This is a genomic window from Nonomuraea typhae, assembly GCF_009760925.1.
GTDB classification, from domain to species: domain Bacteria; phylum Actinomycetota; class Actinomycetes; order Streptosporangiales; family Streptosporangiaceae; genus Nonomuraea; species Nonomuraea typhae.
On the sequence record NZ_VRLV01000012.1, the window covers coordinates 230,687 to 288,357 of the forward strand.

Here is a 57,671-nt window from a genome sequence, read left to right on the forward strand (position 1 = left end):
GGCTCACGTGGTGCATCGAGAACGCCTGGGTGGAGAAGAGCGCACGCCACCGCGGCCTGTTCGACGCCACGTTCGTGCCGCACATCAGCCGCATCCTCGACATCCCGGTCCGGGATCTCGAACGCCTGCGAGCGGCCAGCTCCGTCCCCGACCGGCTGGAGCGCCTGATCGCCTCCGGCGCCCGGTCCGCGGAATTCCACGCGACCCGGGAGGCGTACGTCGTCTCCCTCCTCCTGCGGGGCCGCTACCACGACAGCGTCGCGCGGGACTCGGGCTGGCAGATCGTCCACCATCCGGTACGGCATGCCGTACTCCCGGCGATGCGCGCACCGGCGGGGCAGTCCTTCGCGCTGTCGATGCCGGAGACGTTCCTCGCCAACATCATCCTCGCGTCCGCGTTCTCGCAGCGCCGGTCCGTCCGGCTGGGCAGCTGGGCCGAGAACGTCCTGGCCGCCAGGCGCGCCTACCGGACGGGCGCACTGGACGCGCCCCTGGCCCGCCACCCCCGGGATCCCGTCGCCTCGGCCGTGCACGCGGCGCGGACCCTGCACATCCGCTGCCACCGCGAGACGTTCGACCGCACGTTGGACGTGGCGGCTTCCGTGGGGTTCGGGTACCTGTCGTCGGTGCTGCTCGAAGGCTGGGAATCCGTGGCCGCCTCGGCGCTCACCGCGTCGCTGGCGGCGTTCGTCCTGCGCCGGCGGGAGCCCAGCAAGGCCGTGATCTCCCAGCTGAGCAAGCGGCCCGGGAGGCTACGCCAGCTGGCACTGGCCGGGCCCGGGCGGGTGCATCGGAGCTGGCGTTCGCTGTGACCGGCCCGAGGCACCGCGCGGGCCTCCGGCCAGGTTTCAGCGGTCCAGGACGGGGAGGGCCGGGGGCGGGGTGGTCAGGAGGCGGGGGCCGGAGGGGGTGCAGAGCGTGACGTCGGCGAGGCGGGCGCCGAACAGGTCGGGGAGGTACACCGCCGGTTCGAGGCACAGGGCCATACCGGGGGCCAGTTCGGTGGGGTCGGACGTGGACAGGACGGGCGGTTCGTCGGCGGCCAGGCCCAGGCCGCGGCCGCAGTGGGCGGCGGCGAAGCGGCCGTAGCCGGAGTTCTCGATGACCGTCTGGGCGGCCGCGGCCACGGAGGCGGCCGGGTGCGCCTGCCGTACCGCGCCGAGGGCCGCGCGCTGGGCGGCGAGGATCACCGTGTACAGGGCCTCGAAGTCGTCCGGGGGCTCGGCGACGGCCAGCGTGCGGGCGACCTCCGCGCAGTAGCCGTTCCAACGGCCGCGCACCGACACCTGGAGCGCGTCGCCCGGGTTGATCACACGGTCGGTGGGACGGTGCGCGGGCAGCGCGGTGTGCTCACCGGCCGAGACCCGTACGTCCAGGACCTCCTCACAACCGCTCTCCAGCAACAGCACATGCATCCGCCTCGCCATCGCGCGCTCGGTGGCCCCGAACCAGCGCAGCTCCCTGGCACCGGCCAGCGCCCCGTCCGCGGCCCTCGCGGCCAGGGCGATGGCATCGAGCTCCTCGGGCTCCTTCCGCAGGCGAAGCGGTGCCAGCACCGCCCCCGCCGGGACCAGCTCGGCATCCACGGCCAGCGCGAACAGCTCCCGCACCCGCATCTCCGGATCCACCCCCACCCGCCGCGCCGACACCGGCACCAGCGGCCCCGGGTCCCCGGTCTCGGCGAAGGCATCGCGGGTGACCACCAGAAACCCGTCACCCCGCCCGCCCAGGAACCGGAAGTCGGGCGACGGCCTCAACACGAGGGCGTCCACCTCGACCTCCGCCATCGCCCGCCGCACCGCCGCCAGGCGGCCCTCCCCCGATCCGCTCACCGCGCCCCGCTCCGGTCCGTCGTCCCGGGGCTGATCGGCCCGAGGGCCGCCGGACCGGCGGTGGTCGTCTCGGGGCCGGTCAGTCCCGGACCGGTGTATGTCGTCCCCGTCCGGCCCGGGGTCGGCGGGGGTGTCACGCGGGCTCGTGGAGCCAACAGGCGACCGGGCCGAAGTCGGGCTCCTTGTCGCGGCAGATGTCCATGACCTGCGGGCAGCGCGGGTTGAAGCGGCATCCGCCGGGTGGGTCGGCCGGGTCGGGGACGTCGCCGGGCAGTTCGGCGGGGAGGGTGCCGGCGCCGTCCGGCTGGGGAATGGCGCGCAGAAGCGCCTGGGTGTACGGGTGGCGGGGGTTGTCCCAGACCGAGGCCGTCTCGCCCACCTCGACGATCTTGCCGAGGTACATCACCGCGATCCGGTCGGCGATCAGCCGCACCACGGAGAGGTCGTGGCTGATGAACAGCAGCCCGGCGCCGGACTCCACCGCCAGGTCGCGCATCAGGCGGGCCACCTGCGCCTGGGCCGAGGCGTCCAGGGCGGAGATGGGCTCGTCGCCGATCAGCAGGCGGGGCTCGGCGGCCAGGGCGCGGGCGATGGCGATGCGCTGGCGCTGGCCGCCCGAGAACTCGTGCGGGTGCCGGTCGGCGAACTCGCGGGGCAGGCCCACGCGTTCCAGCATGTCGGCGGGGGTGGCGGTGGCGCCGCGGGTCACCCGCAGGCCGTCGGCGATCTGGTCGCCGACCCGGCGGCGCGGGTTCAGCGACGCGTAGGGATCCTGGAAGACCATCTGGATCCCGGTCAGCGTCCGGCGGCGGAGGCCGAGCGGGGTGACCGGCCGGCCTTCGAAGCGGATGGAGCCGTGCGTGACGGGGTTGAGGCCGCACACGGCGCGGGCGAGCGTGGACTTGCCGCAGCCCGACTCGCCGACGAGGCCGACGACCTCCCCGGCGCGCACGGCCAGGCTGGCTCCGGCGACGGCACGGACGACCGGGCGGCCGGGGGAGCGGTGCTCGACGACGAGGTCGTCGATGGTGAGCAGGCTCATGGCAGCGCCTCCAGCAGCGATCGCGTGTAGGGGTGGTCGGGCGTGCGCAGGACGTGGGCGCGCGGGCCGCTTTCGACGATCAGGCCGTCCTTCATCACGCTGACCTCGTCGGCGACCGCGGACATGACGCCGAGGTCGTGGGTGACGAGGAGTACGGCGAGGCCGAGTTCGTCACACAGGCTCCGGAGGAGGCGCAGGATGCCCGCCTGGACGGTGACGTCCAGGGCGGTCGTCGGCTCGTCGGCGATGAGGACCTGCGGGGAGCAGGCCAGCGCGATGGCGATGGCGATGCGCTGGCGCATGCCGCCGGAGAACTGGTGAGGGTAGCGGCCGAACGCCTCCGCGGCGCCGGGGATGCGGACCTTGCCGAGCAGTTCCTCGGCACGGGACCTGGCTTCGGCCTTGCCGATGCCGAGGTGGTGGCGCATGTGCTCGGTGATCTGGCGGCCTACGGTGAGCATGGGGTGCAGGCTGGTCGCGGGGTCCTGGAAGACCATCGCGACCTCGCCGCCGCGGACCTTGTTGAGTTCCTTGGCGGGCAGGCCGAGGAGGTCGCGGCCGTTGTGCTCGATGGAGCCGGAGGCGGTGGCGCCGTGGGGGAGCAGGCCGAGCGCGGCCAGGCCGGTCATGGTCTTGCCGGAGCCGGACTCCCCGGCCAGGCCGTGGACGCGGCCCTCGGCCAGTTCGACCGAGACGCCCTTGAGGATCCGCCGGCCGCGGATGTCCACTTCGAGATCGGTGATCTTCACAGTGCGCGCTCCTTGATGGCGCGAGCCGTCCGCGGGTCGAGGGCGTCGCGCAGGGTGTCGCCGAGGAAGTTGAAGGCGAGCACGACGGTGAGGATGGCCAGGCCGGGGAAGGTCGCGACCCACCAGGAGTCGAAGACCTCGACCCCGGAGGCGACCATGGCCCCCCACTCGGGCGAGGGCGGCTTGGCGCCGAGGCCGAGGAAGCTGAGGCCGGACAGCAGCAGGAGCGCGGTGCCGATGTCGAGCGTGGCCAGCACCAGGATGGGGCCGGTCACGTTGGGCAGCACGTCCACGCGCAGCGAACGCCAGGCTGTGAAGCCGAGCAACCGGCCGCTGAGCACGAACTCGCGTTCACGCACGCCGAGCACGAGGCCGCGGGTGACGCGGGCGTAGGCGGGCCAGGCGACCACGAGGACGGCCAGGACGGCGTTGGCCAGGCTGGGGCCGAGCGCGGCGGCCACGACCATGGCGAGGATGACCGTGGGGAAGGCGAAGACGAGGTCGGCGATGCGCATGATGGTCTCGCCCACCCATCTGCCGAAATATCCGGCGGCGGCCCCCAGCAGGCCCCCCACCAGCACGCTCAGCACCACCAGCAGCAGGGTCAGCGGCAACGAGACCCGCGCGCCGTACATGACCCGGCTGAGGATGTCCCGGCCGAGCTGGTCGGTGCCGAACCAGTGCCCGGGCCCCGGCTCGGCCAGGCGCGGCAGGTCCTGGGCCAGCGGGTCGTGCGGCGCCAGCAGCGGCGCGGCCAGCGCGATGACCACCCAGGCCAGCGCGATGACGGCCCCGGCGACGGCCAGCGGCTGCCGCCACGCCTCGGGCAGCCGCCTGCGCGGCTGAAGCGGGTCACGCCGCCGCAGCAGCGCGAGCCCGCGCCGCGGCGCCGCCGTACCAGCCGCCGTTCCAGGGGAACCGGTCGCGGCCGGGTCCTGCGACGAGAGGGGATCGCGGCTCATTGCAGCCTCACTCGCGGGTCGATGATCCCGTACAGCACGTCCACCACCAGGTTGATCACCAGATACACCACGCCCACCACGAGCCCGACGCCCATGACGGCGGGCAGGTCGAGGGAGGTGGCGCTCTTGTAGGCGTACTGCCCGATCCCCGGCCAGGCGAAGATCGCCTCGACCAGCACGGTCCCGGACAGCAGGGAGCCGAACGCCAGTCCGGCCACGGTGATGATCGGCACGAGGGCCGAGCGCAGTACGTACCGGAAGAGCACGGTCCGCCCGGGCAGGCCCTTCGCGCGGGCGGCCCGCACGTAGTCCTGGCCGAGCACTTCGAGTACGGCGCTGCGGGTGAACCGGGTCAGCAGCCCGATCGTGTACAGCGCCAGCACGAGCGCCGGGGTGATCAGGTGCCCGACGGCGCTGGCGAAGACGTCCCATTGCCCGGTCAGCGCCGCGTCCAGCGTGTGCAGGCCGGTGATGGGGCCCGGGGCGGTCATGCCGGGGTCGATGCGGCCACTGCCCGGGGTGAGCTGCAGCCGGTAGAAGAAGACGTAGAACGCGACCAGCGCCAGCCAGAAGGTGGGCACGGAGATGCCGATGAGGCTGAGCACCCGCAGCAGGTGGTCGGAGAGCCGGTCGCGGCGCAGGGCGGCGATGACGCCGAAGGCCACGCCGAGCACCAGGGAGATGAGGATGGCGGCCCCGGCCAGTTCGAGCGTCGCCGGGACGAACTCGGCGAGGTCCTCGCTGACCGGCCGATGGCTCTGCTGGCTGGTGCCGAGGTCTCCCCGGATCAGGCCCTGCAGGTGGATGAGGTACTGCTCGGGCAGCGGCTTGTCCAGCCCGTGCTCGGCCTTCCACTGGGCGACGATGGCCGGGTCGCCGAGCGCCCGCTGGCCGAGGTTGGCGGCCACCGGGTCGCCCGGCACCAGGTTCGTCAGCAGGAAGGTGATGAGGGTGATGCCCCAGGCCAGGAGGATCGCGACGAGGATCCGGCGGATCAGGAACCTGGCCAGGGGGTGCCGGCCGGTACGGCGCGGGCGCGCCGTACCGGGTGAGGGGGTTTTCACTTGACGCCGAGGTCGGCCACGTCGACGGTCCAGACCGGGTGGTACTCCAGGCCGGTGACCGAGGCGGCGGTGACGATGTTCTGGCTCGGCTGGATCAGCGGGACGAACGGGCCACCGGCGTTGAGCTTGTTCTGGACGTCGTGGTAGACGGTCTTGCGGGCCTCGTCGCCGATCGTGGAGGCGGCCTTCTCGCCGGCGGCCTCGATGTCCTTGGCGGTGCCGGCCTTCCATCCGGCGCGCAGGCCGACGGTCTTGCCGGGCAGGAAGGCCAGGTAGTCGCTGGGGTCGGGGTAGTCCGGGCCCCAGTACCACAGGCCCATCTCCTCCTTGCCCTTGCGGTAGTTGTCCAGGGCGGTGGTGACCGGCGCGGGCGCCAGCTCGACCGTGATGCCGACCTCCTTGAGGTTGGCCTGGATGCGCTCGGCCAGCGGCTGGAAGGACAGGCCGTTGACGGTGAGCTCGCTCGGGTACTCGAGCTTGACGCTCGGGTTGCTCAGCCCGCTGGCGGCCAGCGCGGCCTTGGCGCCCTCGACGTCGCGCTTGGTGGCGGCCTCCGGCGGGAGCGCCCCGAGCAACTGGGACGGGATGACGCCCGGAGCCTGCGCCGAGCCTTCGCCGGCCAGCTCCAGAAGGCCCGCGTAGTCCACGCCCTTGCGCACGGCCTCGACGAACTTGGCGTTCGTCGTGGTCTTGCTGACGGCGCTGTCCTGGTTGGCCAGCAGGAAGATGACGTTGGCCGAGGCGGTCTTCTTGACCTGGAGGGTGCCGGGCATGCCGGTGACCTGGTCGCCGGAGAGGTTGAGCGCGATCTGGCTGTCGCCGCGCTGGACGTTCAGCTTCTGGGTGGCGGCCTCGACGTTGCGGATGACGACCTTGTCGTAGGCTGGTTTGGTCCCGTAGTACTTCGGGTTGGCCTTGAGCACGACCTGGCTGCTGACGTTGAACGACTCGATCATGTACGGCCCGGAGCCGAGCGAGGCCGAGTTGAGGTACTGCTCGGCCTTGTCCTGCGCGTCGGTGGTGGCGCCGTGCTCCTTGGCGGCCTTGCTGTTGATGATCCCGAGCGCGGGGTTCGGCAGGATGTACGGCAGCGCCGGGTTGGCCGTCTTCGACGTCAGCTTGATCGTCGAGTCGCCGTCCTTGGCCACGTCCACGCCGTCGAGGAGGAAGGACGGCGTGCCCTTCATGTCGCGCACGCGGGTCAGCGAGAAGACCACGTCGTCGGCGGTGATCGGGGAGCCGTCGGCGAAGACCGCGCCCTGCTTGAGCTTGAGGGTCAGCGTCTTGCCGTCCTCGGCGAGCTCGTACGACTCGGCGAGCGCCGGGACGGGCTTGGTCACGTCGGCGCCGTCGAAGGTGAGCAGCGTCTCGTAGGCGGCCTTGCCGATGATCAGGCCGGTGGGCTCGTAGGTGCGGCCGGGGTCGCCGGTCTTGAGGTCGAAGGAGGTGTCGATGACGAGGGTCTTGCCGCCCGTGGCGGCGCCGCCGGAGGCCGAGGGCTTGGAGCCGCCGCTTCCGCAGGCGGCCAGGGCGAGTGCACCGGCGAGCAGCACAGCCGCCGTCTGCGAGCGGGTCGCCATGAGGTCCTCCAGAGATGTTCTGAGAAAGTTGTGGTGGATTGTCGGGCAAAATGTCCAGCTCGTGTCAATGCAGTGAGACGGTTGGGCCGAGGAGAGTGCGGACCATGAGGGAAATGTCCAGAGAAGGTGGAGAGAGCGGACCGAGGTCTGGACGGATCGGCATCGGGCTCGAGCTGGACGCCGTCCATTTCAAGATCCTCGACGTCCTGCGGGAGAACGGCCGGATTTCCGTCGCGGCCCTGGCCGAACGGGTGGGCATCTCGCGGGCCAACGCCTACACGCGCTTCGAGGCGTTGCGCGCCGACGGGACCATCAAGCGCTTCACCGCGGAGATCGACCACGTGCGCGCCGGGCTCGGCATCACCGCGCTCATCTTCGTGACCGTGCGTCAGCAGATGTGGCGCCAGTTCCGCGCGGAGCTGGCCAGGATGCCGGAGGTGGAGTACTGCGCCATCACCACCGGCCAGCACGACGCCATGATCCAGATCCGGGTGTCGGACGTGGCCGAGGTCCACGCCATGGTCACCGAACGGCTGGCCGGAATTCCCGCGGTCAAGGCCACCGAGACCGTCTTCATCCTCGACGAGGTGCTCAAACGGCCCTACGTGCTGCCCAGCGACCATCCGCGCCAGCAGCGCCGCCCGGCCCCCGACCCGAGCCCGGCCGACGTGCCGCTGGGCAAGATGCGCTTCGTCGGCGCCGCCGAGGGGCGGGCCGCGCTGCGCAAGGAGTGATCAGGCCAGGTGCGCCTCGATGCGGCGGACGGCCGTGGTGACGCCGTCCTCGGCGGCGAGGCCGGCGGCCACGGCGGCAGCCGTATCGGACAGGCCCAGCGCGCTCTCGAGGGCGGCCGCGACGGACGCCCCCGTCTGGTGGCCGCGCAGCGGGGGCGCGGCGACGCCGAGGCGGTGCAGGCGCTCGGCCCAGAAGGGCTGGTCGCCCAGGAACGGGCGGATCACCTGAGGGACGCCGGCCCGCAGGGCCGCCGCGACCGTGCCGACGCCGCCGTGGTGCAGCGCGACCGCCACGCGCGGCAGCAGCCAGTCGTGCGGCGCCTCCCTGACGACGAGCACGTCACCCCCGGAAGCCACGGAAGGTCCGGAAGTCCCGGAAGCCCCGGAAACCATGGAAGGCCCGGAAGGCCCGGCGTCCAGGCCGCCCCAGCCGGTCGCCATGATCACCCGGCGCCCGGCGTGGCGCGCTCCCTCGACGATGGCCGCGGCCAGCCCCTGCGGGTCGCGCCCGACCATGCTCCCGAACCCGGCGTACACCGGCGGCTCCCCGGCCTCCAGGAACGCCGCCAGCGCGGGATCGGGCCGCCACCCGGTGGCGGCGGGCAGGGTCCAGAATCCGACCGGCGCCGCCCAGGCGGGCCAGTCGGGGGGCGCGGGCAGGAGGTGAGGGCTCCAGGCGTGGAGCACCGGGCCTGCGGCGATGAGCTCGGCGGCGGGACGGAACCCCTCGCCCAGGCCCAGCGCCTCGGTCCGCCAGGTCCGCACCACCGACCGGTAGGGCGCCTCGATGGCCGCCGCGACCTTCCACGTCGCCCGGTTGACGGCGGGCGGCAGCCGTACCGGCAGGATGGGGGAGGGAAAGGCGGCGGTCGGCAGGTACAACGGCAGCAGCAGCCCGGCCAGCGACGGCACCCCGGCCTTCTCCGCCAGGTACGGCCCGCCGAGCGCCTTGGGGTGGTAGACGATCACGTCGGGGGACAGGTCCAGGAGGCCCGTCTCCTCGTCCAGCACGTGGCGCACCATCGGCTTGACCGAGCGGGCCGCGGTGATGGCCGCGCCCGCCCCCTTGCCCTTGATCTGGTCCTGGAGATCGAGCATCTCGTCGGCCAGCGGCACGAACGGGATCTCGTACGGCGCGGCCAGCTCGGCGAAGCGGCGCGGGCCCGCGACGACGGGCGCGTGACCGGCCGACAGCAGGCCACGGGCGAGCGCGACGAACGGTTGCACGTCCCCCCGGCTGCCCATCGAGAGCAGGAGCACCTTCACGATTTCCCACTACCCCGGCGTGTCCCACCCGAAGCCGGGCACCGGGTGCGGTCACAGTGAGTCATGGCCGCACGATCGCTGACGCCGCTCCGGCACCTGGCCGTCATGACCGGACTCGTGGGACTTTACTATGTCGTTCCCCTGGGCGACGGGTCGAGCCTGACGCGGTTGTGGGGGGCGACGGCGTTGTTCCTGGCCGGGGTGCTGGTGCTGGTGTGGGCGTTCGGCCGGCACACGATCGCGATCGCGCACCGGGACCACCAGGCCAGGCTGCGCACGCTCCTGCTGCTGATGTACGTGGTGACGACGTTCTTCGCCCTCGGCTACCTGATGGTGGAGACGATCGACCCCGGCCAGTTCGAGGGGCTGGCCACCAAGACGGACGCCCTCTACTTCACCGTCGCCACGATCGCCACCGTGGGCTTCGGGGACGTGCACGCCACCGGGCAGGTGGCCCGGGCGCTCGTCACCGTCCAGATGGCCTTCGACCTGGTCATCCTGGCCGGTCTGATCGGCGCCTACCGGGGCGCGATCGCGGCCGCGCGCGGCTAGGCCCACTCCCAGCGGATGCCGTGCACGCCGGGGCGCAGCTCGGTGTCGGCGATGTGGGCGGCGTCCCAGCTCAACCGTAACTCGGCCACGTCGGCCGGCGGGGTGGCGGTGGTCGGCTGCAGCGTGCGGAAGCAGCGCACCGGGGTGATGCCCGGGGCGAACTGCACGGTCAGCAGGTAGGCGTGCGCGGGGAATCGGAACCAGCGGTTGTAGAACGTGCTCTCCGGGCCACGCCCGCGATAGCGGAACTCGTACTCCACGACGTACGTCTCACCGGTCCGTAACGGCCGGTCGAACAGCAGCTCCAGCGCGGTCAGCCCGGCCGCCTCGTCCTTCTTGACGCGCCCCGGCCGGCAGAAGCCCGTGGACTGCTCCTCGGGCAGCCGCGAGCGCTCGTTGTAGTGGATGGCGACGTGCCGGTCCACGCCGTCGACCCTGGCCTGGAAGACGGCGCGGGTGCGGACCGCGCGCTCGTCCCGCTCGGCCCCGATGGTGAAGTGGTCGTGGTAGCTGAGCACCGAGAGCTGGCCGTCCGTGGCGTTCTTGATCTCGGCCAGCAGCCGCTGCAGGCTGCCCGCCTCGGGACACAGATCGCGGTACGGCACCGCCCCCGGAACGTGGCTCACCCAGCGTCCTCTCGGCCGCGGCGGTCCCAGGCTGGCGATGAGCGTGTCGCCGGGCAGCGACAGGATCTCCTCCAGCGCGTGAAGCGCCCGGAGCGACTGTGATCGCTCCGGGCGGCATTTTCCGCGCTGCCAGTTGCTGAGGCTGGCCAGGCTGACCTTGATGCCGCGCTGGGATAAGCGGGCGTGCAGGCGTTCCAGGCTGAGTCCGCGGGCGGTGATGGCGTCGCGGAGGAGGCGGTCGAAGGGTTGTTCCATCGGGAAACCTCTCCTGTTTCAGGAGTGATCAGCCCGAATTTACAGCGCATGTGTCAGAAAGTCAGGCTCCATGCGTCGATATAGCCGGAGTGATTGGTGTCCACGTCCCTTACGCGCAGGCGCCAGGTGCCGTTCGCGGGGGAGGCGGAGGCGTTGACGGTGTAGGTCTCGTGGATGATCGTCCCGTCGTCGGAGGGGGCCGGGTCGCGCAGCCGGTACACCGTGCCCGTGGGCCCGACCAGGTCGAGCTGCAGGTCGCCGCGCCAGCCGTGGTGCACGTCGGCGTAGACGCCGAGGTTCGCGGGCGCGTTGCCGGGCACGCCGCCGACCGTGATCGAGGACTCGGCCTGGCCGAGGTCGGCGACGTCGTGGTTGTCGGTGTTCTCGAACGTGCGGCCGCCGGTCTCGGGGCCGTAGTTCTGGATCCAGTCGCCGACGTAGCGGGTGGTGCCGCCCCGGCGGGCGCCGCCGCCGTACGCGCTGGAGCCCTCGAAGTAGGTCCAGCCGCCGATGGTCTTGTCCGCCAGCGGCACCCAGGAGGAGCCGCTCTTGAGCGCGAAGTGCACGTGGTTGCTGCCCGCCGAGCCGCCGCACGGGATGCGGGTGCTGGTCAGCCCGAGGTAGTCGCCCATCCGGACGGGGGTTCCGTTGGGGCGGATCTCGTTGAGCAGGTGGTAGTACTCGGTCGTCCATCCGTTGTCGTGAATGATGCGGATGTGGCCGCCGTTGGAGCAGACCCAGTAGGCGCGGCCCGACTGGGCGGCCAGCACGCTGCGATCGGCGGCGCGGCTGTCGAGGTCGATCGAGCTCCACGGCCGCGGCTGGCCGGACCAGCCGTGCGGGCCGCCGATGATCTTCCACTGGTTGCCGACCGGGTAGGGCAGGGACAGGCCGGTGGGTGCGGCCTGAGCGGCGGCCGTGCGGGCGGCGGCCGCCTTGGCGTTGGCGGCGAAGGTCTGCTTCTCGCCGGTGCCGAGGACGGCGGCGGGTGCGCGGGCGGCCAGCTCGGCGAACTCCGGCGTGCCGTCGAGCGCGGCCGTCCATCCGGTCGCGGTGCGCTGGGCGAGGAACAGCCAGCCCTCGGGGTAGGCGCCCTCGACATTGGGCGCCTTGATGACCGACGAGCCGAAGGCCCAGTCGCCGCGCGGGCTGCTGCGCTGCACGTTGACCTCGGTACCGGCGCCGGCGGCGGCCAGCTTGGAGCCGTCGGCCTGGCTGCGTGCGGTCATGAGCTGGACGACGGCCTGGTCGAGGCCGGGCGCGGCGGTGGCGGGCGCCGCGCCCAGCGAGGCGGCGGCCAGGACGATGACTCCGAGGACGGTGGATAAGCGGTGCCTCATGGAGGGTTCTCCTTGGTGCGGCTGGGGGGTGGTTCGCCGTGTACCGTCCACCCGCCGCGGTCCTGACAACAACGCCCTCACCCGGCGCATCAGCCAATTCCCTGATAAATACGGCTTGAAAGTTAAAGGTGGTGGTATGTCGGCGCAGGTCACCGGGGTGTGGCCACACCGGCTGATTAAACATTCAGCGTTACCGCATTTCCCCATATCGCCCTCGCGGCGGCGATGCCTGCCGTACCTTCCTAGTCACGATATGCAGGCATCCGGGCACGGAAGGTGAGAACGCGATGCGCCGGTCGATACGGGGGAACCGGATCCTCGCCAAGCCCTACCGCGACCTCGTCACGCTCGGTTACCTGGCGCTGCCCGCCACGAACGGCGAGGACCGGCGGCTGGCCCGCGCTCACCGGCTGGCCGCCGCCGTCGTCTCCCGCCACGGCAGGCAGGACGAGCGCCGCCTGCGCCAGATCTTCCTGCGCCGCGTGCTGCGCGGGCGCGCGCTCCCGTGGCCGCGGGGACCCCTGGAGGCCGTTCCCGCCGCCGTCAGCCCGTCCGACCTCGGCCTGCTGCGCGCCCTCAACTCCCTCACCGCGGCCGGCCGGGCCGCCTACTGCCTGCTCGCCGTCGAGGGGCGCCCGCCGGAGGAGGTCACCGGCATCCTGGCCGGCGCCCGCGTACCCGATCCGGCGGGCGCGCTGGCCGAGGCCGAGACCCTGCCGCGCGACGTCACCCTGAGCCTCGACCCCACCGTGGCCCGCCTGTACGCCCGGCCGGTGCGCCGCCTGCGGCTGGCCCTCACCCTCGTGCTCGCGGCCTGCGCGGCGGCCGCCGCCTGGCCCCGCCCCGACCTCGCGCGCCCGGCCGGCGCCGCGCCGCACGAGCTTCGCGAGCCGGAGGTCACGCGGGCCGCCCCGGACGCCTGGCGCACGGGCGCCGGCCCGACGCTCGCCTCCTGGCCGCCGCGCGGCTCGCGCACGGACGACACCCAGCTGGTACGGCGGGCCGCTGCGGCCTGGGGCGGCGGCCGGGTCCAGCTGATCTTCGCCGGACGGGTCGACGACGCCGTGATCGTCATCCTGCGCCGCCACGACCAGGTGGCCCGCTTCACCGTGGCCGGCGGCCGGGAGGAGCTGCGGGTGACGCCTGCCCCGGGCGCCGGAGCCGGTCCACTCAAACTCACCGGCACCCGCTACCTGGCGCCGCCGTGGACACGCGAGATGTGGGCCGCCCCCCTGTCCGGGCGCGCGCCGCGCTGGCGGGCGCTCCGGCTGACCGGCGGCGTGACCGAGCCGGTCGCCGCCGCCACCCGCGGCACGTGCCGCCGGGGACCGCTGCTACGCCTGCGGGCGGCGGAGGACAGGGGACGCGGCCTGCCGCCGGCGGAGATCCGGCGCGCCCTGCCGTACACGCTGCTGGACGTCGGCGGCGTGTCCCCGGCCGACGTCTCCGGGGACACGTTCCCCGCGTGGAAGGCGCTCGGCTGCGCGCCGGGGCGCCCCCACGCGGCCGTCAGCGAGCGAGGACGTCCACCGACTCGGTGAAGCCCGCCCACGCCGTCCGCACGTCGGCGCTGTCCTCATGCGGCGCCCGGAAGTCCTGGACGTAGATGGAAAGGTCGTCCAGCAGCCACCGCCGATGGAAGAACTGCATGGCGTTTTCCGACACATCGTGACCGGTCGCCGCCGTGTAGGCCGCCCACGCCGTACGGCTGTCGCCCAGCGCCAGCCAGAGGTCGCGCTCCGGCGGCGCCAGCGCCACGGTGTCCCAGTCGACCAGCAGCCGCCGGTCACCCGAGCGCAGCACGTTGCCCGGGTGCGGCTCGCCGTGGGTGAGCACGGTGCCGGTGCCGTACTCGGCCGCGTCGGCGTCGAAGCGGGCCAGCACCTCCTTCAGCGCCTGGCTACCGTGGCGGGCCAGGTGCAGGCGGGCCGGCTCCGCGTACGGGCCGCCGCTCCAGGGGCGGCCGAGGTCGTCCAGGGCCGCCTCCAGCTCGGCCCGCCCGCTCAGCGCGGGGTCGAAGACCGGCGCGCCGGGGCCGGGCGCGCTGCCGTGGAGACCGGCCAGCAGGGCGGCCATCGCCTTCCGGTCGGACTCGGCCGTCTCCTGGCCGAAATGGCCCGCCGTACCCTCGACCAGCGGAAAGATCGACAGCGCGTAGTGCGGGCCGAAGGGGACCAGCGGTGTGCCCGCGCGGGAGGGGATCGGGCGGACCACGAAGTCGTGCTCCAGCCCGGCCGCGGTCTCCAGCGCGGCGCGCAGCGCGTCGAAGGAGCGGGCGGGGCGGGCGGCGGTGACGAACCAGCGGCCGCCGGCCGTCCAGTGATGGTCGCCGAAGCCGAGCGGGGCGTGCGTCAGCTCCCGGATCGGCAGGTCCCAGTGGGTGCGCAGGGCGGTGATGAGGTCGTCGAGGCGGATGTCGGTGGGCGGGTCCTGCAAGGTCATGTCCTCGTTTCGTCCAGCAGCCGCTTCACGAGCCGCCGGTAGTCGTCCTTCATGGGCAGGTCGCGCTCGACGCGCACGCGGCGGCGCCGGGCGACGACGTCGACGCCGCGGATCGGGTCGTGGCCGGGGTGCTCGTGGTTCTCCCACCACAGGCCGACGCCCCGGCGCTGCCAGGCGGGCAGCTCGTTGAAGTTCACGCCGTGGCGGTACAGCAACTCGTTCTTGCCGGCCACGCCGGTGCGGTCGAGCGCCCGGCCGGCTTCGCGCTGGGTGCTGCCGTTGCCGCGCAGCGTCCAGTAACACCAGCCGTTGAGCGCGCAGCGCGCCGCGTCGGCCTGGCGCCAGGACAGGTAGTCGACCACGTCCTCGACGCCCGCGCCGAGCCAGACCCGGCTGTCGAACTGCACCGGCTCGCCCGCCGCGTGGGTGAACGTCGAGGAGGCGACGGCCGCCGAGATCGACACCAGCTTCTCCAGCTCCCGGCCGAACATCGCGAACGACGGCGCCAGCACCACCGAGACCTCGTCGCTCTCGGTGTAGGCGTAGCGTCCGCCGAGTTCCTCCAGCAGGGCCCGGGCGGTGCCGGTCATCAGCGCCGAGAACCGCTCGTCGAACGGCTTGCCGTAGCGCTGCTCGGTGTAGCGGGAGAAGCCGCGGCCGTCGACGCGCACGATTGCCCAGGCGCCGGGGAGCAGCCGAAGATCGTGAAAGAACTCTCCGGCCCGCATGCGGGCCTCCAGCTCGTTGCTGTTCACACCCCTCCCGCCCTCTCTCGTTCGAGCCTGGCACAGAATGCGGCGCGGTTGCACCCGCTTTTGGCCCTGACCGAAAGGTCGGTGATGTCGGGATTGTGATGTGGCCGGGTCCGGCCAGTCCGCGAGATCGTCGGACGCCTCGCAGCGCTCTGTGATAGCTACGTGACGCATAGTAATCAACCCAGTAATCACGATCTTTGGAGTTCTGGATGGTGGCTTACGTGTTCGCGGTGGCGGCGGCGATCGGCGTGGTGGCGCTCGCGGCCCTCGCGTTCAGGAAGATCGGCAAGGGGAGCGAGGACACCGACCCCGGCGGGCCCTCGGTGGCGCACGCCGGCGCCATGCTCTCGGCCCTGTTCCTGCTGGCCTTCGCGATCGCGATCATCGTCCCCTGGACCATGGCCGACTCCGCCCGCCAGAACACCCAGGACGAGAGCCAGGCGGCCGTCGAGGCGTACTGGGCGGCCGGCGACCTGCCCGCCGACAGCCGCGACGCCGTCCGCACCGGGCTGCGCGACTACCTCACCTTCGTCGTCGACACCGAGTGGCCGCTCATGGCCCAGGGCCGCCTCGACCCGGTCGGCTCCGAGCGCGTCGACGCGCTGCGCACCCAGGTCGCGACCATCGACACCGGCGACGACGAGGACGCCGCCGACACGCAGAACGAGGTGCTCGGCCACATCAGCGACGTCTCCGCCGCGCGCGCCCAGCGCGGCGTGGACGCCGGCAGCACGCCGCCACCCGGCCTGCTCGTGCTCACCGCGCTGAGCGGCGTCATCGTGGTGCTCCTCCCGATGCTGGCAGGGGCCAGGCCGCGCGGGTGGTCGCTGGTGCCGCTGCTGGCCATGGCCGGGATGCTCGGCTTCGGCGTCTACCTGTGCTGGGACATCATGCGCGTCTTCGACGGCCCGCTGGCCGTCCAGCCCGACGCGTTCCGGGTGGCCCTGCAGGAGTTCGCCCGCATATCCGGGGGCGTGTGACCGTGCGCGTGCCCCGCAGGCCGCTGCTCGGGGTGGCCCTGTTGCTCGCGCTGGGCCTCGCCGCGCCCGGCGTGGCCGCCCTCGACCTCGATCTCGGTACGGCGCAGCCGGTCTCGCTGGCCGCCGGGGACGAGCCCGATCGCGGCGATCCCGCGTCCTCCCCGGACGACGCCGCCGCCGCCGATGACGACGGCGTGAAAGAAGCCGCCCCCGATGACGGCCGCGCGAAGGAGGCCGCCCGTGGCGGTGACGGCCAGGACGGCTTCGACGGCGACGGCCGGAACGACACGGCGCTCCACGGCGCAGGCGATCAGCCCCGCGACGAGAAGGATCACGGCGACGGGAGCGGCGAAGACGGCCACGGCGGGCTGAGCGTGGGCCCGGTGGGCATTTCGGTCTGCCTGGACGTGGGGCCGCTGAGCATACGGCTGGGCTGTGCGCCGGCGTGCCCGGAGAAGCCGGGCACGTGCGCTCCGGAACCGCCGCCGTCCCCGGAACCTCCGCCTCCACCGGAACCGGCGCCTTCGCCGGAACCCACACCGACGCCGGAACCCACCCCGGAACCCACGCCGACCCCGGCGCCCACGCCGCCGCCCACCCCTGAGCCGACGCCGCCCCCCGTACGGCCCACGCCGACCCGGGAGCCGGTGCGGGTGGCGCAGCCGCAGCCGGTCGAGGTGGAGACCAAGCCGACGCCGAAACCCACCCCGAAGCCGACGCCCAGCACCCGGCGCGGCTACGTGCGGGCGGAGAAGCCGCCGCCGCCCCGCAAGAACCCGCTGGCCACGGTGCTGATCCTGGTGGTGCTGACGAGCGTGATCGCCTCGACCACCGCGGTCGCCTTCGGCGCCTTCCGCTGACGGTGAACCGCCTCCGGGCCCGGCCCGGAGGCGGTCACGGCCTAGGTCGTCCGGCGCAGTTGCTCGTTCATGATGAGGAAGGCGCCGAGGCCGTGGAAGTCGTTGACCGGCCGGGCCCGGTTGAAGTAGTAGCTGAAGACGTCGTCGACGTTGGTGCCCTCGCTGATGTCGACGATGTCGGTGCGGCCGTCGGAGCCGGTGGAGACCTTGGCGAGCACGCCCTGGTAGCCGCGGTCGGCGTACACCTTGTAGGAGGGGTCCACGTAGCCGCGTTCGACGGAGCGGGAGATCGTGTAGGTGTACATGGCCGAGCAGGACGTCTCGGTCCAGTTGCCGGCGTTGCCCCGTTCGGTGACGACCTGGAACCATCGGCCGGTCGCCGGATCCTGCCAGGTGGCGTAGGCGGGCACGAGGTTGCGCAGCATGGCGATCAGGGCGGCGCGGCGCGGGTGGTCGGCCGGGATGATCTCCAGGATCTCGATGGCGGCCATGCCGAACCAGCCGATGGCCCGGCACCAGGAGATGCCGTTGGTGTTGCCTAGCGACGGCTTGACCCAGGAGGCGGTGAGCCCGCCGGGCTGGTCGTAGGCGTGGTAGAGCAGCCCGGCGGCGGGGCCGGAGGTCCGGTTGAGGTGGCTGTAGTAGATCTCCAGCTGCTTGGCCGGTTCGGTGCGGGTGAAGGCGTCGGCGGCGACCCACGCGCCGTAGCGGGCCACGAAGGGGTCGACCATGAAGACGCCGTCGGCCCAGAGCTGGCCCTGGCGGGAGTCGGAGGTGGAGTGCCACCAGCCGCCGTCGGAGGTGCGCGGGTAGGTGTTGAGCCGGTTGCGGATCTTGGCGGCGGCGGTGCGGTAGCGGCTCTGGCCGGTCTCCTTGTAGAGGGCGAGCAGGATGTTGCCCGACTGCATGCTGTCGAGGTTGCTGAAGTTGCTGGAGATGTCGCCGGAGGAGTCGACGAAGCGGTCGGCCCAGTCCTTGATGTACTGCAGGTGCCGCGGGTCGCCGGTGCGCTGCCAGACGAGGTACTGGCCCCACAGGTACAGGCCGCGGGTGTAACCCCAGCCGCCGAGCTGGGCGGGGGAGTAGCGCGCCATGGTGGATTCGACGACGGCGACGGACCAGTCGGTCTGGCCGGGCTCCGCCACGGTCAGTGAGTCCACGTTGGGGCCGCCGCCGGCGGTGGTGGCGGTGGCCCGGACGAGGTTCGCGCCGGCGTTGAGCGCGACGGTGACGCGGGCGGTGCGCCAGTTGGTCCAGGCGCCGGTGCCGGGGAAGTCGACGAGGGTGCCGGCCACGTTCATGGGCCGGTTGGCCGTGGTGCCGTTGGCGTAGCGCAGGATGAGGTCGACGGTGCGGGCTTCGGCGGACTCGACGGTCCACTCCACGTAGGAGCCGGTGAGGTTGTCGTAGTTGACGAAGCCGGTGCCGGTGTAGCCGGGGTGGTTGGACTCGACGGCGCCCTGGGAGATCGTCGCGTTCTCCGCCTCGAGGAGCGTCGCCTGCGCGGTGGCCGGTTGTGCGTGGAGTAACTGGGCGGCCAGCACGAGAGCCGCGGTGGTCCTGAGCATCACGGTGAGACATCCCATGTGTCACGGCTCGGATGGGGGGCGGGTGATCTCCCGGACTAGCTGGAGGCTAGAACGGCCCGGGAGACAGATCCAATCTTTCGCCAGAAGAGATCTGCTTCAGAGCTATCACCAAACGGTTGTTCCGTCCAGAGCAGGCACCTGTCATCGGATCTTTAGCGCCGTTGGGTTAGGAAGGCTTACTAAAGAATGGACCGCTCCAAGATCGCTCATCTGTTGACGGATGTGACTCTTTGTGGGAACACGGGGAAAAGCTCCAACCTTTCGCCGCCGCTATTCGCAAGGAGCACCATGAACTTATCCAGGGTCGTGCTCGTGGCCGGGATGCTCATAGCCTTGACCCCTGCCACGGCCCAGGCCGCCACCGCCGCCGCACCTGTCCGATACGAGGCCGAGAGCGCCACGATCGTCCAGGGCGCCGTCGAGTCCAACCACGCCGGCTACTCCGGCACCGGCTTCGTCAACGGGGAGAACGTCGCCGGGCCGTACGTCGAATGGAGCGTCAACGCGGCCGCCGCCGGCACCGCCACGCTGACCTTCGGCTACGCCAACGGCACCACCTCCAACCGGCCCAGCGACATCAGCGTCAACGGCACGCTCGTCGCCGACGACCGGCAGTTCGCCCCGACGGGCGCCTGGTCCACCTGGCAGACCGTCACGCTGACCACGCCGCTCCAGGCGGGCGCCAACAAGATCCGCGCCACCGCCTCGGCCACCGGCGGCAACCCCAACTGGGACTACCTCGACGTGGACGTCGCCGCGCCGAGCACCGAGTACCAGGCGGAGAGCGCCACGATCGTCCAGGGCGTGGTCGAGTCCAACCACGCCGGCTACACCGGCTCCGGCTTCGTCAACCTCGACAACGTGGCCGGCAGCTACGTCGAATGGAACGTCAGCGCCGCGACGGCCGGCACGCAGGGCCTGTCCTTCCGCTTCGCCAACGGCACCACCACCGCCCGGCCGATGGACGTCTCGGTCAACGGCGGCGCGCCCGTCAGCGTGACCTTCCCCTCCACGAGCGTGTGGACGAACTGGCAGACCGTCAGCGTCAACGCCGCGCTCCGGGCGGGCGCCAACACGGTCCGTGCCACGTCGAGCGGCGCCAGCGGCGGCCCCAACCTCGACAAGCTGGACGTCACCGGCCCCGGCGACACCGAGAAGCCGACCGCACCCGGGCAGCCGTCCTGCAGCGAGATCACCCACAACAGCCTCAGGCTGAACTGGGCGCCCTCCACCGACAACATCGGCGTGGCCGGCTACGACATCTTCCAGCTCGGCACCCAGATCGGCACCGCGGCCGCCCCGCCGCACACGCTGACCGGGCTGCAGGCCGACTTCACCTACACGATCTCCGTCTTCGCCCGCGACGCCTCGGGCAACGTCTCCGACAGCAGCCCCGAGGTGACCTGCCGGACGCAGCCCGCCCCGCCCGACGACCCGCCCACGACGCCGGGCAAGCCCGCGGTCTCCGCCGTACAGCCGACGCAGGCCACGCTGACGTGGACCGCCTCGAGCGACGACAACGGCGTGCGCGCCTACCTGATCCGCGACGCGGCCAACACCGTGCTGCACACCGTGACCGGCACGCCGCCCGCGAACACCGCCCAGGTGCCGCTGGAGTGCAACAAGACCTACCAGCTGCACGTCGTCGCGCGTGACACCGCCGGGCAACTGTCGGCGGCGAGCCCCGCCTCCGACTCCTTCACCACCGGAAGCTGCGGCACCGTGCCGCAGACCCCCGCCACGGTCGCCGGAAGCTGGGACATCCCGTGGGACATCTCCTGGGCGCCCGACGGCTCCTTCGCCCTGGTGACCGAGCGCGACACCTTCCGGGTGTTCAAGGTGACCGCCTCCGGCACCAAGACGCAGGTCGGCACCGTGCCCAACAGCCAGACCACCGGCGGCGAGGGCGGCCTGATGGGCGTGGCCATGTCGAAGACCTGGAACGGCACCTCGGACCAGGAGGTGTTCTTCATGCACACCTCGTCGGAGGGCAACCGGGTCGCGAAGATGACCTTCAACGGCACCACGCTGTCCGGCTACACCTCACTGCTGCAGGGCATCGCCAAGAACCGCTACCACAACGGCGGCCGGCTCAAGTTCGGCCCTGACGGCTACCTGTACGTCACCACCGGCGACGCCCAGCAGACCAGCCACGCGCAGAACCTCAACTCGCTCAACGGCAAGATCCTGCGCATCACCAAGACCGGCGCCGCGGCCCCGGGCAACCCGTTCAACAGCCGCGTCTACTCCTACGGTCACCGCAACCCGCAGGGCATCGCCTGGGACTCCGCCGGCCGCCTGTGGTCGTCGGAGCTGGGTAACTCCTCGCGCGACGAGCTCAATCTCATCCAGTCCGGCCGGAACTACGGCTGGCCGCAGTGCGAGGGCACCTGCAGCGTGTCCGGCATGACCAACCCCAAGCGGACCTGGGGCGTGGGCGAGGCGTCGCCGTCCGGCATCGCCATCGTCAACAACACGGTCTTCATGGCGGCGCTGCGCGGCCAGCGCCTGTGGCGGATCGTGCTCAACGGTGAGGACGTCAGCACGGTCAACAGCTACTTCAACGGCACCTACGGCCGCCTGCGCGCGGTCGAGAAGGTTCCGGGGGCCAGCGCCATCTGGTTCGGTTCCACGAACTCCGACAACAACGGCAACGGCCAGCCGGACGTGATCCGACGCTCGGCCATCCAGTAATCCCTCCTCGAACACCCTCGCCCGGCGGCCTGGGCACCTGGCCGCCGGGCGAGCCACCCCCCCGAGCGGAGCATCGATGACACCTTCTCGGCGCGACCTCTTCAAGGTCGCGGGCATCGCGGGCGGCGGCGCGGTCCTGCTGCCCCGCACGGCCGTCGCCGGTACGGCGGGCCACGGTACGGCGGGCACGGGCACGGCGGGGGCTGTGTCCCCGTGGGACCAGGTCCCCGGGATCCTGGCCAGGATCGTCCCCCCGGCCTTCCCCGACCGGACCTTCGACATCACCTCCTACGGCGCGAGGCCGGACAACACCACCGACTGCACTCCGGCCTTCCGGCAGGCGATCGCCGCCTGCAACGCGGCCGGCGGCGGCACCGTGCTGGTGCCCGGGACGGGCCGCTTCCGCACCGGCCCGATCCACCTGCTGTCCGGCGTCCGCCTGCACGTGGCGGCGGGCGGCACGATCCGCTTCCGATCCGACGCCGCCTCCTACCTGCCGACCGTCTACACGCGCTGGCAGGGCATCGAGTGCTACAACTACTCGCCGTTCATCTACGCCCGCGACCAGACCGACCTCGCCCTGACCGGGACGGGCACGATCGACGGCAACGCGGCGGCGGGCCCGTGGTTCGGCTTCGACGGACAGCGCGACCCCGACTGGCAGCGCCTGCAGGCGATGGCCGTGGACGGGGTGCCGGTGGCGCAGCGTCAGTTCGGCGACGGCCACTACCTGAAGCCGAACATGATCCAGCTCTACAACTGCACGAACATCCTCATCGAGGACCTGGACATCAGGAACCCGGCGATGTGGACCGTCCATCCCGTTTTATCCAGAAATATCACTGTAAGACGGATCAAGATCTACAGCCGCGGCGCCATGGTCGACGGCGTCGACCCGGAGAGCTGCGCCGACGTCCTCATCGAGAACTGCTCCTTCGACACCGGCGACGACGGCACCGTCATCAAGTCGGGCCGCGACACCGACGGCCGCCGCGTCGGGGTGCCGTCGGAGAACATCGTCATCCGCGGCAACAGGTACTACGGCCGCTGGGGCGCGATCACCGTCGGCAGCGAGATGTCCGGAGGCGTCCGCAACGTCTTCGCCGAGAACAACCGGATCTTCCCTGGCTCCAGCTACAAGTCCTTCTACGCCCTCTACCTCAAGACCAACAACCGTCGTGGCGGCGTGGTGGACGGCGTGCACGTGCGCGGCCTGACCGGCGGACCCTGCGACCGCGGCGGCTTCTACATCGACATGAACTACAGCCTGACCGGCCCCGGCCACGGCCCGATCGTGCACCCCGTCATCCAGAACATCACCGTCGAGCACCTGGACATCGACGACTCCCCGTTCGCCATCAAGCTCTCGGGCTCGTCGGCCAGCCGGATCAAGAACGTGACGATCGCCGACAGCACGTTCACCGCGATCGACACCCCGGCCCCGCAGATCAGCAACGCCGACAACGTCCAGCTGCGGAACGTCCGCATCAACGGCACCCTGTACGGCACACCGCCCCAGGGCACGCGCTACGAGGCCGAGAACGCCACGATCTCCCAGGGCGCGGTCGAGTCCAACCACGCCGGGCACTCCGGGACCGGCTTCGTCAACTACGACAACCTCGTCGGCTCCTACGTGGAGTTCACGGTCACGGCGGCCGCGACCGGCACGGCCACGCTGGCGTTCCGCTTCGCCAACGGCACCACGGCCAACCGCCCCATGGACATCGCGGTCAACGGCGCGACGGTGGCGGCGGGCAAGGCGTTCAACGGCACCGGCGCGTGGACCACCTGGCAGACCACCACCGTCTCCGCCCAGCTCAGCGCCGGATCCAACACCGTCAGGGCCACCGCCACGACGGCCGGCGGCGGGCCGAACCTCGACTACCTGGAGGTGACGGCGTGAGCCGGGAGGAACCGGGGCAGCAGGGGGCGCCGCGCCCGCAGGGTGAGGGCGTGACGGCGTGGTCTCGGCGGACCGTGCTGGGCGGGGCGTTCGGCACACTCGCGGTCACGGCCTTCCCTGGCGCGGCAGAAGCCGCGGACCAGGCGCAGGAAGCGGGCGCCGGGGCGAGCCGGGCGGCGGCCAGGGCAGCACAGGAGCCCTGGCACCTGGACAACCGCCTCTCCACCCCCGACCAATGGGCAGATTTCCTGAAAAATCAGGACCTCCTCTGGGCCCGCCTGCCCACCGCCTGGCACGAAGGCCCCTTCCTCGGCGACGGCCTGCTCGGCAGCATGGTCTACAAGGACCCCGGCGCCAACAAGATCCGCTTCACCACCCAGCACGGCCTCGTCCAGGACCACCGCCCCCAGTTCGGCAGCGGCTTCGGCACCTGCCGCCTGCCCGTCGGCCACCTCACCCTGGACCCGGCCGGCACCATCACCGGCGTGGACTGGCGGCTGAGCCTGTGGGACGCCGAGCTCACGGGTACCGTCACCACGACGGCCGGCCGGATCACCTTCACGGCCTTCATCCACGACGAGATCTTCGTCGCCGACGCCACCGCCACCGGCGCCGAGCAGGTCCGCTGGACCTTCCATCCCGAGGCGGCCAACAGCCCCCGCGAGGCGTCGGAGGCGCCGCCCTCCGGCTACGTCCGCAACCCCGCCTGGACCACCAGGACCACGGGCGAGGTCAAACAGGTCCTCCAGGCGCTGGCAGGGGGCGGCCAGACCGCCACCGCCTACCGGCAGAGCGGCGGCCTCCTGCTGCTCAGCGTCGCCCACAGCTTCCCGTCGAACACCGGCGCGGCGGCCGCCTCCCTCGGCAGGATCCAGAACGCCGGGCCGTACGAGACGCTGAGGAGCGCGCACCGGAGCTGGTGGCACGCCTTCTACCCCAAGAGCTTCGTCAGCATCCCCGACGAGCGGCTGCAGGCATTCCACTGGATCCAGCTCTACAAGATCGCCAGCGCCACCCGGTACGGCGGGCCGGTCATGGCCACCACCGGCCCCTGGCTGGAGCCGACGCCCTGGCCGGGCGTGTGGTGGAACCTCAACGTGCAGCTCGAGTACTGGCTGATCCACGGCGCCAACCACCTGGAGCTCGACTCGGTCACCTCCACCCTGGACCGCAACCGGCAGCAGCTCGTCGCCAACGTGCCGAGCGCCTACCGGAGCGACTCCAGCGGCGTGGGCCGCAGCTCCGACATGTTCGCCACCAGGAGCGTCGGCACGCCGGGCAACGGCGCCGAGGTGGGGGACCTGACCTGGGCGCTGCACAACGTGTGGCTGTCCTACCGGCACACCATGGACGACACGCTGCTGCGCGAGACGTTGTTCCCGCTGCTGCGCCGGGCGATCAACTACTACCTGCACTTCCTGCGCACCGAGGGCGACGGCAAGCTGCACCTGCCCAGCACCTCGTCGCCGGAGTACCCGGTGGTGCCGCCCAAGGACACCACCTACGACCTCGCGCTCATCCGCTGGGGCTGCCAGACGCTGATCGAGGCGGCGGCCAGGCTCGGCATCGCCGACCCCCTCCGCGCGACCTGGCAGAACACGCTGGCCAACCTGACGCCGTACCCCGTGGACGCCAACGGCTACATGATCGGCGCGAGCACGCCCTACAACCAGTCGCACCGCCACTACTCCCACCTGCTCATGATCTACCCCCTCTACCTGGTCAACTGGGACCAGGCGGCCAGCCGTACCCTGATCGAGCGCTCGATCGCGCGCTGGCACGCGGTCCCCGGCGCGCACCGCGGCTACAGCTACACCGGCGCGGCCTCGATGTACGCGAGCATGGGCCGCGGCGACACCGCGCTGAGCTACCTGCTGAAGTTCTTCGACCCGGCCACCTCCTACCCCTGCCGGGCCAACACCCACTACGCTGAGGCGGGCCCGGTCATCGAGACCCCGCTGTCGGCCTCGCAGAGCGTCCACGACATGCTCTGCCAGAGCTGGGGCGGCGTGCTCCGGGTCTTCCCCGCCGTGCCGTCCGCCTGGCCCGACGTCACCCTGCACGACTTCCGCACCCAGGGCGCCTTCCTGGTCTCCGCGGTACGGCAGGCGGGGACGACCCGGTTCATCCGGGTGCGCAGCCTGGCCGGCGAGCCGCTCACGGTGCGCCACGGCCTGAGCGGCGCCCTCACCGCGCTGCTCGACGACGGCACCCCGGCGCAGGTCACCGACCTGGGCGGCGGCACCGTGCGGATCGCCCTGGACAGGGACCGCGAGGTGCTGCTGTACGGCGGCGCCCGCCCGCCCCTGGTCATCGACCGGACGCCGATCGCCAGGCCGGGCCCGCGATGGGGCCTGCCCGGCACCCCGTCGCCCCCCGGCCGCCACGAGGCGGAGGACGCCGTCATCTCGCGGGGCGCGGTGGAGTCCAACCATCCGGGCTTCTCCGGCAGGGGCTTCGTGAACCTGGACAACGTGATCGGCAGCCACGTCGAGTGGACCGTCGACGCGCCCGCCGCCGGGACCAGGAGCCTGAGCTTCCGCTTCGCCAACGGCACCGCGACCGCCAGGCCGATGGACGTCTCGGTCAACGGCGGCGCGCCGGTCAGCGTGAGCTTCCCCTCGACGGGCACCTGGCCGGCCTGGCAGACGATCACGATCAGCGCGGTCCTGCGCGCGGGCGCCAACACCGTCCGGGCCACCTCGTCCACCGCCAACGGCGGCCCCAACCTCGACTACCTCGATCTCGGATAGGACGTCATGGAACTGTCACGCCGCCAGCTCGGCCTCCTCGTCGGCGCCGCCGCCGCGTCGCCGCTGCTCACCGCCCGCCCCGCGCCGGCCGCGCCCACCCTGCTGCCACCGGGCCACACCTGGCAGCTCATGTGGTCGCCCACGGCCACCGGCGACGGCATGCGCGCCTGGGAGACCATCGAGGACGACCGCGCGGACTCCCACACCTCCGCCCGGCCGCACATCTTCCCCGAAGGCGACAACTGGCGCTTCACCATGCACACGGTCGACCGCGACACCAGCACCGACCGCCAGCGCCACGAGGTCACCGGCAACCGCACCCCCAGCGGCTTCCTGCAGTGGAAGGAGGGGGAGCTGTGGCGGGTGACGTACTCGATGTTCATCCCGGCCACGCTCAAGGCCACGACCACCTTCACCCACATCTTCCAGACGAAGAAGCCCGGCGCCGGCGGCGCGCCGATCACCGTCACCTCGCTGCGCCGGGTGAACGGCGCGCAGACCATCGAGCACAAGGTCTTCGAGCCGAACATCCTCGTGGGCCGGACCAACCTGGAGCCGCTGCACAACCAGTGGATCGACATCGACTACGAGCTGAAGATCGGTGAGGGCTCGTCCGGCGCGGTGCGGTGGGTGGTGCGCAGCGGCGGCGCCACGGTCGTGGACGCCACCAGGACCGGTGTGGACACCTTTCTCGGCGACCGGGTCCGTCCCAAATGGGGCATCTACCGCTCCTTGGGTGACACCTCCGGCTCGCTGCAGAACTGCCACCTGTTGCTGACCGGCCTGAAGTCCTACAAGGCGGTGCCCGGCAGCGGCGGCGGCAGCACCCGCTACGAGGCCGAGAACGCCACGATCTCCCAGGGTGTCGTGGAGTCCAACCACGCCGGGCACTCCGGCACCGGCTTCGTCAACAGCGACAACGTCGCCGGATGCCACACCGAGTGGACCGTCAGCGGCACCGCCGGCGCGGCCACCCTGGCGGTGCGCTACGCCAACGGGACCACGGCCGACCGCCCGGCGACCATCACCGTCAACGGCGCCACGGTCGCCGCGGGCCGGTCGTTCCCCGGCACCGGCGCCTGGAGCACCTGGGCGACCGCCACCCTGCAGATCACGCTCAACGCCGGGGCCAACACGATCCGGATCACCGGCGACACCGCCAACGGCAACCCCAACCTGGACTACATCGAGGTGACCCAATGAGCGACCGGTTACCCAGGCGCGAGTTCCTCCGGACGGCCGCGCTGGCCAGCGCCGCCGCCGTCCTGGCGGGAACCTTCGCGCGGGAGGCGACGGCTGCGGCGGCCGCGGCGGCCTCGCCCTGGGACGAGGTGCCGGCGATCCTGGCCAGAATCGTGCCGCCCGCCTTCCCGGACCGCGTCTTCGACATCACCGCCTACGGCGCCGTGGGCAACGGCAGCACCGACTGCACCGCCGCCTTCCGCGACGCCGTCGCCGCCTGCAACGCCGCGGGCGGCGGCCGGGTGCTGGTGCCCGCGGGCACGTTCCGCACGGGGAAGATCCACCTGCTGTCGAACGTGGAGCTGCACGTCCAGGGCACGATCCGGTTCCGCACCGACCCGGGCTCGTACCTGCCGCCGGTGTTCACCCGGTGGGAGGGCATCGAGTGCTACAACTACTCGCCCTTCATCTACGCCAACGGCAAGACGAACATCGCGCTGACCGGCACCGGCACGATCGACGGCAACGCCCCGGCGGGGGACTGGTCGTCGTGGGGCGGCGGCGGAGCCGACCGCGACCGGCTGCGCGACTGGGGCGCCGGCGACCACCCGGTGGAGCAGCGCGTGTTCGGCGCGGGGACCAAGCTGCGCCCGAACATGATCGGTCTGTACAACTGCACGAACGTGCTGGTGGAGAACCTCAGCCTGCGCAACCCGGCCATGTGGACCCTGCACCCGGTCTACTGCACCAACGTCACGGTCAGGAACGTCACCTTCTACAGCACCAACTCCCAGGGCGACGGCTGCAACCCGGACTCGTGCACCGACGTGTACATCCACGGCTGCCGCTTCAACACCAACGACGACTGCATCCCGGTCAAGTCGGGCCGCGACCGCGACGGCCGCCGGGTCAACCGGCCCTCGCAGAACATCGTCGTGCGCGACTGCAGGTTCTCCGGCCGCTGGGGCGGCATCACGGTCGGCAGCGAGATGTCCGGCGGCGTGCGCAAGGTCTTCGCCGAGGACTGCGCATGTAACGCCGCCGACTTCCCCGGCCGCTACCCGGTCAAATACGCCCTCTACGTCAAGACCAGCTTCAACCGCGGCGGCTTCGTCGAGGACATCCACCTGCGCCGCTTCACCGGCCGCAACCTGGAACGCGACGCCGTCTACATCACGATGAACTACGAGACGTCGGGCAGCATCCCGCCCACGGTCCGCAACTTCACCATCGACGCCATGACGATCAACGGCGGCCGGGCGGCCTACAACATCGACGGCCGCAGCGCCCGGCACATCCAGAACGTCACCATCTCCAACAGCACGTTCACCGCGATGACCAACTCCTCGAACATCGCGAACTACGTCGACAACCTCCAGCTGATCAACGTCTTCCACAACGGCCGCGACATCTCCAACACCTCGCCGCCGACCGGCACCCGCTACGAGGCGGAGAACGCGGCCATCTCCCAGGGCGTGGTGGAGAACAACCACGCCGGGCACTCCGGCACCGGCTTCGTCAACGGCGACAACGTGGCCGGCAGCCACGTGGAATGGACCGTCACCGGCACCGCGGGACCGGCCACCCTGCGCATCCGCTACGCCAACGGCACCACGACCGGCCGGCCGGCCACCGTCGCGGTCAACGGCGCCACGGTCGTGGCCGCCCAGCCGTTCGGCGGCACCGGCGCCTGGACCACCTGGGTCACGGCCACCGTCCCCATCACCCTCGACGCCGGCGCCAACACCGTCCGGATCACCGCGAACACCGCCAACGGCAACCCCAACCTGGACTACATCGAGGTGCAGCAATGATGCGCGGCCTGCTCGCCCTCGTGCCGCTTCTGCTCGGCCTCGCCGTACCGGCGACGGCGGAGGCGCGGAGTGCGGCCGAGTTCAACGTGCGCGACTACGGAGCCACCGGCAACGGCAGCACCAACGACGACGACGCCATCGACCGGGCCGTCAACGCGGCCAGCGCCGCCCCCGGCGGCATCGTCGTCTTCCCGCCGGGCAACTATCGCGCCCGCACCATCCACCTGAAGAGCAACGTCACCATCCGCCTGGACTCCGGCGCCACCGTGCGCGCGGCGGGCAGCGGCATGGACGCGCCCGAGTCCAACCCCTACGACGACTACCAGGACTTCGGCCACAGCCACTTCAACAACTCCCTGTTCGTCGGCAGGAACGTCAGCAACGTGCACTTCGCCGGGGCCGGCACGATCGACGGCGACGGCAACCTGTCCACGAGCAACTCGCCGCCCTCGGGCGCGGGCAACAAGGCGATCGCGCTGATCGAGTGCGCGAACGTCAGCCTGACCGGCATCACCATCCGCCGCGGCGGCCACTTCATGGCGCTGCTCAACGGCTGCCACGACGTGCTGATCGACAACCTCAAGACCGTCTACGCCGAGAACGGCGTGCGCGACGGCATCAACCTCATCAACAGCTGGAACGTCACGCTGCAGAACAGCCGGATCGAGGCCAGCGACGACGCGGTCGCGCTGAAGAGCGACTTCGCGCTCGGCCACACCTACACCAGCCAGAACGTCCGCGTGCGCAACACCACGATCTACTCCCACGAGAACAACGCGATGCAGTTCGGTTCGGAGACCTGCGGCAGCTTCCGCGACATCCGCTTCGACGACATCACCGTGCTCGGCGCGGGCAAGGCGGGCATCGGCATGGTCTCCATGGACGGCGCGATCATCGAGGACGTCCGCTACACCAACATCAGCCTGACCAAGACCACGACACCCATCTTCATGAAGATCGGCGAACGCCGGCGCTGCCCCGGCTCCCCACCCGCCGGGCGCATCCGCGACATCACCCTCACCAACGTCACCGGCACCAACCTGACCGCCCCGGAACCCTCCGGCACGACCGGCGGACCCGAGCTGACCAGCACGATCACCGGCCTGCCCGCCGTGGACATCGGCCCCGGCATCACCCTGGACGGCGTCAAGCTGACCGTCCCCGGCGGCCACCCCGCCTCCGACGCGAGCCGGGTGCCCGCCGAGTTCCCGACCACCTACCCGCCGCGCGACTACGGCACCCGCCCCGCGTTCGGCATCTGGTCCCGGCACGTCCAGGGCCTGTCGATCAAGGGCGAGATACGCGTGGACGAGAACGACAACCGCCCCGCCTTCATCGTCGACGACGGCTCGAACATCCGCCTCGACGTCACCGCCCAGCGCGGCTCCGGCAGCGCCTACGACGTCGGCGTGTCCGGCATCCAGGGCTACGCGGTCACCGGCGCCAACACCTCGGGCGGCGCGCTGCGGGTGCGCGCCACGAACTCCACCCCCGTCCCGGGCAACCCCGTCAGCCTGTACGGCGAGGCCGAGGCGGCCGTCACCGCGCCGATGCAGGTCCAGCCGGACCCGGCGGCCTCCGGCGGCTCCTACGTGAGCGTGGCGCCGGGCAACAACAGCCAGTCGGCGGCGCCGGCCACGGGCCACGCCACGCTGGCGTTCACCGTGCCCGACCCGGGCTCGTTCAAGGTCTGGGCCCGCGTCATCGCGCCCACGACCAGCGACGACTCCTTCTGGGTGCGCGCGGACGGCGGCGCGTGGACGAGCTGGAACAACATCCCGCTCGGCGCGTCCTGGCACTGGGCCCAGCTCCCGGTCACCTACGACCTGAGCGCCGGCGCCCACACCGTCACCTTCGCCTACCGCGAGGACGGCGCCCGGCTGGACCGGGTGGCGATCTCCAGCGATCCCTCCTTCACCCCGTCCGACGGCCCGGCTCCGCCCAGCACCAGATACGAGGCGGAGGAGGCCACGATCGCGCAGGGCGTGGTGGAGTCCAACCACGCCGGATTCACCGGCACCGGCTTCGTCAACGGCGACAACGCCGCCGGCCCCTACGTGGAGTGGACGGTCACCGCCGCCCAGGCGGGGACGGCGACGCTGGCCGTCCGGCACGCCAACGGCACCACGGTCAACCGGCCGATGGCCGTCTCGGTCAACGGCGGCGCGCCCGTCACGGTGAACTTCCCCGGCACCGGCGCCTGGACCACCTGGGCGAACGCGACGCTGAGCGCCCAGCTCAACGCCGGGGCGAACACCGTCAGGGCCACCTCCACCACCGCCAACGGCGGGCCCAACCTCGATCACCTCGCCGTGACCGGTCCCTAGAGGAGCCGCGAATGTCCCGAGCCTCTCGTACGGCCCTGCTGGCCGTCCTCATGCTCATCCTCGGCACGCTGGCCGCCACCCCGGCCGGCGCCGAGCTTCAACACCCCCGCCAGGCGTTCCTGCGCTCCTCGGTCGGCGGCCTGTTCCTGCACTGGGGCATGCGCACCTCGCCCCAGCACACCAGTTGCAGCGCCTGGGAGGCGGCGGTCACCGGCGGCGGCTGGAACCCCGGCTACTGGGTCCAGGAGGCCAGGAAGCTGCACACCCAGTACATCGTGCTGGCCACCTTCCACTCCCGGCTCGGGTACGCGCGGCCGTACCCGAGCGCCGTCCCGGGCTCCTGCCGTACCAACCGCGACCTCCTCGGCGAGCTGATCGACGCGGCGGACGCGCAGGGGCTGAAGGTCATCCACTACATGACCGACGACCCGCAGTGGTGGAACGAGGGGCTCGGCTCGGGCCAGTCGTGGCTGAACTCGGCGGCGTACTCCAGCTACAAGGGCCGCAGCGTGGACCTGCACACGCGCGACGGCTTCGGCGAGTTCAGCTACGACCTGTTCGTCGAGCAGATGGCCCGCTATCCGAAGCTGGCCGGGTTCTGGATCGACAACGACAACGCCTACTGGGAGCGCAACGGGCTCTACGAGCGCATCCGGCGTGATCGGCCGGACATGACGCTGTCGAACAACAACGAAGACACCCCGATCATGGACATGATCAGCAACGAGCAGAAGACCGGCATGACGCCGAGCTACGACTACCCGCAGGCGGTCTACACGGCGGCGCCCCGGCTCATCGAGGCCGACTTCAAGCTGCCGACCAGCGGCCCGTGGTGGTACGGCGGCTCGGATCAGGCGGTGGACTACAAGCTGACGCTCGGCCGGCTGATCACCAACGCCGGTTCGTCGGTCAAGGCGCTCATGGCCGAGACGCCGATGAAGGCCGGGCGCATGCCTCCGGCCCAGGAGAGCTTCAACAACTTCGCCGCCACCTATCTGGACGCCGTCTGGGAGTCGCTGTCCGGGACCGAGGGCGGCGGGTACATGTACGGCGGGCTGGATCCGGGATTCTGGAACAACGGCGCCCACGGCGTGACCACGATCAGCAAGACCAATCCCAGCCTGCACTACATCCACGTGATCAACCGGCCGTCCGGCAGCACGCTGGCGTTGCGGGACAACGGGTACAAGATCAGTTCGGTGGTGAACCTGCGGACCGGGGCGCCGGTGTCCTTCACCCAGGCCGGCGGGACGCTCACGCTGAGCGGGATCACGGCCTGGGACCAGTACGACACGGTGTTCAAGGTCGTCTCCGCGGGCCGGGAGGGCATCCACACGGGCGTCACACTGTCGGCCTCCGCCGCGGCGAGCGGGCATCCGGCGGCCCATGCCGGTGACGGCGACTACCTGACGTACTGGGACGCGACCTCGGCGGGCACGGTGTCGTTGCGCTTCGACCTGGGCTCGGCCAAGCCTGTCCGCTATATCGGGATAAATCAGCGCGAGGACTCCACGACGTACCCCGCGTCGAACTCCGCGCGCATCAGCGGCTACCGCGTCTACGTGAGCGACGACGGCAGCACCTGGGGCAGCCCGGTCAAGACCGGCACCCTGCCCAACCACCGGGGCGTGCAGATCATCGACATCCCGCCGACGACCGCCCGGCACGTGCGCCTGGAGAAGACCGGCAGCCACGGCATCGCCCGGCTGCGGGTGGACGAGGCGTGGATCGGCGGCGCCTACCCCGGCGGCGGGAGCGAGCCGCCCGGCAACCGCCACGAGGCGGAGAACGCGACGATCTCGCAGGGCGCGGTGGAGAACAACCACGCCGGCTACTCCGGCACCGGCTTCGTCAACGGCGACAACGCCGCCGGCCCCTACGTGGAGTGGACGGTCACCGCCGCCCAGGCCGGGAACGCCACGCTGACCTTCGGCTTCGTCAACGGCACCACGAGCGGGCGGCCGATGGACGTCACGGTCAACGGCACGCTCGCGGCAGACGAGTTCGCCTTCGACCCGACCGGCGCCTGGACGAACTGGACGACCCGGACGCTGAGCGTGCCGCTGAACGCGGGCGCCAACACGATCAGGGCCACCGCCACCACCGCGGGCGGCGGTCCCAACCTGGACTACCTCGACGTCGAGGCGGCATCCGGCCCCGGGCCCGCCGACTACCAGGCCGAGGACGCCACGATCTCGCAGGGCGCCGTGGAGTCCAACCACGCGGGCTTCACCGGCACCGGCTTCGTCAACTACGACAACCTGACCGGCTCCTACGTGGAGTTCACCGTGAACGCGGCGAGCGCCGGACCCGCCACCCTCACGCTGCGCTACGCCAACGGCACCACGGCCGGGCGGCCGATGGACCTCGCGGTCAACGGCACGCTCGCCGCCGGTGAGCTGGCCTTCGACCCGACCGGCGCCTGGACGACCTGGACGACGCGTACGGTCACCGTCCAGCTGAACGCGGGCGCCAACACGATCAGGGCCACCGCCACCACCGCGGGCGGCGGGCCGAACCTCGACCGGATCAGCCTCGGCTGAAGGAGGACGCGTTGAACCTGAGAAGACTGCGCGCGGCCGCCATGGCCGTGCTGCTGGCCGCCACCGGCCTGGCGATCGCCGCCACGCCGCCGGCGGCCGCCTCCGACAACGGCCAGTCCATCCGGCCCGCGATGGGCTGGAGCAGCTGGAGCTTCGTGCGCCGCTGGCCGGACGAGGCCAAGATGAAGGCCCAGGCCGACGCCCTGGTCAGCAGCGGCCTGCTGGCCAAGGGCTACGTGTACGTCAACCTCGACGACTTCTACCAGAAGTGCGACGCCAACGGCTTCATGGTCGACGGCTTCGGCCGCTGGCAGGTGGACGCCGCCAAGTTCCCCTCCGGGATCAAGGCGCTGGCCGACTACGTGCACGCCAAAGGGCTGAAGTTCGGCTTCTACGTCACCCCCGGCATCGCCAAGAACGCCGTCACCCGCAACACGCCGGTCGAGGGCACGGGCTACCGCGCCGCCGACATCGCCGACACCGCGGCGAGCATGCACAAGAACTACAACTGCAAGAACATGTACCGGCTGAAGTGGTCGCATCCCGGCACGCAGGCGTTCATCAACTCCTGGGCCAACCAGATGGCCTCGTGGGGCGTGGACTACCTCAAGATCGACGGCGTGGACGCCACGACGATCGCCGACGTCGAGGGCTGGGACAAGGCCCTGCGCCAGACCGGCAGGCCGATCAACTTCGCCCTGTCCAACAACCTGCCCATCGCCCAGGCCACCACCTGGAAGCGCCTGGCCAACAGCTGGCGCACCCAGGGCGACGTCGAGTGCTATTGCGGCCCGGGCCCGAACGGCTCGGGCTATCCGCTCACCACGTGGGCGAAGATCACCAGCCGTTTCGGCTCCGCCGCCTCCTGGCAGCCCTACGCGGCGCCCGGCGGCTGGAACGACCTCGACTCGCTGCAGATCGGCAACGGCGACCAGATGGGCATCAACGCCGACCAGCGCCGCTCGCACCTGACCCTGTGGGCGATGGCCGCCTCGCCGCTGCTGCTCGGCAGCGACCTGACCGCGCTCACCCCGACCGACCTGGCGATGCTCACCAACGAGCGGCTCATCGCGGTCAACCAGGACGGCGTCGCCGCCGACCGCATTGTGAACAGCGGCGTCAACCAGGTCTGGCGTAAACGGGAGTCGAACGGCGACTATATCGTGGCCCTGTTCAACACCGGAACGTCGGGCAACTCCACGGTCAGCGTCACCTGGTCCCAGGTCGGCTTCACCGGCGCCGCCGAGGTGACGAACCTGTGGTCCGGCGCCGCCGAGGGCACCGTCACCTCCGGCTACAGCGCCACCCTGCGGCCCGGCGAGGCCCGGCTGATCCGCGCCCGCCCGGCCTCCGGCACCGTCACCCGCCTGGAGGCCGAGCAGGCCACGATCACCCAGGGCGCCGTCGAGTCCAACCACGCCGGCTACTCCGGCACCGGCTTCGTCAACTTCGACAACGTCGCGGGCAGCGGCATCGAGTTCACCGCCGACGCCGCGCAGGCGGGCACCGCCACGCTCACCCTCCGCTTCGCCAACGGCACCACCGTCAACCGGCCGATGAGCGTCTCGGTGAACGGCGGGCCGCCCGTCACCCGCGACTTCGCCGGCACCGGAGCCTGGTCCACCTGGGTCAGCGCCCCCATCACCGTGGACCTCGAGGCCGGGGCCAACTCCGTCAAACTGCTGGCCACCACCGCCAACGGCGGCCCCAACCTCGACTACCTCGACGTGCCCGCCCCGGCCGCGCCCAGCAGCGAGTACCAGGCGGAGAACGCCACGATCGCCCAGGGCGTGGTCGAGTCCAACCACGCCGGGTTCACCGGCACCGGCTTCGTCAACCTCGACAACGTCACCGGGTCGTCCGTGGAGTTCACCGTGACCGCCGCCACGGCCGGGACGAAGACGCTCACCGTCCGCTTCGCCAACGGCACCACCGCCGGCCGGCCGATGGACATCCTCGTCAACGGCGCGCTCGCCGCCGGCGGGAAACCCTTCGACCCGACAGGCGCGTGGACCACGTGGACGGAGACGAGCGTCCCGGTGACCCTCCAGGCGGGGGCCAACGCCATCCGCCTGGTGTCCACGACCGCGAACGGAGGCCCGAACCTGGACCGGATCAGCCTGAACTGAGCCTCGCCGGCGATTCAGCCTGAACCGGCCGGCTCCTGGGCGGTCCGGAGTCCCAGCCGGACCGCCCAGCCGAGCACGGCCAGGGCGAGCACCATCAGCCCCGCCGCCACCCAGACCGGGGCGCGGAACCCCAGCCCGGCGTCCAGCGCCAGCCCGCCCAGGCCGGGCCCGGCCGCCGCGCCCACGTTGAACGCGGCCGTGGCGAACGCCCCCGCCAGGGTGGGCGCCCCGGCCGCGAGCTGGTAGGCCCGCGAGGTCAGCGCGGGGGCCAGGCCGAAGGCCAGCAGGCCCTGGACGAAGATCAGGCTCACCAGCGCCGCCGGGACGCCCGCGGTCAGCGCCAGCAGCACCCAACCGGCGGTGAGGGCGGCGCCGCCGTACCCGAGGACCTGGAGAGGGCGGGCGTCGGCCAGGCGCCCGCCGAGCGAGATGCCCGCGAACGCGCCCGCGCCGAACAGCACCAGCATGCCGGGCACCCACCCCTCGCCGAGCCCGGCCACCTCGGTGACCAGCGGGGACAGGAAGGTGAAGGCGCAGAAGGTGGCGCCCTGGACGAGCGCGTTGAGCAGGTACGTGACGGCCACCCTGCGGTCGGTCAGCGCCTTGAGCTCCTCGCGCACGCCGGTGGTTTCGGTCTGTGTACGGCCGGCCGTACCGGAGGGCAGGGCGCGGAGGACGGCCACCGCGGACAGGGCCGAGAGGGCGGCCACCGCCCAGAAGGCCGAACGCCAGCCCCACAGCTGCCCGAGCAGCGCCCCCGCGGGCACGCCGGCGACGCAGGCGAGGGTGACGCCGCCCACCACGACGGCCAGCGCCCGCGCCCTGACACCGGCGGGCACTATGGCCACGGCCGTCGCGGCGGCCACGGCCCAGAAACCGGCGTTGGCCAGCGCCGAGACGACACGCGCGGCCAGCAGCACGCCGTAGTCCGGAGTGAGGGCGGACACCACGTGGGCGGCGGCGAAGACGGACAGGAACAGCACCAGCGCGCGCCGCCGCGGCCAGCGCAGGGTGGCGGCGGCCAGCACGGGCGCGCCGATCACCATGCCGAGGGCGAAGGCCGAGGTCAGCAGCCCTGCCTGGGGCAGGGACACGCCGAGGTCGGCGGAGATGGCGGGCAGCAGGCCGGAGAGCATGAACTCCGAGGTGCCCTGGGCGAAGACGGCAAGGCCGAGGATGAAGACTGCCACAGGCATGGCAGGAAGACTCCCGAGTGAAAGACGGACAGGACCCTGGCGGCGGTCCCGGTCACGCCATCACGGCATGCCGGTGCGCCGGTGGTCAGCGTCTGTTCGACTCGGGGCTGGACATAGAAATGGGACCTTAGTCGGTGATGTCGGGGAATGCAAGAAAACGGGTATGGACGCGGCGGGCTTCCGGGTCGGCCGCACCGGCGTCGGTGTAGCGCATGACCAGCGCCACGTACTCCTCGAAGAACGCGGCGAGCTGCGGCAACGTGACCGTGACCGTACCGCGGGAGAAGGGGAAGGCATCACCCCAGCCGCCCGGTTCGGAGGCGGCGAGGGCGCGGCGGAACGCGGCGACGTCCTCGTTGTAGGCGCGGGCGTTCATCTCGTCCATGACGGCGCGGGTCTCGTCGTCCTGCTCGCTGCGCAGGGGGAAGCGGATGTCGGCCGGGACGTGCCGCCACCAGCGCTCGCGGCCGCGGGCCTTCTCCGGGACCTCCTCGACGAAGCCGTGTTTGGCCAGCTCGCGCAGGTGGTAGCTGGTGGCGCCGGTGTTCAGGTCGAGGTCGCGGGCCAGGTCGGCGGAGGTGGCGGGGCCGTGGGCGCTGAGGTGGTCGAGGATGCGCTGGCGGCGCGGGTGGGACAGCGTGCGCAGCGCCTCGAGGTCGGTGAGCTTGCGTACCTCGTGAGCGGCCATGGCCGTCAACCTACCGGATTCTTGTGCATTCTTCCCCATCTCCATCTGCGTTTTCGCGCTGCCTTGTGCACAACCGGGCTTGCACAATCCATTGTGCACAAGTCATTGTGTACCCATGCGCAAACACATCCCTTCGCCGGCGCGCCGCCCGGTCGCCGGGCTCGTCGCCTTAGCCGTCCTCGCGGCCGTCGCCTTCGCCGCCTGGCTGGCCGAACGCCCGCCCGCGCCCCTGGGCGAGGACGCGCCCGCCGCCCAGTTCAGCGCCACCCGCGCCTGGCCCCACCTGGAGAAGATCGCCGGTGGCGGCCCCACGCCCGTCGGCTCGCCCGGCGGCGACCGCATCCGTGACTACCTCGTCGGCCGGCTCGCCGCGCTCGGCCTCGAGCCGGAGGTGCAGACCGGGGTCGGCGCCCGCAGCTTCGGCTCGGCGATCGTCTCGGGGCTCACCGAGAACGTCGTGGCCCGCATCCCCGGCGCCGCCGCCACCGGTCAGGTCGTGCTCGCCGCCCACTACGACTCCACCACCACGACCCCCGGGACCAGCGACGACAAGGCGTCCGTGGCCGCGATCCTGGAGATCGTCCGCGCTCTCCAGACCGGCGGGGAGCGGCCGCGCAACGACCTCGTCATCCTGCTCAGCGACGGGGAGGAGCCCGGGCTGATCGGCGCCGAGTCCTTCGCCGCCCACCACCCGCTGGCCCGGTCCGGGGGCGTGGTGATCAACCTGGAGGGCCCCGGCAACGGCGCCCCTTCGGCGGTCTACAACGTCACCCCCGGCGGCACCGGCCTGACCGGGGTGCTCGCGGCGTCGCCGTACCCGGTGGGAGAGTCCGCCCTGATCGGGATTTATCGCCAGACGGGCTTTCATTCCGATCTGACCACCCTGGAGGAACACGGCTTCATCGGCGTCGACCTCGGCACCGCCGGCGGTCGCGCCTACTACCACCACCCCCGCGACACCCTCGCCAACTTCGAGCCCGCCGTCCTGCAGATGCACGGCGCCAACGGCCTGGCCCTCACCCGCGCCGCCCTGGCCGCCGACCTGCCCCGCCTGCGCGAGCCCTCGGACGCCGCCTTCTTCTCCGCCTTCGGCGCCGTCGTCCGCATCCCCGGCGCGCTGATCCTGCCCCTGGCCGTGCTCGGAGCGCTCGTGGTGCTGGCCTTCGCCGTCCTGGCCCGGGTACGGCGGGCCGCGTCCCTGCCCGGGATGGGGCTGGCCGTGCTCACCGCGGCCGTGCCCGCGGGGCTGGCCTACCTGGCCGGGGATCGGCTCTGGCCGCTGCTCGGCCTGCTGCGGCCCGGGTACGCGGGGATGGTGTACGGCGAGCCGTACCGGCCGGATCTCTACCGGCTGGCGCTCATCGCGCTGGCGCTGGCCCTGGTCTGGGGGTGGTTCGTGCTGCTGCGCCGCCGGTTCGGCCCGGTCGCCCTCTCCGTGGGGGCGCTGGCCTGGCTGGCGGTCGCCGGGGTCGGGCTGGCGGGGGTCATGCCCGGGATGTTCTACTACGGTGCCCTGCCCGCGCTGGCCGGGGGGCTCGCCGGGATCGCCGCCCTCTTCCTGAACGGCCCGCGTCCGGCCCGCGGGTCCGCTCTCCTCGCGCTGGCCGTGCAGACGGCGGCGGCGGTCGTGGGGGTCGTGCTGCTGACCGCCGGGGCGCGCACCTTCGCCGCCTTCGGGCTGGCCCTGGCCGCCACGGCCATGGTGCTGCTCGTCCTCGCGGCCTTCGCGGCGCTGCCCGTGCTGGCCGCGGCCACCCCGGGCGCATCAGGCGCATCGGACCCGGGTGCATCGGGCCCGGGTGCATCGGGCCTGGGTGCATCGGGCCTGGGTGCATCGGGTCTGGGTGCATCGGACGCCGCGCGCAGCCTGCAGGGGCGGCTGCGCGCGGCGTCCGGTCCGGTGGGCGCGGCGGTGCTGGCGGTGGCGCTGGCGGCGGCCGGCCTGGTCTACGACCGGTTCGACGAGCAGCACCCGGAGGCCGCTCATCTCGCCTACGTACTCGACGGCGGGAGCGGGCAGGCGCACTGGGTCAGCGCCGACGAGCGCCTCCACCCGTGGGCGGCCGGCCTCACCCCCGAGGTTCCCGGCTCGTGGGCGCTGCCGCTGCCGTTCGGCATGAGCCCCGCCCACGCCGGGAAGGCGGTCGCGGCCGAGTTGCCCGCGCCCGAGGTGCGCGTGCTCAGCCGGCGTCAGGAGGGGGCCGAGACCGTCACGCGCGTCCGGGTCCGCTCCCTGCGGGGCGCCTACCAGCTCAACCTCCACGCCGACCGCCCGGCCCGCGCGGGGAGCATCCGCGTGGACGGACGCCCCGGGGTGCCGCTGCCGCAGCCCGAGGAGGGGCCGGGCGAGGGGGAGTGGCCGTTCGAGGCCCAGTTCTTCGCCCCGCCCGGCGCCGGCGTCGAGTTCGAGCTGCGCACCAGCGGCGCCCCCGCCCTGCTGGCCACCGACATCACGCTCGGGCTCGACGGCCTGGACGGCTACCGTCCCCGGCCGGCGACGGTGGACCTGAGCTCGTCCACCGGCGGCCTGCCCACCGACTCGGTCGTCGTCGTGGGAAGGATCCGGGCGCCGTGATGGTTTCCGACGATCGTGGACATCACTGACGTCGTGGTCATCGGCGCGGGGCAGGCGGGCCTGTCCAGCGCCTACTTCCTGCAGCGCTTCGGCCTGGACACCGTCGTCCTGGACGCGGAGTCCAGGCCGGGCGGCGCGTGGCGGCACCGCTCGCCGTCCCTGACCATGGACAAGATCCACAGCATCTTCGACCTGCCCGGCGTGCACCAGGAGGGCGACCCGGACGGCGCCGCACCGGCCCGCGAGGCGGTCCCGGCCTACTACGCCGCCTACGAGCGCGCCGTCGGCCTGGACGTGCTGCGCCCGGTCCGCGTCTCCGCGGTCTCCCGGGGCGACGACGACCGCCTCGTCGTGGCGGCGACCCGGCGGGACGTGCCGACGGAGTGGGCGGCGCGGGCCGTGGTCAACGCCACCGGCACCTGGACCAGGCCCTACTGGCCCTACTACCCGGGCGGCGGCGACTTCCGTGGCCGCCAGATCCACTACGGGAGCTACCGGGGGCCGGAGACGTTCGCCGGACAGCGGGTGGTCGTGGTCGGCGGCGGCGCCTCGGCCATGCACGTGCTGTCCGAACTGGCCGACGTGGCCGCCGGCACGCTCTGGGTGACACGGCGCGAGCCCGTCTGGCGCGACGACGAGTTCGGCGAGACGGCCAGGCGCGACGCCGTCGCCCTGGTCGAGCGCCGGGTCCGGGAAGGGCTGCCGCCGCAGAGCGTGGTCAGCGTGACCGGGCTCGGCTCCACCCCGGTGATCCGGGCGGCCAGGGAGAAGGGCGTGCTGAACCGGCTGCCGATGTTCTCCCGGATCACGCCCGACGGGCTCACCTGGGCAGACGGGCGGCACGAGCGGGTGGACGCGATCGTGTGGGCGACCGGGTTCCGCTCCGCGCTCGACCACCTGGCCCCACTCAAACTCCGCGAACCCGGCGGCGGCATCAAGGTGGACGGCACCCGGGCCGTCAAGGAACCCCGCCTCCAACTGGTCGGCTACGGTCCGTCGGCCAGCACGATCGGGGCCAACCGGGCCGGCCGTACGGCCGCGCTGAACATCCAGCGGCTCCTCGAGATCCCCGCCACCCTCACGGCGTAGCCGTTGACCGGTCATCGTTACCGGGGCTTGGATGGTTGTCAGACACCCGATGTCTGACCCCTGACAAGAGGAGCCCTCTGTGCGCCCCATCCTCGCCACTCTCCTGTTAACCCTCGCGCTGGCCGTACCCGCACCCCCGGCCATGGCGCAAAAGGTCGGAGCGGCCTTCAACCACCCCGGCGTCCTCGTCAGCCGCGCCCAGCTCGACCACGTCAAGGCCAACCTCGGCGGCGAACCCTGGAAATCGGCGTGGGCGGCGATGCGCGCCAGCTCGTTCGCCTCGCTGTCCTACACGCCGAAACCACGCGCCACCGTGGAGTGCGGTCCCTCCTCCAACCCCAACCACGGTTGCTCGGACGAGCGCAACGACGCGATGGCCGCCTACACGCACGCTCTGCAGTGGTACCTGACCGGCGACGACCGCCACGCGAAGAAGTCCGTCCAGATCATGGACGCCTGGTCGGCCGTCATCACCGAACACATCGGGCACAACGCCCGCCTACAGACCGGCTGGGCCGGCGCCTCGTTCTCCCGCGCGGCCGAGCTCATGAAGCACACCTACACCGGCTGGTCCGGCGCCGCCCGCTTCGCCGGCAAGCTGCGCACCGTCTATCTGCCGATCGTCCTGGCCGGCAGCCCCAACACCAACGGCAACTGGGAACTGATCATGACGGACGCGGCCGTCGGCATCGCCGTGCACCTCGACGACCGCGCCGCCTTCGACAAGGCCGTCACGACCTGGCGCGGCCGCCTGCCCGCCTACGTCTACCTGACCACCGACGGCGCCCTGCCCAAGCAGGCGCCCGGCAGCAGGTACGACACCAGGGAAGAGCTCATCGCCTACTGGTACGGCCAGACCACCTTCGTCAACGGCCTGGCCCAGGAGACCTGCCGCGACTTCGGCCACACCGGCTGGGGCATCGCCGCCGCCGTCCACGTCGCCGAGACCGCCCGCCACCAGGGCCTCGACCTGTACGCCGAGGGCAAGGACCGGCTCCGCCACGCCATGGGCTTCCACGCCGGGCTGCAACTGGGCGAGCCGGTGCCGTCCTGGCTGTGCGGCGGCTCGGTCAAGCCCGGCCTCGGCCCCACCTTCGAAGTGGGCTTCAACGCCCTGCACAACCGCATGGGCATCGGCATGTCCCGCACCCAGCGGCTGGTCGAGCAGAGCCGCCCGGCAGGGGTGAGCCACTTCCTCGGCTGGGAGACCCTCACCCACGCGAGCAACCCCGCCTAGTGGTAGGCGTGGACGACCGCGTGCCCCTTGCCCCTGCCGATCAGCCACTTGTTGACCGGCGTCGTCACCAGGAACGCCACGAGGAAGGCGAAGGCCAGCGCGCCCCAGAACAACCCTGAGGCGAGCCCGGCGTCCATGGCGCCCGGGACGATCAGCATGACGCCGTTGTCCACGATCTCCATCACGATGATCGACACCGTGTCCGCGGCCAGGGCCACCTTGAGCGCCTGCTTGACGCTCAGCCCCGCCTTGAGCACGCCTACCATGGTCAGCGCGTACCCGAACACGAACGCCAGCCCCACGGCCAGCGCGATCGTGGCCAGGTTCCCCCAGCCGAGCGCGGTGCCGATCACCATGCCCAGGACCTCGCCGATGGCGCAGCCGGTGAGACAGTGCAGGGTGGCCATCGCGGCCATCTTCCACGACACCGCCCCGTGCCCGCCGTGTTCTCCCGCTTGGGGTACGGCGTGAGCCGCATGGTCACCGTGTCCGGGGTGGGCGTCGTGGCCCGTGTGGTCGCCATGTCCCGCGTGCTGACCGTGGGCCGCGTGGTCGCCATGGGCTGCCTGGGTGCCGTGTCCGGCGTGGCCGTCATGGTCCTGATGCGCAGACATGTTCAAACTCCATTCCTGAAAACCGACAAAAAACTATACCCCACAGGGGTAGTCATGCAAGAGCCCTGCTCAGCGCCGATGTGCGGGGCTATCTCTCGGTCACGCCGAAGGCGGTCCAGCCCCGATCGGGGAAACCCGCCGCGTCGGCGACCGCGGCGGAGGCCAGGTTGCCGGTGGCGTGCATGTACGTGGGGACGGCGCCCTCGTCCAGCGCCCGCCGCGCCGCCTGCGCCACGAGCCGCCGGGCCAGCCCGCGGCCTCGCGCGGCCGGCGCGGTCACCACGGACAGCTCGTGCCCGAAGCGGTCATGCCGCTTGACTCCCACGCCCGCCAGGTGCTCGCCCGTCTCCGGGTCCAGCGCGACCAGCGCCTCACCGCCGAACGGGTGCAACCACTGCGGCGCCTGCCCGGCTGGCACCCAGATGCCCGCGTCGGGCAACGCCGCGGGTTCGGTGCTCCACCGGTAGGTCGCGGTGAACCAGCCGCGCGTGCCGTACCCCACCAGGGCGGGCACCTCGCGCAGGCCGGCCGCGTCCGCGACGGCGGCGGCGTGCTCGGGGGCCACGGACAGCACGGCACCCTCCGGCGAGCCCACGCCCAGGGCGGGATGGACGTTGCCGTCCCACCCCGGCTGTGCGCGCCGGACCGTGCCCACGACCTCGAAAGCCCGGGACGGCGGCCACGCGCCCAGCCATTCGCGCAAATGCTCGGAAAGAGTCACGGCGGCTACTATAGAAAGTAGTAAAGAATGGCGCGTCACCGGGGTGCCGGTCACACTGTGTGATGTAGCGTGCACGCCATGAGCTGGAGGCCGCTCCTGGCGCTCATGGTCGTGCTCACCCTGCTCTGCATGGCCGGACCGCACGCCCACGCCGACACCCCGCAGCCCGCCGGGGTCTCCGCGTGCGACTCCGGCACGCATCCACACCAGCACGCGGCTTCGTGCGACGCCCCGGCCGCCCAGCCCGCCGACACGGCCCCGGCTGCGCCCGCCCTCACGGCCCGCCGCCCCGCGACCCCGGGGGAGTCCGCGGCGCCGATCGGCGCCTCTATGCCCGGAACCCGCGCTGACCTGCGAAGTCTCCTCTGTGTGAGCCGGATGTAGCAGCGCCGGGTGGCGCATGCATCCCGGCCTCTACTTGAGCGGGATGGTCAAGCGCCCCGTGGTGCGCACATCCCAGCCTCAGCACAGGAGACACACATGGATATTTCCGGACTCGTGGGCAACACGCCCATCCTCTGGGTGCCCGAACTCTGGTCAGGCGGCGAACGCGGCTTCTGGGCCAAACTCGAGGGCTACAACCCCGGCGGCATCAAGGACCGCGCCGCCCTGCACATGATCGCCGAAGCCCGCCGGCGCGGCACGCTCCGCCCCGGCGCCCCGATCATCGAGTCGACCAGCGGCACCCTCGGCCTCGGCCTCGCCCTGGCCGGAGTGGTGCACGGCCACCCCGTGACCCTCGTGGCCGACCCCGGCATGGAACCCCTCATGCGCCGCCTCCTGCTCGCCTACGGAGCGCGCCTGGAGATCGTGGCCGAGCCGTACCCGGAAGGCGGCTGGCAGGCCGCCCGCCGCGCCCGCGTCCGCGACCTCCTGACCCGCGACCCGGACGCCTACTGCCCCGACCAGTACGCGAACCCCGACAACGTAGCCGCCTACGCACCCCTCGCAGCCGAACTGACCACCCAGCTGACCCACATCGACATCCTGGTCTGCAGCGTGGGCACCGGCGGCCACAGCGGCGGCATAACCCGCGCCCTGCGCACCCGCAACCCGGCCCTCCGCCTGGTCGGCGTGGACACGATCGGCTCGACCATCTTCGGCCAGCCCGCCCGCTCCCGCCTCATGCGCGGCCTGGGCAGCAGCATCCACCCCGCGAACGTCGCCTACGACGCCTTCTCGGAAATCCACTGGGTCGCCCCGGCCGAAGCGGTGTGGGCCTGCCGCCGCCTGGCCGCCGCCCGCTACGCCACCGGCGGCTGGAGTGTGGGCGCCGTCGCCATGGTCGCCTCCTGGCTCGCCCGCCGCGAACCCCCTGGCACCCGCATCGCCGCCGTCTTCCCCGACGGCCCGGAACGCTACTTCGACACCGTGTACGGCGACGCCTACTGCGCCGAGCACGGCCTCCTGGACCACAAACCCGAGCCCGAACCCGACGAACTCCCGCACCCCGCCGCCTGGGAAGCCACTCGCTGGTCCCGCTGCACCACCATCACCCCACCCTGCCCGGCCGCCTCTGCCCGCCCGCAGGGATCGGAACCAAGGGATGACGCGCCGGGGCCGGCCGGCCACCAGGGCAAGGGGCCACGGGGTGATGGTCTGCGGGGTGACGGCCTGCGGGATGACCGTCTACGGGGTGAGGGGCTGCGGGATGACAGCCCTCAGGCCGATCTTCGGCGGGATGACAGCCCTCAGGCCGATCTTCGGCGGGATGACAGTCCTCAGGCCGGCCTTCGGCGGGATGACGGGTCCCGGGCTGAGGGGGCTCCTGGAGGGGTGCGGGCCGGGCGGGGTGGGTGGTGGTGGCGAGGGGTTCCGGGGCGGTGGGGTGAGGCCGGGGGTGGGTGGGCCAGGGCGGGGGAGGCGTGATGCGGGCGCCGGCCGGGCGGAGCGGGGTGCTGGGGCACAGCCGGGCGGTCCGATTGCTCATGGTCAACCAGCTGACGATCAACGTCGGCTTCTACATGCTCATGCCCTACCTGGCCGGGCACCTCACCGGGGATCTCGGGCTGGCGGTGTGGGTGGCGGCGCTGGTGCTGGGGGTGCGAAACCTGTGCCAGCAGGGGTTGTTCCTGGTGGGCGGGAGCCTGGCGGATCGGGTGGGGTACAAGCCGATGATCCTTGCCGGGCTGGCGCTCCGGACCGTGGGGTTCGGGATGCTCGGGGTGGTCGAGGGTGTACCCGGGCTCATCGTGGCGTCCGCGCTCACCGGGCTGGCGGGGGCGTTGTTCAATCCCGCCGCCCGGGCATACCTGGCCGCGGAGGCGGGGGAGCGGAAGGTGGAGGCGTTCGCGCTGTTCAACGTCTTCTACCAGACCGGGATTCTGGTGGGACCGCTGGCCGGGGTGCTGCTGAACGGGCTGGCCTTCCGGGTCACCTGCCTGACCGCGGCCGGGCTGTTCGCGGTGCTGGGGATCGCTCAGGCCCGGATGCTGCCGGCGCGGCGCGGGAGCCGGGCGGGCGCGGACGGGTCGGTGGTGTCGGACTGGCGGGCGGCGCTCACCGACCGGGCGTTCTGCCAGTTCGCGCTGGCCATGACGGGCTCCTACGTGCTCGGGTTCCAGGTCTACCTGAGCCTTCCGCTCGCCGCCCCCGCACAGGCCACCTGGATCTTCGTGGTGTCCGGGGCGATGGCGATGCTCGGTCAGCTGCGGGTCACCAAGTGGGCCCAGTCGCGCTGGAGCCCCGGCCAGGCGATGAGCCGGGGTCTCGCGCTGATGGCCCTGGCCTTCGCCCTGCCCGGCATCGCGGCTACGGGTCTGCCCGGACTCGCGACGCCTGCCGCCACCGGCCCTCCCGCAGCACTCTCCGGATCCCGCGCGGCGGCACTGGGCGGCGGGGACGGGGCGATGGCCGTGGCGGTGATCGCGGCCACCGTGCTGCTCACCCTGGGCAGCATGATCGTCTACCCGTTCGAGATGGCCACGGTCGCAGGCTTCGGCGGCGATCGGGTCGGTACCTATTACGGCCTCTACAGCACCGTATCCGGCGTCGGAACCGCCCTCGGGAACGTGCTCACCGGGGTGGCCATGGAGGCGGGTCTGGCCTGGTGGGGGCTGGTGGGGGTAGGGCTGGGGAGTGCGCTGGCCGTACACCTGCTCTATCGATCCCGTCACGGTATCTCGACAGAGCGTGTTGAACCGGCCGCGGATACAGGTTAGGGTCCGGACATACTGGATCTTCTGCCATGGGGGTTCCACGATGCGAGTTCCGGGCTACACGGAGATCCGGGAGCTCGGACATGGGGGCACCGGCCGGGTGATGCTGGCGGTGCGGGCCTCTGACGGGTTACCCGTCGCGATCAAGCACCTGGCTCCGAAGCTGCGCGAGGACAAGGAGTTCGCCGCGCGGTTCCGGGACGAGGCGCGGGTGATCGGCGAGCTGGACAGTCCGCATACGGCGCGGTTATACGAGTACGTCGAGGGTGATGACGACGCCGCGATCGTCATGGAGCTGGTGGACGGCATCACCCTGCGCCGCCTGCTGGCGTTCGAGGGGGCGACCGGGGCGCTGGCCGCCCTGGCGGTGCTCAAAGGGGCGCTCACCGGGCTCAGCGAGGCGCATGAGCGCGGGCTGGCGCACCGGGACTTCAAGCCGGAGAACGTCATCGTCGCCGCCGACGGGCACAGCAAGCTTGTCGATTTCGGGCTGGCCACCCCGTTCGGGGAGACCGGGGCGTATGTGGGCACACCCCCGTACATGGCGCCGGAGCAGTGGGAGGACGCCCCCGCGGGTCCGGCCACGGACGTGTACGCGGCGGCGGTCGTCCTGTTCGAGTGCCTGGCCGGGCACCGGCCCTTCCCCGGCGAGGACGCCGCCGTGCTGGCCTATCAGCACCAGAACGTCCCGCCGCCGGTCGCGAACCTCGACGAACCGGTCAGGCGGCTGGTGGAGCTCGGCATGGCCAAGGACCCGGCCGAGCGGCCCGCCACGGCCCAGGAGTTCCTCGTCGAGCTGGAGCGGGTGGCCGGGAAGGCGTACGGGAGCGGGTGGGAGACGCGCGGGCGCGCCGGGCTCGGGCTGCTGACCGTTCCGCACACGGCGTTGCTGCCGCTGGTGCCGTCGGCCGGCGCGGAGGTGGCGACCACCATGACGCGCAGCACGATCATGGCGCCGGTCAAGATCGTGGCGGCGGGCGCGATGGTCGCGGCGACCGTGGCGGCGCTGGTCTCCGTCTTCGTCGTGTGGACCGAGCCGCAGGGCGACGCCGTACGCGCGATGCCGCCCGGGAGCGCGGCGCCGCTCTTCACACCTCCCGGGCGTACGGCGGAGCCGGACGTGCCGCCCACCGGATTCCCCGGGACGCCGCCGATCACCCAGGTGGGCGACTGGCCCCGCACACACACCGCCGTACCCACCGCGGCCACCGAAGCGGAAGAACCGGCCGCCACCCCCACCAGGACGCAGGCCCCGGAGCCGACCCACAAGCCCACGCGCAACCCAGAGCCGACCCGCAGCACCGAACCCACCCGCCCCTCCGCGGAACCGAGCCGCAGCCCCGCACGCAACCCCGACTCCGAGCCCGCCCCCAAACCCAGCCAGGAGCAACCGCCCGCGCCCACCCAGGCGCCGCCACCACCGCCGACCAAGCCCCAGGACGACAAGCCGGAGCCGCTGCTGTCGGTGTCGTTGTCGGTCGGCGTGGACCTGCCGGCGCTGAAGGGCGGCAAGGGCCTGCTCGACGCCGACCTCGGCCTCGGCCTGGGCGGCAGCCTGCTGGGGGTGGCGCTGGTACCCGGCTCCGTACTGCTCGGCCGGCGGATCGTGGCCCGCAACGCCGGGCGAAGCCGGCAGGGTCGGCTGGATACGTGACTGTCTGATGCTGGGCGAAGCCGGCAGGGTCGGCTGGATACGTGACTGTCTGATGCTGGGCGAAGCCGGCAGGGTCGGCTGGATACGTGACTGTCTGATGCTGGGCGAAGCCGGCAGGGTCGGCTGGACGCGTGACTGTCTGATGCCGGGCAAAGCCAGCAACCACTGGCAAGACGCCTGGCCGCCTGACGCCGGGAGCGCTCGCAGCGCCAGGAACACATAGCGCTCGCTGCACCAAGGACACGCAACCGGGGACTAGGTGCCGGGCACCTGTGGTGTGCCGGCGCCTGGTGTGCCGGCGCCGCCGGACATGTACGCGACGACAAGGCTGCCCACGGCGACTGCACTGCGCAGTATCTGTGCTGCGCGGTAGCTTTGTCGGGCGGTAGCTGTGCTACGCGGTGGCTGTGCTGCGCAGTATCTGTGCTGCGCGGTAGCTGTGTCGGGCGGTAGCTGTGCTACGCGGTGGCTGTGCTGCGCAGTATCTGTGCTGCGCGGTAGCTGTGTCCCGCGATAGCTGTCCCACGCAGTAGCTGTGTCTCGCAGTGGCTGTGTCTCGCAGTAGCTGTGTCCCGCAGTAGCTGTGTCCCGCAGTACCTGTGTCTCGCGGTATCTGTGCCGCGCGGTAACTGTCTTGCGCGGCATCTGCATCCTGCAGGGCCGGGAAACCAGAGGGGCTTCCCCCACCCGGCGTGCTAAGTGTGGATTTATGCGGATCGATCCCATGAGCGGAAGGGCTTGGCGGCTCAGCGCCGGGAGCCTGCTGAAGATCACCGATGTGGCCGGCAGCCAGAGCGGCGACCTGTTCGCCGTGCCCGCCGACGACCTGACCGACGGCCAGAGCAACGGCCGCACGTTCGACTACGGGGGCACGGTCAGCCTGACGACCGGGTCCATCCTGTACTCGCGCCGCAGCCGCCCCCTGATGAAGATCGTCGAGGACGAGGTGGGCAGGCACGACTTCCTGTATGCCCCGTGCAGTCAGGAGATGTATGAGATCCAGTACGGCGCAGCCACGCCTCAGCCGAACTGCTACGACAACCTCACCGGTGCCCTGGCGGCCTTCGCCGTACCGGCGGCGACGGTCACGATCGCGTTCAACTTCTTCATGAACACCGAGGTCGGCCAGGACGGCAAGCTGCGCATCCATCCGCCGGTCTCGCGTGCGGGCCAGAGCGTGAGCCTGCGGGCCGAGTGTGACCTGGTGGTGGCGGTGACCGCCTGCCCGGCGGGAACGTGCAACGGTGACGGCGGCGGCGCCCGCCCGCTCGACGTCGAGGTGATAGATACCGAATGACCTGATTCCACCCCTGCTGCAACCATCCCCTACTATCGTCGATCGGATAGAGGGCGCCCCCGGCCTGCGACGTACCGATCGGCCATCGCCCTTCGGCACGGGCGAAGGAGAAGCGTGGCGGTTGCGTCACTCGCTGGCGTGCGGCGCGGGCCGCTGTGGAAGAGGCTCGTGGCGCTGGCGGCGGCGGTGACCGTGGTGCTCGTGCCCGTGTCCGCCGCGGCCAAGCCGAAGCCGACCGTCAAGCAGCTGAAGAAGGAGCTGGCCGCGCTTCAGAAGGAGTCGGACAAGCTCATCACCGACTACTACAACAGCCGCATCGCCCTGCGGAAGGTCGAGAAGACGGAGAACGCCGCCCGCGCCCGCCTCAGGGACGCCCAGGAGGTCTTCGACCGTGAGGCGGTCAACCTGAGGCTCATGGGCGTCACCCAGTACATGACCGGCGAGCCCAATCTGCTCAACATGTTCGGCGGCCCGGGCGCCCCGGAGGCCATGCTGTCCCGGGTGGCGATCAGCCGCCAGATGATCGACCTGCAGAACGCCAGGATCGCCGGATTCGCCAAGGTTCGCGATGAGTTCAAGCGGGCCCAGGAGGAACTTGCGGCCCAGGAGGGAGAGCTGCGCGCCACCGTCGCCGACCTGGACCAGCGCAAGGACAGGGCGGTGAAGCTCATCGACAGGATGCGCGACAAGATCGAGCAGCTCCACGACGTCCCCGGCGCCCGCCGCGACGGCACGTTCGTCCCGCAGCTGCCCGCGGGCGAGGACAACATCACCCCGCGCATGCGCCTGGTCAAACAGCTCGTCCAGGAACGCTTCGAGGTGCCGTTCGGCATCGGCTGCTACCGCTCGATCCAGGACGGCGGCGAACATCCCCTCGGCCGCGCCTGCGACTTCATGCTGAGCCGCGCCGGCGCCATGCCGTCGGCCAAGGAGATCGCCCGCGGCTACAAGATCTCCGAGTGGGTGGTGAAGAACGCCAAGCGCCTCGGCATCATGTACGTGATCTACCGGCAGCGCATCTGGCACGTGCGCACCGGCTCGTGGCGCACCATGACCGACCGCGGCGGGACCACGGCCAACCACTACGACCACCCGCACATCTCGGTGTACTAAGGCGCCTGCGGCAGCTTGACCGAACCCTTCTTGACCGCGGGCGCCGACGGCGGCGGCACCATCGGGCCGATGTCCCCGTCGGGCGCCTCGTCCAGGTCCACGATCACCGGCGCGTGGTCGCTCGGCCCGGTGCCCTTGCGCGCCTGCCGATCGACCCACGCCGCCCGCACCCGCTCGGTGACCGGCGAGGAGGCCAGCACCAGGTCGATCCGCATGCCGAGATCCTTGTGGAACATTCCGGCGCGGTAGTCCCAGTACGTGAACACCCGCTCCTGCGGCCAGCGCTCCCGCACCACGTCATGCAGCCCCAGCGCGCGCAGCCCGGCCAGCGCCGCCCGCTCCGGCCCGGTCACGTGGGTCTGCCCGACGTACGCCTCAGGGTCGAAGACGTCGGCGTCCTCCGGCGCGATGTTGACGTCCCCGCACACCATCGCGTCCTCGGGGCCCGCCTTCACCACCTCGCGCAACGCCGCCAGCCACGCCAGCTTGTAGTGGTAGTGGTCGGAGTCCGGCGTGCGCCCGTTGGGCACGTAGACGGAGTGCACCCGCACACCCCCGCAGGTGGCCGCCACCGCCCGGGCCTCCTGGTGGGGGAAGCCCGGCGCTTCGGCCACGCCGGTGACCACGTCGTCCAGGCCCACCCTCGAAAGGATCGCCACGCCGTTCCACCGCGCCTCGCCGTGCGCCGCCGCCGCGTACCCGCGCTTGGCCAGTTCGGCGCCGAGCAGATCGGCGAAGGGCGCGTCGGCCAGCTTGGTCTCCTGCAGGCAGACGACGTCCGGCCGCCGCTGGTCCAGCCAGGGCAGGAGACGGGGCAGACGCTGTTTGACCGAGTTCACGTTCCACGTCGCTACTCGCACCCGATCCACGATATCGGCGATCGGGGCATCGGGATCATCGCTTCTCCGTAGGCTTGCCCTCTCACCGCGCCGCATCTCGCCCCTGGGGGACCCATGGGACGCTCCGGGAATCTGCCCGCCGAAACCACCTCCTTCGTCGGCAGGACGCGTCTTCTCGCCGGCCTGGAACGGCAGCTGGCCGGCGCGCGGCTGGTCACGGCGACCGGGATCGGCGGCGTCGGCAAATCGCGTACGGCGTTGCGCCTGGCCCATCAGTTGCGCTCGCAGTACGCGGACGGCGTCTGGTTCGCCGACCTCGCGCGGCTCCGGGACGCGGGGGTGATCCGGCACGAGATCGCCGGGGCGCTGGGCATCGCCGACCCGTCCTCGCGGGCCGCCTCGGAGTCTCTCATCACGTGGGTGCGTGAGCGGGGCGCCATGCTGCTCGTCCTCGACAACTGCGAACACCTGGTCCAAAGCTGCGCCGACCTGGTCGAGGACCTCCTTGAGGCGAATCCGGGCCTGCGGATTCTGGCCACCAGCCGCCGGCCGCTGAACCTGCCCTACGAGCGTGTGGTGCCGCTCCCGGCGATGCAGGTACCGGGCGACGCCCAGGCCGAGAGCCTGTTCGCCAACGAGTCGGTGCAGCTCTTCGCGGCGCGGGCGGGTGTGATCGTGCCCGATTTCGTGCTCGACGAGGACAACATCACGCCGGTGGCGGAGCTGTGCCGCCGTCTCGACGGCATCCCGCTGGCGATCGAACTGGCCGCGGTGCGGCTGCGGGCACTGTCGGTGGAGCGGATCCTCGGCCTGCTCACCGACCGGTTCAGCCTTCTCGCCGGGGCCGGCCGCGTCGCGCTTCCCCGCCACCAGACGCTGCGTGCGGCGATCGGCTGGAGCCACGAACTGTGCGGCCCGGAGGAGCGGTTGCTGTGGGCACGCCTGTCGGTCTTCGCCGGGGACTTCGAGCTGGACGCCGCCCGCTTCGTGTGCGCCGACTCCCGGCTCTCATCGGAGGCCGTCACCGGCCTGGTCGCCGGCCTGGTGGAGAAGTCGATCCTGCTGATCCGCGGCAACCACGCCGGGGTGCGCTATCAGCTGATCGACACGCTGGCCGAGTACGGCGGCGAATGGCTGCACAAGCTCGGCGAGACCGAGCGGATGCGGCACAAGCACCTGCAGTACTACCTCGCCCTGGCTCAGCGCAGCGAGGACGCCTGGTCGGGTCCCCGGCAGATCTACTGGTTCGTGCGCATGCGCCAGGAGCACGACAACGTCCGGGTGGCGCTGGAGCACGCCCGATGCACACCGGGCGAGGGCGTCCTGGCGCTGAAGCTGCTGTCGTCGTTGTGGTTCATGTGGATCTGCTGTGGTTTGACCCGTGAAGGCGGCCTCTACCTGGAGCGTTCCCTGGAGGCCAATCCCGACCTCGGCAAGGAACGCTGCAAGGCGCTGTGGGTGCTGTCGTACGTGCGCAGCGCGCAGGGTGACGGCGCGGGCGCGTTGCAGGCGGCCGAGCAGTGCAGCAGCGAGGCGGTCCGGATCGGTGACTCGAACGCGGTGATCCTCGCCACCAAGATGCAGGGGACCGCCGCGCTGGTGCAGGGGGACTTGCAGAAGGCCGCCGCGCTGCTGGGGGTGGCGATCGAGTTCAGCGCCGACAACAAGGAACTCAACCCTGGTCTCCTGCCCGCGATCGTCGAACTGTCGAACGTCCTCACCGCACAGGGCGCACTCGGCGAGGCCGAGGCGCTGGCGGCCGAGTGCCTGCAGGTGTGCAAGGAACGCGGTGAGCTGTGGACCAGCTCGAACGCCCTGTGGGCCCTCGCCCTGGCGCGGCTGGCCGGCGGCCGGGCAGGCGAGGCTCTTGAAGACGCCCGTGAGGCGCTGCGCGTCAAGCGGTACTTTCACGGTCCTCTGGACACACTCCGGGCCCTCGCCACCACCGCCCAGATCTTCTCGGCCCTGGGGCAGCCGCTGTTGTCGGTGCGGATCCTCGGGGCGCTGCAGCAGAACTGGAAGAGCGCCGGCCTGCCGCCGGACAACGCGCCGTGGCTCACCCGTGAGCACGACGCCCTGGTCCGCGCCTGCCGCAAGGAACTGGGCGGGAGCGCCTACCAGCAGGCATTTACGTACGGCGAGCGCCTGGACCTCAACGAGATCACCGACCTGGTGCTCGGGGATCTCGAGGAAGAACAGGCGGCCGGGCTGGAGATCCGGGTCGCGGCGGCCGACGACGACTCCTACGCCAAGGTCGAGCGCGCGGTCAGGCAGATGGTGAACGCCTTCGGCTTCGACACGCCGCCCGGCGGAGGCGACCGCGGCGAGCCGTACCTCATGAAGTTCCGGGGAACACCGGGCGGCACCACGGCCGACGAGCAGTTCGCGCTGCTGGACCAGGCGCTGCGCGCGGAGACCACCGGGCTCGCCGGCGTGTTCGACGACGTGAGCCATGCCGTCGTCATGATCGACCAGACCCTCGTCGTCAGGTCGTTCGGCAAGACCGTGCACCGGCGGCTGTCGGCCGCCGAGCAGGCGTACGTGCGCAGCAACCGCCACCTGTTCGACGATCCCGAGGCGCTGGTGCGCGAGTTGGACCGTCTCCCGGGAGAGCCGATCGTGGACCAGCCCCGGCACCTGAACCCCGAAGACCGGCCCATCGTGGTCGGCTGCCTGGGCGAGGACGCCGCCGGCGCCGTGGAAGCCTGGGCGGAGACCGCGGACTACGAGATCAGAGTCAACCGGCCCCTCTGGGTCAGGCGCGGCTTCACCGAGAGCCGCCTGATCAGCCTGATGATCGTTCCGCCCGCGGGCAGCGGCGAACGCACCACCAAGGTGATCGCGAAGCTGTGCCCGCCGGGTCCGCTGTCCCGCGAGCCGGTGCAGCACCAGCGCGCCTGGAACGCCGCCCCCAAGGACTTCCGCCGCGACCATCTGGTCGGCCTGAGGCCGCACTCGCCGCGCCTGCGGGAGGGCGGCTTCGTGCTGCTGCTGGAGATCGCGGGCGGCAGCTTGGCGGGAATGTGCCAGATGGCGGAGTTGTCGTCGCCGGCGGAGCTCGTCGCCTGCTACCGATCCGTGGTCGAGGGCCTGCTCGGCTCGTGGAACCGGCACGGCCCCGACCCCTCGGCGGACCTGGACTCCGGCGAGTATCTGCGGGCCGAGCTGCGGCAGCGCTTCGTCGCGAACGGAAAGCTGCACATCTGGGCCAAGCGCCGCGGCCTGCTGGACCCGGAGCGCCGCTGGCTCGTCTTCTCGGGCGAACGTGATCGCAGAGTGCTGCCGAACCCGCTGGCCATGGCCGTGAGGGACCTCGCGGGGCCCGACCGGGTCCAGTACCTGCGCGGCTACACGCACGGCGACCTGCACCTGGGCAACGTCCTGATCCCGCGGACGCGGGCCGGCGAACTCATGCCCGACCGGTTCCGCCTCGTGGACCTCACCACCTACGCGGAGGGGGCGCCGCTGACCAGGGACCCGGCCATGCTCCTGCTGTCGATCGTGGCCAGACGGGTGCCGCGCGACCCGCAGGCCCAGGAGGACCTGTTCGACCAGATCATCCGGGGCGGCGGCCACGACGACCTCATCGCGCCCATGACCAGGGTCCTGCACGAGGCGGAGGGGTGCGGGCCGGACTTCCGCGACGACTGGCTGACCCAGTTGCCGTTGTCGCTGCAGGCCGCCGCCCTGACCCACTGCACGTTCGGCGATCTGGACGAGGACGTCCGCTGGTGGTTCTTCCGCCTGGCCGCCCGCTGCGGCGCGGAGTATCTGCGCTTCGCGGGTCTCCGCGAAAAACAGGACGAGAGCCCGGCGCTGCTGAAAAAGGAGGAGATGGGCGGGTTCGACATGACCCAGCGGTGAGTGTGTACTTTTACGCAGTCCCTCGGCTGAACCCGGCCGTGAGCGCTCCCGTACAACCGGGCGCGATCACCCAAGGGTCACACAAGAGAGGGAAAAATCGTGAAGAAGCTCGTCGTGTCCGGTCTGGCCATCTCCGCCGCGCTCACCGCCGCCTCCCTGACCACCACGCCCGCCAACGCCCAGTCCACCACCGCGGTGTACCTGGCCGCCCGCCTCATCGGCGCCAACGAGGTGCCCAAGGCGGGCGACAAGGACGGCGGCGCCGTAGCCGTCTTCCGCATCCGGGGCAACCAGGTCGACTACGCCGTCCGGTGGAACAAGATCACCGCCCCGACGGCCTTCCACATCCACCAGGGCAAGGCGGGCAAGAACGGCGAGGTCAAGATTCCCTTCTTCGGCACCCGGCTCCCGGCCGGCTTCACGGCAGTCAAGGGCACCGTCACCGTCGGCGACTCCGCCCTCCTGCGCCGCATCACCGGCACGCCGAAGAACTGGTACGCCAACCTGCACACCCAGGAGTTCGGCGCCGGCGCCGTCCGCGCCCAGCTCTACCGGATCCGCCCCGTCAACCTGAACACGGTCCTGGCCCACGGCTCCGGCACCACGCTCACCTCGGTCGCCACCGGCGCCAACGAGGTTGCCGCGGGCACCGGCAAGCTCGGCGCGGGCGACAGGGACGGCCGGGCCGCCTGGCTGGTGTGGGCCAAGGGCACCCGCGTCTGGTTCGCCACCACCTGGAGCCGCATCGGCGCGCCCACCAACGGCCACATCCACCGCGGCGCCCGTGGCGTCAACGGCCCGGTCGTGGCCGACTTCTTCGCCGACGCCAAGGGCCTGCCCGCCTCGATCAGCGGCGCCGCCGGCTCGGCGAGCGCCAAGGCGGCCGTCGTCCAGGGCATCAACCGCAACCCGAAGAACTGGTACACGAACCTGCACACCAAGCAGTTCCCCGCCGGCGCGGTGCGCGGCCAGCTTCACCGGGGCGCCTGGTAGGGACGCACCCGCCCCCACGGGCGCAGCCGCGTGCCCGGCAGCTCAGGGGCGGGCAGCGGGTCGCCGTCGAAGCCGGTGACCGTCCCGAAGCCCGGCCCCTGCCTCCATTCCCTCCGGAAGGCGGCGATCTCGTCATGGGTGCGCCCGACGAAGTTCCACCACATGACGATCTCCTCGGCGAACGGCTCGCCGCCGATCAGCAGCACCCGCCCGCGCCCCTCCAGCACGATCCGCTCCCGCCCCGGCGCGAGGTAGAGCAGGGGCCCGGCGGGCAGCTGCGTGATCTCCCCGTCCAGCAGCAGCAGCCCATGCTCGAAACCCGGCGAAACAGGCAGCTCGGCCCGGCCGTCCACGGAGATCTGCATCCCGGTCAGCGGCGTGTAGGCGGTCGCCGGGGACGGACCGCCCATCAGCACCACGGCCCGGTAACCAGGACCCGCCAGCACCGGCAGCTCGGCGTGGTGCTCGAAGGCGGGCTCGACGCCGCGGTGCCGCTCCGGCAGCGCCACCCACAACTGCACCCCGTGCAGCGTCCCGCCCTCGGCGGACTCCTCCGAATGGGAGATCCCGCGCCCGGCGGTCATCAGGTTGAGCTGGCCGGGCCGTACCGCCTGAAGGCTGCCGACGCTGTCGCGGTGCAGCACCTCGCCCTCGACCAGC

The 57,671-nt window shown here is 71.8% G+C and carries 43 protein-coding genes (2 of these 43 running past the window's edge); 25 read left to right on the plus strand and 18 right to left on the minus strand.

The window, feature by feature from the left end:
• Window positions 1–812, plus strand: partial view of a hypothetical protein gene (locus FVE25_RS37490; RefSeq protein ID WP_157252214.1) — the 3' portion only. It extends 340 nt beyond the left edge of the window; the window shows 812 of its 1,152 coding nt (coding positions 341–1,152); its start codon lies off the left edge, out of view; its stop codon occupies window positions 810–812.
• A gap of 36 nt (window positions 813–848) precedes the next feature.
• On the opposite strand, the gene FVE25_RS37495 is transcribed toward FVE25_RS37490, so the two are convergent.
• From FVE25_RS37495 to FVE25_RS37520, 6 genes are all read right to left on the minus strand, one after another.
• Window positions 849–1,832, minus strand: a complete 984-nt coding sequence (locus tag FVE25_RS37495) for a M24 family metallopeptidase (RefSeq protein WP_246268034.1) — start codon at window positions 1,830–1,832, stop codon at window positions 849–851.
• Between the two features lie 133 nt (window positions 1,833–1,965).
• Window positions 1,966–2,874 carry an ABC transporter ATP-binding protein gene (locus FVE25_RS37500; protein WP_157252215.1) on the minus strand — a complete coding sequence of 303 codons (909 nt, stop codon included), beginning with the start codon at window positions 2,872–2,874 and terminating at the stop codon, window positions 1,966–1,968.
• The gene (locus tag FVE25_RS37505; protein ID WP_157252216.1) at window positions 2,871–3,623 is read right to left on the minus strand and encodes an ABC transporter ATP-binding protein; all 753 of its coding nucleotides are present in this window, start codon (window positions 3,621–3,623) and stop codon (window positions 2,871–2,873) included. Before FVE25_RS37505 ends, FVE25_RS37500 begins: the two co-directional genes overlap by 4 nt.
• Window positions 3,620–4,585, minus strand: a complete 966-nt coding sequence (locus FVE25_RS37510) for an ABC transporter permease (RefSeq protein ID WP_246268036.1) — start codon at window positions 4,583–4,585, stop codon at window positions 3,620–3,622. The genes FVE25_RS37505 and FVE25_RS37510 overlap by 4 nt, the downstream gene beginning before the upstream one ends.
• Window positions 4,582–5,649, minus strand: a complete 1,068-nt coding sequence (locus FVE25_RS37515; protein ID WP_157252217.1) for an ABC transporter permease — start codon at window positions 5,647–5,649, stop codon at window positions 4,582–4,584. Before FVE25_RS37515 ends, FVE25_RS37510 begins: the two co-directional genes overlap by 4 nt.
• Window positions 5,646–7,229, minus strand: a complete 1,584-nt coding sequence (locus tag FVE25_RS37520) for an ABC transporter substrate-binding protein (protein WP_157252218.1) — start codon at window positions 7,227–7,229, stop codon at window positions 5,646–5,648. The genes FVE25_RS37515 and FVE25_RS37520 overlap by 4 nt, the downstream gene beginning before the upstream one ends.
• 113 nt (window positions 7,230–7,342) lie before the next feature.
• Between FVE25_RS37520 and FVE25_RS37525 the strand changes: the two genes are divergently transcribed.
• A complete protein-coding gene (locus tag FVE25_RS37525) occupies window positions 7,343–7,963 on the plus strand; it encodes an Lrp/AsnC family transcriptional regulator (RefSeq protein WP_246268038.1) in 621 nt (206 codons plus the stop codon).
• Here the strand turns inward: FVE25_RS37525 and FVE25_RS37530 are convergent, their stop codons facing one another.
• Window positions 7,964–9,229, minus strand: coding sequence for a glycosyltransferase (locus FVE25_RS37530; protein WP_219825813.1), 1,266 nt, complete (start codon window positions 9,227–9,229; stop codon window positions 7,964–7,966).
• Window positions 9,230–9,292: 63 nt separating this feature from the next.
• On the opposite strand from FVE25_RS37530, the gene FVE25_RS37535 reads away from it, so the two are divergent.
• Entirely contained in the window at window positions 9,293–9,781 is a 489-nt protein-coding gene (locus FVE25_RS37535) for an ion channel (RefSeq protein ID WP_219825814.1), read from the plus strand.
• Here the strand turns inward: FVE25_RS37535 and FVE25_RS37540 are convergent.
• On the minus strand, window positions 9,778–10,662 hold the full coding sequence (locus tag FVE25_RS37540) for a hypothetical protein (protein ID WP_157252220.1): 885 nt from the start codon (window positions 10,660–10,662) through the stop codon (window positions 9,778–9,780). The two genes, FVE25_RS37535 and FVE25_RS37540, sit on opposite strands and share 4 nt — an antisense overlap.
• A gap of 53 nt (window positions 10,663–10,715) precedes the next feature.
• On the minus strand, window positions 10,716–12,002 hold the full coding sequence (locus FVE25_RS37545) for a proprotein convertase P-domain-containing protein (protein WP_181019844.1): 1,287 nt from the start codon (window positions 12,000–12,002) through the stop codon (window positions 10,716–10,718).
• A gap of 287 nt (window positions 12,003–12,289) precedes the next feature.
• Here FVE25_RS37545 and FVE25_RS37550 point away from each other — a divergent pair, with 287 nt between their 5' ends.
• On the plus strand, window positions 12,290–13,543 hold the full coding sequence (locus FVE25_RS37550; RefSeq protein WP_157252222.1) for a hypothetical protein: 1,254 nt from the start codon (window positions 12,290–12,292) through the stop codon (window positions 13,541–13,543).
• On the opposite strand, the gene FVE25_RS37555 is transcribed toward FVE25_RS37550, so the two are convergent.
• A complete protein-coding gene (locus FVE25_RS37555; protein ID WP_157252223.1) occupies window positions 13,512–14,444 on the minus strand; it encodes a phosphotransferase enzyme family protein in 933 nt (310 codons plus the stop codon). The two genes, FVE25_RS37550 and FVE25_RS37555, sit on opposite strands and share 32 nt — an antisense overlap.
• Window positions 14,441–15,199, minus strand: a complete 759-nt coding sequence (locus FVE25_RS37560; protein ID WP_157252224.1) for a tRNA(His) guanylyltransferase Thg1 family protein — start codon at window positions 15,197–15,199, stop codon at window positions 14,441–14,443. The genes FVE25_RS37555 and FVE25_RS37560 overlap by 4 nt, the downstream gene beginning before the upstream one ends.
• Before the next feature lie 209 nt (window positions 15,200–15,408).
• Here FVE25_RS37560 and FVE25_RS37565 point away from each other — a divergent pair, with 209 nt between their 5' ends.
• Both FVE25_RS37565 and FVE25_RS37570 read left to right on the plus strand, forming a co-directional pair.
• Window positions 15,409–16,179 (plus strand): bestrophin-like domain, encoded by a 771-nt coding sequence (locus tag FVE25_RS37565; protein WP_157252225.1) that lies wholly within the window; start codon window positions 15,409–15,411, stop codon window positions 16,177–16,179.
• Entirely contained in the window at window positions 16,176–17,039 is an 864-nt protein-coding gene (locus FVE25_RS37570; RefSeq protein WP_157252226.1) for a hypothetical protein, read from the plus strand. The genes FVE25_RS37565 and FVE25_RS37570 overlap by 4 nt, the downstream gene beginning before the upstream one ends.
• A 41-nt stretch (window positions 17,040–17,080) precedes the next feature.
• Here FVE25_RS37570 and FVE25_RS37575 read toward each other — a convergent pair whose 3' ends face one another.
• Entirely contained in the window at window positions 17,081–18,607 is a 1,527-nt protein-coding gene (locus FVE25_RS37575) for a glycoside hydrolase family 88 protein (protein ID WP_246268058.1), read from the minus strand.
• Window positions 18,608–18,916: 309 nt separating this feature from the next.
• Between FVE25_RS37575 and FVE25_RS37580 the strand changes: the two genes are divergently transcribed.
• From FVE25_RS37580 to FVE25_RS56520, 8 genes are all read left to right on the plus strand, one after another.
• A complete protein-coding gene (locus FVE25_RS37580; protein WP_219825816.1) occupies window positions 18,917–21,322 on the plus strand; it encodes a PQQ-dependent sugar dehydrogenase in 2,406 nt (801 codons plus the stop codon).
• 76 nt (window positions 21,323–21,398) lie between these two features.
• Window positions 21,399–23,225: a glycosyl hydrolase family 28 protein gene (locus FVE25_RS37585; RefSeq protein WP_157252227.1), complete on the plus strand. Its 1,827-nt coding sequence runs from the start codon at window positions 21,399–21,401 to the stop codon at window positions 23,223–23,225.
• Window positions 23,222–25,978, plus strand: a complete 2,757-nt coding sequence (locus FVE25_RS37590; protein ID WP_157252228.1) for a glycosyl hydrolase family 95 catalytic domain-containing protein — start codon at window positions 23,222–23,224, stop codon at window positions 25,976–25,978. Before FVE25_RS37585 ends, FVE25_RS37590 begins: the two co-directional genes overlap by 4 nt.
• Before the next feature lie 6 nt (window positions 25,979–25,984).
• Window positions 25,985–27,181, plus strand: a complete 1,197-nt coding sequence (locus FVE25_RS37595; RefSeq protein ID WP_246268040.1) for a CBM35 domain-containing protein — start codon at window positions 25,985–25,987, stop codon at window positions 27,179–27,181.
• A complete protein-coding gene (locus tag FVE25_RS37600; RefSeq protein WP_157252229.1) occupies window positions 27,178–28,974 on the plus strand; it encodes a glycosyl hydrolase family 28 protein in 1,797 nt (598 codons plus the stop codon). The genes FVE25_RS37595 and FVE25_RS37600 overlap by 4 nt, the downstream gene beginning before the upstream one ends.
• On the plus strand, window positions 28,971–31,301 hold the full coding sequence (locus tag FVE25_RS37605) for a glycosyl hydrolase family 28 protein (RefSeq protein WP_157252230.1): 2,331 nt from the start codon (window positions 28,971–28,973) through the stop codon (window positions 31,299–31,301). The genes FVE25_RS37600 and FVE25_RS37605 overlap by 4 nt, the downstream gene beginning before the upstream one ends.
• Window positions 31,302–31,312: 11 nt before the next feature.
• Entirely contained in the window at window positions 31,313–33,844 is a 2,532-nt protein-coding gene (locus FVE25_RS37610; RefSeq protein WP_157252231.1) for a CBM35 domain-containing protein, read from the plus strand.
• 11 nt (window positions 33,845–33,855) lie between these two features.
• Entirely contained in the window at window positions 33,856–35,973 is a 2,118-nt protein-coding gene (locus FVE25_RS56520) for a carbohydrate-binding protein (RefSeq protein ID WP_181019845.1), read from the plus strand.
• A gap of 14 nt (window positions 35,974–35,987) precedes the next feature.
• Here FVE25_RS56520 and FVE25_RS37620 read toward each other — a convergent pair whose 3' ends face one another.
• Window positions 35,988–37,169: a Cmx/CmrA family chloramphenicol efflux MFS transporter gene (locus FVE25_RS37620; protein WP_157252232.1), complete on the minus strand. Its 1,182-nt coding sequence runs from the start codon at window positions 37,167–37,169 to the stop codon at window positions 35,988–35,990.
• Between the two features lie 127 nt (window positions 37,170–37,296).
• On the minus strand, window positions 37,297–37,857 hold the full coding sequence (locus tag FVE25_RS37625; RefSeq protein WP_181019846.1) for an ArsR/SmtB family transcription factor: 561 nt from the start codon (window positions 37,855–37,857) through the stop codon (window positions 37,297–37,299).
• A 115-nt stretch (window positions 37,858–37,972) separates the two neighbouring features.
• Between FVE25_RS37625 and FVE25_RS37630 the strand changes: the two genes are divergently transcribed.
• From FVE25_RS37630 to FVE25_RS37640, 3 genes are all read left to right on the plus strand, one after another.
• A complete protein-coding gene (locus tag FVE25_RS37630; RefSeq protein WP_157252234.1) occupies window positions 37,973–40,432 on the plus strand; it encodes a M20/M25/M40 family metallo-hydrolase in 2,460 nt (819 codons plus the stop codon).
• A 15-nt stretch (window positions 40,433–40,447) separates the two neighbouring features.
• Complete coding sequence (locus FVE25_RS37635) at window positions 40,448–41,521, plus strand: FAD-dependent oxidoreductase (protein WP_246268042.1); 1,074 nt, start codon at window positions 40,448–40,450, stop codon at window positions 41,519–41,521.
• A gap of 79 nt (window positions 41,522–41,600) precedes the next feature.
• Window positions 41,601–42,758 carry an alginate lyase family protein gene (locus FVE25_RS37640; RefSeq protein ID WP_219825817.1) on the plus strand — a complete coding sequence of 386 codons (1,158 nt, stop codon included), beginning with the start codon at window positions 41,601–41,603 and terminating at the stop codon, window positions 42,756–42,758.
• Here the strand turns inward: FVE25_RS37640 and FVE25_RS37645 are convergent.
• Complete coding sequence (locus FVE25_RS37645) at window positions 42,755–43,372, minus strand: DUF4396 domain-containing protein (RefSeq protein WP_157252235.1); 618 nt, start codon at window positions 43,370–43,372, stop codon at window positions 42,755–42,757. The genes FVE25_RS37640 and FVE25_RS37645 overlap by 4 nt on opposite strands.
• 88 nt (window positions 43,373–43,460) lie before the next feature.
• A complete protein-coding gene (locus FVE25_RS37650; protein ID WP_246268045.1) occupies window positions 43,461–44,093 on the minus strand; it encodes a GNAT family N-acetyltransferase in 633 nt (210 codons plus the stop codon).
• Window positions 44,094–44,171: 78 nt separating this feature from the next.
• Between FVE25_RS37650 and FVE25_RS55615 the strand changes: the two genes are divergently transcribed.
• From FVE25_RS55615 to FVE25_RS37675, 6 genes are all read left to right on the plus strand, one after another.
• Window positions 44,172–44,477, plus strand: coding sequence for a hypothetical protein (locus FVE25_RS55615; protein WP_246268051.1), 306 nt, complete (start codon window positions 44,172–44,174; stop codon window positions 44,475–44,477).
• 96 nt (window positions 44,478–44,573) lie between these two features.
• Window positions 44,574–45,962 carry a PLP-dependent cysteine synthase family protein gene (locus FVE25_RS37655; RefSeq protein ID WP_219825818.1) on the plus strand — a complete coding sequence of 463 codons (1,389 nt, stop codon included), beginning with the start codon at window positions 44,574–44,576 and terminating at the stop codon, window positions 45,960–45,962.
• Window positions 45,962–47,254: an MFS transporter gene (locus FVE25_RS37660; protein WP_157252237.1), complete on the plus strand. Its 1,293-nt coding sequence runs from the start codon at window positions 45,962–45,964 to the stop codon at window positions 47,252–47,254. Before FVE25_RS37655 ends, FVE25_RS37660 begins: the two co-directional genes overlap by 1 nt.
• Window positions 47,255–47,294: 40 nt before the next feature.
• Window positions 47,295–48,905, plus strand: a complete 1,611-nt coding sequence (locus tag FVE25_RS54535) for a serine/threonine-protein kinase (protein ID WP_219825819.1) — start codon at window positions 47,295–47,297, stop codon at window positions 48,903–48,905.
• 724 nt (window positions 48,906–49,629) lie between these two features.
• Complete coding sequence (locus tag FVE25_RS37670) at window positions 49,630–50,202, plus strand: DUF1989 domain-containing protein (protein WP_157252238.1); 573 nt, start codon at window positions 49,630–49,632, stop codon at window positions 50,200–50,202.
• 114 nt (window positions 50,203–50,316) lie between these two features.
• Complete coding sequence (locus FVE25_RS37675; RefSeq protein WP_246268052.1) at window positions 50,317–51,315, plus strand: coiled-coil domain-containing protein; 999 nt, start codon at window positions 50,317–50,319, stop codon at window positions 51,313–51,315.
• Here FVE25_RS37675 and FVE25_RS37680 read toward each other — a convergent pair.
• The gene (locus tag FVE25_RS37680; protein ID WP_219825820.1) at window positions 51,312–52,175 is read right to left on the minus strand and encodes an exodeoxyribonuclease III; all 864 of its coding nucleotides are present in this window, start codon (window positions 52,173–52,175) and stop codon (window positions 51,312–51,314) included. The genes FVE25_RS37675 and FVE25_RS37680 overlap by 4 nt on opposite strands.
• Before the next feature lie 93 nt (window positions 52,176–52,268).
• Between FVE25_RS37680 and FVE25_RS54540 the strand changes: the two genes are divergently transcribed.
• Both FVE25_RS54540 and FVE25_RS37690 read left to right on the plus strand, forming a co-directional pair.
• Window positions 52,269–56,018, plus strand: coding sequence for an AAA family ATPase (locus tag FVE25_RS54540; RefSeq protein WP_219825821.1), 3,750 nt, complete (start codon window positions 52,269–52,271; stop codon window positions 56,016–56,018).
• A 99-nt stretch (window positions 56,019–56,117) separates the two neighbouring features.
• Window positions 56,118–57,011 (plus strand): CHRD domain-containing protein, encoded by an 894-nt coding sequence (locus tag FVE25_RS37690; RefSeq protein WP_157252240.1) that lies wholly within the window; start codon window positions 56,118–56,120, stop codon window positions 57,009–57,011.
• On the opposite strand, the gene FVE25_RS37695 is transcribed toward FVE25_RS37690, so the two are convergent.
• Window positions 56,993–57,671, minus strand: the 3' portion of a protein-coding gene (locus FVE25_RS37695) for a pirin family protein (RefSeq protein WP_157252241.1). It continues 245 nt past the right edge of the window; 679 of the gene's 924 nt are visible here — the last part of the coding sequence; the start codon falls outside the window, past its right edge — the gene reads right to left on this strand; its stop codon occupies window positions 56,993–56,995. The genes FVE25_RS37690 and FVE25_RS37695 overlap by 19 nt on opposite strands.

Bases quoted from the DNA above. Each gene is read 5' to 3' on its own strand.
- FVE25_RS37610 (WP_157252231.1), top strand. From the start codon at position 31,313: ATGTCCCGAGCCTCTCGTACGGCCCTGCTGGCCGTCCTCATGCTCATC.
- FVE25_RS37575 (WP_246268058.1), bottom strand. From the start codon at position 18,607: ATGCTCAGGACCACCGCGGCTCTCGTGCTGGCCGCCCAGTTACTCCAC.
- FVE25_RS37580 (WP_219825816.1), top strand. From the start codon at position 18,917: ATGAACTTATCCAGGGTCGTGCTCGTGGCCGGGATGCTCATAGCCTTG.
- FVE25_RS37605 (WP_157252230.1), top strand. From the start codon at position 28,971: ATGATGCGCGGCCTGCTCGCCCTCGTGCCGCTTCTGCTCGGCCTCGCC.
- FVE25_RS37520 (WP_157252218.1), bottom strand. From the start codon at position 7,229: ATGGCGACCCGCTCGCAGACGGCGGCTGTGCTGCTCGCCGGTGCACTC.
- FVE25_RS37625 (WP_181019846.1), bottom strand. From the start codon at position 37,857: ATGGCCGCTCACGAGGTACGCAAGCTCACCGACCTCGAGGCGCTGCGC.
- FVE25_RS37660 (WP_157252237.1), top strand. From the start codon at position 45,962: ATGCGGGCGCCGGCCGGGCGGAGCGGGGTGCTGGGGCACAGCCGGGCG.
- FVE25_RS37500 (WP_157252215.1), bottom strand. From the start codon at position 2,874: ATGAGCCTGCTCACCATCGACGACCTCGTCGTCGAGCACCGCTCCCCC.
- FVE25_RS37630 (WP_157252234.1), top strand. From the start codon at position 37,973: ATGCGCAAACACATCCCTTCGCCGGCGCGCCGCCCGGTCGCCGGGCTC.
- FVE25_RS37620 (WP_157252232.1), bottom strand. From the start codon at position 37,169: ATGCCTGTGGCAGTCTTCATCCTCGGCCTTGCCGTCTTCGCCCAGGGC.
- FVE25_RS37585 (WP_157252227.1), top strand. From the start codon at position 21,399: ATGACACCTTCTCGGCGCGACCTCTTCAAGGTCGCGGGCATCGCGGGC.
- FVE25_RS37670 (WP_157252238.1), top strand. From the start codon at position 49,630: ATGAGCGGAAGGGCTTGGCGGCTCAGCGCCGGGAGCCTGCTGAAGATC.
- FVE25_RS37565 (WP_157252225.1), top strand. From the start codon at position 15,409: ATGGTGGCTTACGTGTTCGCGGTGGCGGCGGCGATCGGCGTGGTGGCG.
- FVE25_RS37645 (WP_157252235.1), bottom strand. From the start codon at position 43,372: ATGTCTGCGCATCAGGACCATGACGGCCACGCCGGACACGGCACCCAG.
- FVE25_RS37540 (WP_157252220.1), bottom strand. From the start codon at position 10,662: ATGGAACAACCCTTCGACCGCCTCCTCCGCGACGCCATCACCGCCCGC.
- FVE25_RS37655 (WP_219825818.1), top strand. From the start codon at position 44,574: ATGGATATTTCCGGACTCGTGGGCAACACGCCCATCCTCTGGGTGCCC.
- FVE25_RS37555 (WP_157252223.1), bottom strand. From the start codon at position 14,444: ATGACCTTGCAGGACCCGCCCACCGACATCCGCCTCGACGACCTCATC.
- FVE25_RS37600 (WP_157252229.1), top strand. From the start codon at position 27,178: ATGAGCGACCGGTTACCCAGGCGCGAGTTCCTCCGGACGGCCGCGCTG.
- FVE25_RS37510 (WP_246268036.1), bottom strand. From the start codon at position 4,585: ATGAGCCGCGATCCCCTCTCGTCGCAGGACCCGGCCGCGACCGGTTCC.
- FVE25_RS37550 (WP_157252222.1), top strand. From the start codon at position 12,290: ATGCGCCGGTCGATACGGGGGAACCGGATCCTCGCCAAGCCCTACCGC.
- FVE25_RS54535 (WP_219825819.1), top strand. From the start codon at position 47,295: ATGCGAGTTCCGGGCTACACGGAGATCCGGGAGCTCGGACATGGGGGC.
- FVE25_RS37545 (WP_181019844.1), bottom strand. From the start codon at position 12,002: ATGAGGCACCGCTTATCCACCGTCCTCGGAGTCATCGTCCTGGCCGCC.
- FVE25_RS55615 (WP_246268051.1), top strand. From the start codon at position 44,172: ATGAGCTGGAGGCCGCTCCTGGCGCTCATGGTCGTGCTCACCCTGCTC.
- FVE25_RS37535 (WP_219825814.1), top strand. From the start codon at position 9,293: ATGGCCGCACGATCGCTGACGCCGCTCCGGCACCTGGCCGTCATGACC.
- FVE25_RS37595 (WP_246268040.1), top strand. From the start codon at position 25,985: ATGGAACTGTCACGCCGCCAGCTCGGCCTCCTCGTCGGCGCCGCCGCC.
- FVE25_RS37525 (WP_246268038.1), top strand. From the start codon at position 7,343: ATGTCCAGAGAAGGTGGAGAGAGCGGACCGAGGTCTGGACGGATCGGC.
- FVE25_RS54540 (WP_219825821.1), top strand. From the start codon at position 52,269: ATGGGACGCTCCGGGAATCTGCCCGCCGAAACCACCTCCTTCGTCGGC.